This is a genomic window from Vibrio sp. J383 (genome assembly GCF_023503985.1).
Taxonomy (GTDB): Bacteria; Pseudomonadota; Gammaproteobacteria; order Enterobacterales; family Vibrionaceae; genus Vibrio; species Vibrio splendidus.
Map to the genome: position 1 here is coordinate 230,686 of NZ_CP097293.1, position 57,671 is coordinate 288,356.

General features: G+C 45.6%; 58 protein-coding genes and 1 rRNA gene (2 of these 59 only partly in view). 23 read left to right on the top strand and 36 right to left on the bottom strand.

Annotated elements, in window-relative coordinates; all coding sequences use genetic code 11:
• Positions 1-981 (bottom strand): 16S ribosomal RNA (locus tag M4S28_RS01075) (it extends 574 nt beyond the left edge of the window).
• Positions 982-1,565: 584 nt separating this feature from the next.
• Between M4S28_RS01075 and M4S28_RS01080 the strand changes: the two genes are divergently transcribed.
• A complete protein-coding gene (locus M4S28_RS01080) occupies positions 1,566-2,111 on the top strand; it encodes a gamma carbonic anhydrase family protein (protein WP_249632157.1) in 546 nt (181 codons plus the stop codon).
• Here the strand turns inward: M4S28_RS01080 and M4S28_RS01085 are convergent.
• The 4 genes from M4S28_RS01085 to tsaC form a co-directional block, all read right to left on the bottom strand.
• Entirely contained in the window at positions 2,108-2,377 is a 270-nt protein-coding gene (locus M4S28_RS01085; RefSeq protein WP_017081754.1) for a DUF1488 family protein, read from the bottom strand. The genes M4S28_RS01080 and M4S28_RS01085 overlap by 4 nt on opposite strands.
• A gap of 17 nt (positions 2,378-2,394) precedes the next feature.
• The gene (aroE, locus tag M4S28_RS01090; protein WP_249632158.1) at positions 2,395-3,225 is read right to left on the bottom strand and encodes a shikimate dehydrogenase; all 831 of its coding nucleotides are present in this window, start codon (positions 3,223-3,225) and stop codon (positions 2,395-2,397) included.
• Between the two features lie 70 nt (positions 3,226-3,295).
• Complete coding sequence (hemF, locus tag M4S28_RS01095; protein WP_249632159.1) at positions 3,296-4,213, bottom strand: oxygen-dependent coproporphyrinogen oxidase; 918 nt, start codon at positions 4,211-4,213, stop codon at positions 3,296-3,298.
• Between the two features lie 19 nt (positions 4,214-4,232).
• Positions 4,233-4,790, bottom strand: coding sequence for an L-threonylcarbamoyladenylate synthase type 1 TsaC (gene tsaC, locus M4S28_RS01100; protein ID WP_249632160.1), 558 nt, complete (start codon positions 4,788-4,790; stop codon positions 4,233-4,235).
• Between the two features lie 195 nt (positions 4,791-4,985).
• Between tsaC and purE the strand changes: the two genes are divergently transcribed.
• A complete protein-coding gene (purE, locus tag M4S28_RS01105) occupies positions 4,986-5,471 on the top strand; it encodes a 5-(carboxyamino)imidazole ribonucleotide mutase (RefSeq protein ID WP_102491186.1) in 486 nt (161 codons plus the stop codon).
• 5 nt (positions 5,472-5,476) lie between these two features.
• Positions 5,477-6,607, top strand: coding sequence for a 5-(carboxyamino)imidazole ribonucleotide synthase (locus M4S28_RS01110; RefSeq protein WP_249632161.1), 1,131 nt, complete (start codon positions 5,477-5,479; stop codon positions 6,605-6,607).
• 88 nt (positions 6,608-6,695) lie between these two features.
• On the opposite strand, the gene M4S28_RS01115 is transcribed toward M4S28_RS01110, so the two are convergent.
• Genes M4S28_RS01115 through M4S28_RS01130 form a run of 4 tightly spaced genes read right to left on the bottom strand, consistent with a single transcriptional unit; the run spans position 6,696 to position 9,958 of the window.
• Positions 6,696-7,265 (bottom strand): DNA topoisomerase family protein, encoded by a 570-nt coding sequence (locus tag M4S28_RS01115; protein ID WP_249632162.1) that lies wholly within the window; start codon positions 7,263-7,265, stop codon positions 6,696-6,698.
• Between the two features lie 12 nt (positions 7,266-7,277).
• Entirely contained in the window at positions 7,278-7,754 is a 477-nt protein-coding gene (locus M4S28_RS01120) for a DUF494 family protein (protein ID WP_004735774.1), read from the bottom strand.
• Between the two features lie 3 nt (positions 7,755-7,757).
• Positions 7,758-8,870 carry a DNA-processing protein DprA gene (gene dprA, locus M4S28_RS01125; protein WP_249632163.1) on the bottom strand — a complete coding sequence of 371 codons (1,113 nt, stop codon included), beginning with the start codon at positions 8,868-8,870 and terminating at the stop codon, positions 7,758-7,760.
• Positions 8,867-9,958 carry a LysM peptidoglycan-binding domain-containing protein gene (locus M4S28_RS01130; protein ID WP_249632164.1) on the bottom strand — a complete coding sequence of 364 codons (1,092 nt, stop codon included), beginning with the start codon at positions 9,956-9,958 and terminating at the stop codon, positions 8,867-8,869. The genes dprA and M4S28_RS01130 overlap by 4 nt, the downstream gene beginning before the upstream one ends.
• A 140-nt stretch (positions 9,959-10,098) precedes the next feature.
• Here M4S28_RS01130 and def point away from each other — a divergent pair, with 140 nt between their 5' ends.
• The 6 genes from def to M4S28_RS01160 all read left to right on the top strand — a co-directional run bounded on the left by def (position 10,099) and on the right by M4S28_RS01160 (position 16,672).
• Positions 10,099-10,611, top strand: coding sequence for a peptide deformylase (gene def / locus M4S28_RS01135; protein WP_004735769.1), 513 nt, complete (start codon positions 10,099-10,101; stop codon positions 10,609-10,611).
• A 38-nt stretch (positions 10,612-10,649) separates the two neighbouring features.
• A complete protein-coding gene (gene fmt / locus M4S28_RS01140; protein ID WP_054548305.1) occupies positions 10,650-11,615 on the top strand; it encodes a methionyl-tRNA formyltransferase in 966 nt (321 codons plus the stop codon).
• Positions 11,616-11,734: 119 nt separating this feature from the next.
• Positions 11,735-13,015, top strand: coding sequence for a 16S rRNA (cytosine(967)-C(5))-methyltransferase RsmB (gene rsmB / locus M4S28_RS01145; RefSeq protein ID WP_017077320.1), 1,281 nt, complete (start codon positions 11,735-11,737; stop codon positions 13,013-13,015).
• 110 nt (positions 13,016-13,125) lie between these two features.
• Entirely contained in the window at positions 13,126-14,502 is a 1,377-nt protein-coding gene (gene trkA / locus M4S28_RS01150; protein ID WP_004735766.1) for a Trk system potassium transporter TrkA, read from the top strand.
• Positions 14,503-14,597: 95 nt separating this feature from the next.
• Complete coding sequence (locus tag M4S28_RS01155) at positions 14,598-16,043, top strand: TrkH family potassium uptake protein (protein WP_249632165.1); 1,446 nt, start codon at positions 14,598-14,600, stop codon at positions 16,041-16,043.
• Between the two features lie 26 nt (positions 16,044-16,069).
• Positions 16,070-16,672 (top strand): DUF3157 family protein, encoded by a 603-nt coding sequence (locus M4S28_RS01160; RefSeq protein ID WP_249632166.1) that lies wholly within the window; start codon positions 16,070-16,072, stop codon positions 16,670-16,672.
• Here the strand turns inward: M4S28_RS01160 and trhA are convergent.
• Together trhA and M4S28_RS01170 are read right to left on the bottom strand one after the other, a co-directional pair.
• Positions 16,669-17,322: a PAQR family membrane homeostasis protein TrhA gene (trhA, locus tag M4S28_RS01165; RefSeq protein WP_249632167.1), complete on the bottom strand. Its 654-nt coding sequence runs from the start codon at positions 17,320-17,322 to the stop codon at positions 16,669-16,671. The two genes, M4S28_RS01160 and trhA, sit on opposite strands and share 4 nt — an antisense overlap.
• 108 nt (positions 17,323-17,430) lie before the next feature.
• Positions 17,431-18,222, bottom strand: coding sequence for a sporulation protein (locus M4S28_RS01170; RefSeq protein WP_243584190.1), 792 nt, complete (start codon positions 18,220-18,222; stop codon positions 17,431-17,433).
• Positions 18,223-18,505: 283 nt separating this feature from the next.
• Between M4S28_RS01170 and M4S28_RS01175 the strand changes: the two genes are divergently transcribed.
• The 6 genes from M4S28_RS01175 to M4S28_RS01200 all read left to right on the top strand — a co-directional run bounded on the left by M4S28_RS01175 (position 18,506) and on the right by M4S28_RS01200 (position 23,625).
• Positions 18,506-18,673 carry a hypothetical protein gene (locus M4S28_RS01175; protein WP_004735761.1) on the top strand — a complete coding sequence of 56 codons (168 nt, stop codon included), beginning with the start codon at positions 18,506-18,508 and terminating at the stop codon, positions 18,671-18,673.
• Between the two features lie 131 nt (positions 18,674-18,804).
• Positions 18,805-19,068, top strand: coding sequence for a YihD family protein (locus M4S28_RS01180; protein WP_004735759.1), 264 nt, complete (start codon positions 18,805-18,807; stop codon positions 19,066-19,068).
• A gap of 326 nt (positions 19,069-19,394) precedes the next feature.
• Positions 19,395-20,813: a cytochrome c oxidase accessory protein CcoG gene (gene ccoG / locus M4S28_RS01185; RefSeq protein WP_004735757.1), complete on the top strand. Its 1,419-nt coding sequence runs from the start codon at positions 19,395-19,397 to the stop codon at positions 20,811-20,813.
• Between the two features lie 74 nt (positions 20,814-20,887).
• Positions 20,888-21,874: a serine/threonine protein kinase gene (locus M4S28_RS01190; protein ID WP_004735756.1), complete on the top strand. Its 987-nt coding sequence runs from the start codon at positions 20,888-20,890 to the stop codon at positions 21,872-21,874.
• 55 nt (positions 21,875-21,929) lie between these two features.
• Positions 21,930-22,529 carry a thiol:disulfide interchange protein DsbA/DsbL gene (locus M4S28_RS01195; protein WP_004735755.1) on the top strand — a complete coding sequence of 200 codons (600 nt, stop codon included), beginning with the start codon at positions 21,930-21,932 and terminating at the stop codon, positions 22,527-22,529.
• A 139-nt stretch (positions 22,530-22,668) separates the two neighbouring features.
• On the top strand, positions 22,669-23,625 hold the full coding sequence (locus M4S28_RS01200; protein WP_102451413.1) for a DUF2860 domain-containing protein: 957 nt from the start codon (positions 22,669-22,671) through the stop codon (positions 23,623-23,625).
• 141 nt (positions 23,626-23,766) lie between these two features.
• Here M4S28_RS01200 and M4S28_RS01205 read toward each other — a convergent pair whose 3' ends face one another.
• Positions 23,767-25,290 carry a YifB family Mg chelatase-like AAA ATPase gene (locus M4S28_RS01205; RefSeq protein WP_249632168.1) on the bottom strand — a complete coding sequence of 508 codons (1,524 nt, stop codon included), beginning with the start codon at positions 25,288-25,290 and terminating at the stop codon, positions 23,767-23,769.
• Positions 25,291-25,762: 472 nt separating this feature from the next.
• Here M4S28_RS01205 and ilvG point away from each other — a divergent pair, with 472 nt between their 5' ends.
• From ilvG to ilvA, 5 genes are read left to right on the top strand one after another with little or no spacing between them, the layout of a single operon-like run.
• On the top strand, positions 25,763-27,409 hold the full coding sequence (ilvG, locus tag M4S28_RS01210) for an acetolactate synthase 2 catalytic subunit (protein WP_004735752.1): 1,647 nt from the start codon (positions 25,763-25,765) through the stop codon (positions 27,407-27,409).
• A gap of 1 nt (position 27,410) precedes the next feature.
• The gene (gene ilvM, locus M4S28_RS01215) at positions 27,411-27,695 is read left to right on the top strand and encodes an acetolactate synthase 2 small subunit (RefSeq protein WP_017077311.1); all 285 of its coding nucleotides are present in this window, start codon (positions 27,411-27,413) and stop codon (positions 27,693-27,695) included.
• Between the two features lie 12 nt (positions 27,696-27,707).
• A complete protein-coding gene (locus M4S28_RS01220) occupies positions 27,708-28,676 on the top strand; it encodes a branched-chain amino acid transaminase (RefSeq protein WP_065205707.1) in 969 nt (322 codons plus the stop codon).
• Between the two features lie 33 nt (positions 28,677-28,709).
• On the top strand, positions 28,710-30,551 hold the full coding sequence (ilvD, locus tag M4S28_RS01225) for a dihydroxy-acid dehydratase (protein WP_017077309.1): 1,842 nt from the start codon (positions 28,710-28,712) through the stop codon (positions 30,549-30,551).
• 2 nt (positions 30,552-30,553) lie between these two features.
• Positions 30,554-32,098: a threonine ammonia-lyase, biosynthetic gene (ilvA, locus tag M4S28_RS01230; RefSeq protein ID WP_065205706.1), complete on the top strand. Its 1,545-nt coding sequence runs from the start codon at positions 30,554-30,556 to the stop codon at positions 32,096-32,098.
• 97 nt (positions 32,099-32,195) lie between these two features.
• On the opposite strand, the gene punR is transcribed toward ilvA, so the two are convergent.
• Positions 32,196-33,110 (bottom strand): DNA-binding transcriptional activator PunR, encoded by a 915-nt coding sequence (gene punR / locus M4S28_RS01235; protein WP_004735746.1) that lies wholly within the window; start codon positions 33,108-33,110, stop codon positions 32,196-32,198.
• A gap of 163 nt (positions 33,111-33,273) precedes the next feature.
• Between punR and punC the strand changes: the two genes are divergently transcribed.
• On the top strand, positions 33,274-34,485 hold the full coding sequence (punC, locus tag M4S28_RS01240) for a purine nucleoside transporter PunC (protein WP_017090728.1): 1,212 nt from the start codon (positions 33,274-33,276) through the stop codon (positions 34,483-34,485).
• Positions 34,486-34,612: 127 nt separating this feature from the next.
• Here punC and glmU read toward each other — a convergent pair whose 3' ends face one another.
• The 23 genes from glmU to M4S28_RS01355 form a co-directional block, all read right to left on the bottom strand.
• Positions 34,613-35,971: a bifunctional UDP-N-acetylglucosamine diphosphorylase/glucosamine-1-phosphate N-acetyltransferase GlmU gene (glmU, locus tag M4S28_RS01245; RefSeq protein ID WP_065608163.1), complete on the bottom strand. Its 1,359-nt coding sequence runs from the start codon at positions 35,969-35,971 to the stop codon at positions 34,613-34,615.
• A 183-nt stretch (positions 35,972-36,154) separates the two neighbouring features.
• Positions 36,155-36,577, bottom strand: a complete 423-nt coding sequence (locus tag M4S28_RS01250) for a F0F1 ATP synthase subunit epsilon (RefSeq protein ID WP_004735742.1) — start codon at positions 36,575-36,577, stop codon at positions 36,155-36,157.
• An 18-nt stretch (positions 36,578-36,595) separates the two neighbouring features.
• Positions 36,596-37,999, bottom strand: a complete 1,404-nt coding sequence (gene atpD, locus M4S28_RS01255; RefSeq protein ID WP_017073834.1) for a F0F1 ATP synthase subunit beta — start codon at positions 37,997-37,999, stop codon at positions 36,596-36,598.
• 34 nt (positions 38,000-38,033) lie between these two features.
• Positions 38,034-38,900, bottom strand: coding sequence for a F0F1 ATP synthase subunit gamma (atpG, locus tag M4S28_RS01260; RefSeq protein WP_017073833.1), 867 nt, complete (start codon positions 38,898-38,900; stop codon positions 38,034-38,036).
• A 48-nt stretch (positions 38,901-38,948) separates the two neighbouring features.
• Entirely contained in the window at positions 38,949-40,490 is a 1,542-nt protein-coding gene (atpA, locus tag M4S28_RS01265) for a F0F1 ATP synthase subunit alpha (RefSeq protein WP_004735737.1), read from the bottom strand.
• A gap of 13 nt (positions 40,491-40,503) precedes the next feature.
• Positions 40,504-41,037 carry a F0F1 ATP synthase subunit delta gene (gene atpH / locus M4S28_RS01270; RefSeq protein WP_004735736.1) on the bottom strand — a complete coding sequence of 178 codons (534 nt, stop codon included), beginning with the start codon at positions 41,035-41,037 and terminating at the stop codon, positions 40,504-40,506.
• A gap of 15 nt (positions 41,038-41,052) precedes the next feature.
• Positions 41,053-41,523, bottom strand: coding sequence for a F0F1 ATP synthase subunit B (atpF, locus tag M4S28_RS01275; protein ID WP_017077303.1), 471 nt, complete (start codon positions 41,521-41,523; stop codon positions 41,053-41,055).
• Positions 41,524-41,581: 58 nt separating this feature from the next.
• Positions 41,582-41,839, bottom strand: a complete 258-nt coding sequence (gene atpE / locus M4S28_RS01280; RefSeq protein WP_004735734.1) for a F0F1 ATP synthase subunit C — start codon at positions 41,837-41,839, stop codon at positions 41,582-41,584.
• A 49-nt stretch (positions 41,840-41,888) separates the two neighbouring features.
• Positions 41,889-42,686: a F0F1 ATP synthase subunit A gene (gene atpB, locus M4S28_RS01285; protein WP_004735733.1), complete on the bottom strand. Its 798-nt coding sequence runs from the start codon at positions 42,684-42,686 to the stop codon at positions 41,889-41,891.
• 8 nt (positions 42,687-42,694) lie between these two features.
• Positions 42,695-43,084: a F0F1 ATP synthase subunit I gene (locus M4S28_RS01290; RefSeq protein WP_004735732.1), complete on the bottom strand. Its 390-nt coding sequence runs from the start codon at positions 43,082-43,084 to the stop codon at positions 42,695-42,697.
• A 191-nt stretch (positions 43,085-43,275) separates the two neighbouring features.
• Positions 43,276-44,157: a ParB/RepB/Spo0J family partition protein gene (locus M4S28_RS01295; RefSeq protein ID WP_249632169.1), complete on the bottom strand. Its 882-nt coding sequence runs from the start codon at positions 44,155-44,157 to the stop codon at positions 43,276-43,278.
• Positions 44,158-44,180: 23 nt separating this feature from the next.
• Entirely contained in the window at positions 44,181-44,954 is a 774-nt protein-coding gene (locus tag M4S28_RS01300; RefSeq protein ID WP_017077301.1) for a ParA family protein, read from the bottom strand.
• A 14-nt stretch (positions 44,955-44,968) separates the two neighbouring features.
• Positions 44,969-45,601 carry a 16S rRNA (guanine(527)-N(7))-methyltransferase RsmG gene (gene rsmG, locus M4S28_RS01305; protein ID WP_017058801.1) on the bottom strand — a complete coding sequence of 211 codons (633 nt, stop codon included), beginning with the start codon at positions 45,599-45,601 and terminating at the stop codon, positions 44,969-44,971.
• Positions 45,601-47,496, bottom strand: coding sequence for a tRNA uridine-5-carboxymethylaminomethyl(34) synthesis enzyme MnmG (gene mnmG / locus M4S28_RS01310; protein WP_054548321.1), 1,896 nt, complete (start codon positions 47,494-47,496; stop codon positions 45,601-45,603). The genes rsmG and mnmG overlap by 1 nt, the downstream gene beginning before the upstream one ends.
• Before the next feature lie 482 nt (positions 47,497-47,978).
• Entirely contained in the window at positions 47,979-48,413 is a 435-nt protein-coding gene (mioC, locus tag M4S28_RS01315) for an FMN-binding protein MioC (protein WP_017077298.1), read from the bottom strand.
• 48 nt (positions 48,414-48,461) lie between these two features.
• Positions 48,462-49,823, bottom strand: coding sequence for a tRNA uridine-5-carboxymethylaminomethyl(34) synthesis GTPase MnmE (gene mnmE / locus M4S28_RS01320; RefSeq protein ID WP_004735804.1), 1,362 nt, complete (start codon positions 49,821-49,823; stop codon positions 48,462-48,464).
• A 130-nt stretch (positions 49,824-49,953) separates the two neighbouring features.
• Entirely contained in the window at positions 49,954-51,576 is a 1,623-nt protein-coding gene (gene yidC / locus M4S28_RS01325; RefSeq protein ID WP_004735803.1) for a membrane protein insertase YidC, read from the bottom strand.
• Between the two features lie 2 nt (positions 51,577-51,578).
• Positions 51,579-51,836, bottom strand: a complete 258-nt coding sequence (gene yidD, locus M4S28_RS01330) for a membrane protein insertion efficiency factor YidD (RefSeq protein WP_004735802.1) — start codon at positions 51,834-51,836, stop codon at positions 51,579-51,581.
• The gene (gene rnpA, locus M4S28_RS01335) at positions 51,803-52,126 is read right to left on the bottom strand and encodes a ribonuclease P protein component (RefSeq protein ID WP_017055478.1); all 324 of its coding nucleotides are present in this window, start codon (positions 52,124-52,126) and stop codon (positions 51,803-51,805) included. Before rnpA ends, yidD begins: the two co-directional genes overlap by 34 nt.
• A 45-nt stretch (positions 52,127-52,171) precedes the next feature.
• Positions 52,172-52,306, bottom strand: coding sequence for a 50S ribosomal protein L34 (rpmH, locus tag M4S28_RS01340; protein ID WP_004735800.1), 135 nt, complete (start codon positions 52,304-52,306; stop codon positions 52,172-52,174).
• Positions 52,307-52,512: 206 nt separating this feature from the next.
• Complete coding sequence (locus M4S28_RS01345) at positions 52,513-53,250, bottom strand: amino acid ABC transporter ATP-binding protein (RefSeq protein ID WP_249632170.1); 738 nt, start codon at positions 53,248-53,250, stop codon at positions 52,513-52,515.
• Positions 53,247-53,918 (bottom strand): amino acid ABC transporter permease, encoded by a 672-nt coding sequence (locus M4S28_RS01350; RefSeq protein ID WP_004735796.1) that lies wholly within the window; start codon positions 53,916-53,918, stop codon positions 53,247-53,249. The genes M4S28_RS01345 and M4S28_RS01350 overlap by 4 nt, the downstream gene beginning before the upstream one ends.
• A 129-nt stretch (positions 53,919-54,047) precedes the next feature.
• On the bottom strand, positions 54,048-54,797 hold the full coding sequence (locus M4S28_RS01355) for an amino acid ABC transporter substrate-binding protein (RefSeq protein WP_026012349.1): 750 nt from the start codon (positions 54,795-54,797) through the stop codon (positions 54,048-54,050).
• Between the two features lie 309 nt (positions 54,798-55,106).
• Here M4S28_RS01355 and dnaA point away from each other — a divergent pair, with 309 nt between their 5' ends.
• Both dnaA and dnaN read left to right on the top strand, forming a co-directional pair.
• Positions 55,107-56,528, top strand: coding sequence for a chromosomal replication initiator protein DnaA (dnaA, locus tag M4S28_RS01360; RefSeq protein ID WP_017077294.1), 1,422 nt, complete (start codon positions 55,107-55,109; stop codon positions 56,526-56,528).
• A gap of 103 nt (positions 56,529-56,631) precedes the next feature.
• Positions 56,632-57,671, top strand: the 5' portion of a protein-coding gene (gene dnaN / locus M4S28_RS01365) for a DNA polymerase III subunit beta (RefSeq protein ID WP_017073815.1). 61 nt of this gene lie beyond the right edge of the window; 1,040 of the gene's 1,101 nt are visible here — the first part of the coding sequence; the start codon lies at positions 56,632-56,634; the stop codon falls past the right edge of the window.

A 57,671-nucleotide genomic window follows, 5' to 3' on the forward strand; every position in this document is an offset into this window, starting at 1 on the left:
CGTTGCATCGAATTAAACCACATGCTCCACCGCTTGTGCGGGCCCCCGTCAATTCATTTGAGTTTTAATCTTGCGACCGTACTCCCCAGGCGGTCTACTTAACGCGTTAGCTCCGAAAGCCACGGCTCAAGGCCACAACCTCCAAGTAGACATCGTTTACGGCGTGGACTACCAGGGTATCTAATCCTGTTTGCTCCCCACGCTTTCGCATCTGAGTGTCAGTGTCTGTCCAGGGGGCCGCCTTCGCCACTGGTATTCCTTCAGATCTCTACGCATTTCACCGCTACACCTGAAATTCTACCCCCCTCTACAGCACTCTAGTTCACCAGTTTCAAATGCAGTTCCGAGGTTGAGCCCCGGGCTTTCACATCTGACTTAATGAACCACCTGCATGCGCTTTACGCCCAGTAATTCCGATTAACGCTCGCACCCTCCGTATTACCGCGGCTGCTGGCACGGAGTTAGCCGGTGCTTCTTCTGTTGCTAACGTCAAGAGATAACGCTATTAACGTTACCCCCTTCCTCACAACTGAAAGTACTTTACAACCCGAAGGCCTTCTTCATACACGCGGCATGGCTGCATCAGGCTTTCGCCCATTGTGCAATATTCCCCACTGCTGCCTCCCGTAGGAGTCTGGACCGTGTCTCAGTTCCAGTGTGGCTGATCATCCTCTCAGACCAGCTAGGGATCGTTGCCTTGGTGAGCCATTACCTCACCAACTAGCTAATCCCACCTAGGCATATCTTGACGCGAGAGGTCCGAAGATCCCCCTCTTTGGCCCGTAGGCATTATGCGGTATTAGCCATCGTTTCCAATGGTTATCCCCCACATCAAGGCAATTTCCTAGGCATTACTCACCCGTCCGCCGCTCGACGCCCAACAAATCCTCCGAAGATTCAATGTTGTCGTTTCCGCTCGACTTGCATGTGTTAGGCCTGCCGCCAGCGTTCAATCTGAGCCATGATCAAACTCTTCAATTTAAGATTTTGTGACTCAACGAATACTGACTTCAAAACTAATATTCATTCGCTCTTTCGAAAAAGATTGATGAACATGTAATTCTAAAGCTATTACCATTCCAACAGAATGGTAATGAATTGACTGTGCCAAATAACCGAAGTTATTTGTATTGGTCACTCAGTTCATTGAAATCAATTTTGATTCCGAAGAATCTGTTTTATCTAACGATAAAACGTTTTGATATTCATCAACGAGTGCCCACACAGATTGATAGGTTTAAATTGTTAAAGAGCTTTTCCTTTTTGAGCTTCGCTCAAATCGGACGGCCATTTTAGCGATTTAAGTTTTAGTGTCAACCACTATTTTCAAAACTTTTTTCAAGCGCTTAGCTTGGCTAATTTGACCTGCTGATTCGTTTTGGTTTCTTACGAAGCCTTCCCGTTTCAACGAGGTCGCATTATAGAGATTTCGATCACACTGGCAAGCCCTTTTTGAAGTTTTTCTTACTTTTTTGATTGTTCGAGCGTTTTTTGTTCAAAGCACCCCATTTTCACTAGTATTCCCCTTAATTAAGGGCTTAAGGTGCCTATATAAAGGAGGATTTATGAGTTCAATGCGCAGTTATAAAGGAATATCCCCTCAGATTGGACAAGGTGTCTATATAGATACAAGTTCGGTGCTGGTCGGGGATATCAAAATCGGTGACGACTCTAGCGTGTGGCCTTTGGTTGCAGCTCGAGGAGATGTGAACCACATTCATATTGGAGATAGAACGAATATCCAAGACGGCAGCGTTTTGCACGTCACCCATAAGAATGCAGAAAACCCTGAGGGTTACCCGCTATTAATAGGTAATGATGTCACTATCGGCCATAAAGTAATGCTGCATGGCTGCACGATTGAAGATCGTGTACTTGTTGGTATGGGAGCTATCGTGTTGGATGGCGTGGTTATTAAAGAAGATGTGATGATTGGTGCTGGTAGCTTAGTGCCACCGAACAAGGTACTTGAGAGCGGTTATCTCTATGTAGGAAGCCCGGTAAAACAAGCACGCCCATTAAATATTAAGGAGCGTGCCTTTTTACAGAAGTCAGCTGACAACTATGTTCAGAATAAAAACGACTATCTAGACTCTGTGCTTCCAGTTTAAAGCGCTTTGATCTGAATCCGATTAGAGGAGTCATACTCCTCTTCTTCTATTAACTCTTCCGCTAGCTCTTCAATATCGAAACGTAACTCTGAAAAGATAACTAAAGCTTGATCGCCCTCTTCTATCTCTTTACCTGCCAATCGTGATAATTCTTCAATAGATAAGACACATTCGATCAATGCACCCGACTGTTGTGCTGGGAAGGTGATAGATTGACTTGCTTCATCCCAATCTTGGATATCCGGAAATAGAATTGATTGATTCATTTTTTATAATTACCTTGTTACATCTCTAAATTTCTACGTAATTCTCTTAAAATCTGTTTTGTTCCTGGGCGAAGGCCACGCCACAGCATAAAGCTCTCTGCTGCCTGCCCCACTAGCATACCCAAACCATCATAAGCAGCATGAACACCGTTATCTAATGCCCATTGATTAAATACTGTGGTTCCAGATCCGTAAACCATGTCATAAACGGCGCTATTAGAATTGAAAATAGCATCAGACACTTCAGGAAGCTGCCCGCTTAGACCAGACGAAGTAGAGTTAATAATGACATCAAAGCCCTCATTAACATCACTTAGCCCCACCCCCTTGATATTGCCATGCAAAGAAAACATCTCAGCCAGAAGTTCAGCCTTTGAACTGGTTCGATTAGCGACGACCAACTGTTGTGGCTTTTGGTCGAGTAGAGGTTGAATCACTCCTCGAGCAGCACCACCAGCACCAAGCAGAAGAACGCGAGCCCCTTCGAGCACAACTTGATGTTGAAGAAGGTCTTGAACTAAACCCTCACCATCGGTGTTATCACCAATGATCTCTCCATCATCGAGCTTCTTAAGTGTGTTTACAGCACCTGCTAGTTCAGCTCTTTCAGTCAGGCGACTAGCGAACTGATAAGCATCTTCTTTAAATGGCGCAGTGACATTACACCCTCTACCACCTTCACTAAAAAAAGCTTGAGCAGCAGTGATGAATTCACCTTGTTCTGGCTGGAGTGCTGTATAGGTAAGTTGTTGGCTGGTTTGGCGAGCAAATAATGTGTGAATGAATGGCGATTTGCTTTGCCCAATAGGGTTACCGAAAACGGCATAACGATCTACTTGCTGTGTCATATCCTTACCTAACAGAAATAATAAAAAGGTCATCTATATAGATGACCCTATCACTATAAGGAAGGAAGAACTACCAAACTCGAGGTTTTAGGTAGTCACTATAAAGCAGAGCTTCTGGTGAGCCTGCTTGTGGTTCATAGCGATATTCCCAACGAGCCAATGGCGGCATCGACATTAATATTGATTCTGTGCGACCACCACTTTGTAGACCAAATAGGGTGCCACGGTCATAGACTAAGTTAAATTCAACATAGCGACCACGACGATAAAGCTGGAAATCACGCTCACGTTCACCATAAGGTGTCTCTTTGCGTCGTTCTACAATTGGTAAATATGCGGCTGCAAAACCTTCACCGACCGCCTGCATATAAGCGAAACTCTTTTCAAAGCCCCACTCGTTTAAGTCATCAAAGAACAGACCTCCAACACCACGTGTTTCATCACGGTGAGGTAGATAGAAGTACTTATCACACCACTCTTTGTGTTCTTGGTAAACGTCATCACCAAATGGTGCACACAGGTCTTTAGCAGTTTGATGCCAAGATTGGCAATCTTCATCGACAGGATAGAATGGCGTTAAATCAAAACCACCACCGAACCACCAGATAGGATCTTCCCCTTCCTTTTCGGCAATAAAGAATCGTACGTTCGCGTGTGAGGTTGGGATGTATGGGTTTTTAGGGTGGATAACTAATGAGACACCCATCGCTTCAAACTTACGTCCGGCTAATTCAGGACGGTGAGCGGTTGCAGAGGCAGGCATAGCCTTACCAGTGACATGAGAAAAGTTAACACCGCCTTGCTCAAATATCGCACCGTTGGTCATCACACGAGTTCGACCACCGCCACCAAGGCGCTCGCCAGGTTCACGCTGCCATGCATCTTCTTCAAACAGTGCTGCACCATCAGCTTGTTCAAGCTGTTGGCAAATCGAATCTTGTAGGCTCAGTAAAAACTGCTTTACTGCTTCTTTATCAATTGCTGACATCTTACTTCCTTTGCAGGGTTTAACCCTGTCTTAATATTTTCGACGTTTTTGCATCTCTAATTTCGCTTGGCTTCTCACGACCACCCGTTTGACCTTCTAAAATAGCCACCAAATGTTGACCCAGTTGCTGTTGAACTTCTTCAGTCGTCATACAAGGCGGTTCACCTGTCAGGTTAGCACTGGTCGAGGTTAACGGCTTACCGAATTCATTACACATTCTTTGAACTAAAGGGTGATCCGTCACTCGCACCGCGATGGATTCAAATTGGCCACTGACCCAGTCAGTTACTTTACTGCTGGTTGGCATTATCCAAGTCACTGGTCCCGGCCATGTTGCTTTTACGGTCGCTAACTGCGCTTCCGTCAACTGGCTTTCGTCAATATAGGGCAGCAACTGCTCGTAACTCGCTGCAATTAGGATCAACCCTTTCTCCATCGGCCGCTGTTTTAAATCGAGCAATTTCTTAACGGCTTGTGGATTATCGGGATCACAACCGACCCCAAAAACGCCTTCAGTCGGGTAAGCAATGACTTCACCTTGTTGTAATGCCTGCAAAGTATGTTGAAAGTTATCCAAGGGTTGCCTCATTAATTCTGTTATCGAACTCGCTAAGTGTACAAATTATCATTCACTGTGACTAAAGCTATTTGTTTATAAAATGTATCAATTAACAACTTAGACTGACGCAAACGTTTTCCTTAAGCAATTTTACCCGTATAATGCGCGCAAAATATCTAATCACTAATTAAATCGTACCTGAAGGAGTTTGAGATGACTGTCGGTATTATCATGGGTTCTAAATCTGATTGGCCAACAATGAAGCTAGCTGCAGAAATGTTGAATCAGTTTGGCGTGGCGTACGAAACAAAAGTGGTTTCTGCTCACCGCACACCTCAGTTGCTTGCTGATTACGCAACCAGTGCGAAAGAGCGCGGTATTAAAGTGATTATTGCTGGTGCTGGCGGTGCTGCGCATCTTCCGGGCATGGCTGCAGCTTTCACAAGCGTACCTGTTTTAGGTGTTCCTGTTCAGTCTAAAGCACTGAAGGGCATGGATTCTCTGCTTTCTATCGTACAGATGCCAAAAGGCATTGCGGTAGGTACTTTGGCTATCGGTGAAGCTGGCGCTGCCAATGCTGGTATCTTAGCAGCTCAAATCATTGGTACTCACAATGAAGAAGTGATGGCAAAAGTAGAAGCGTTCCGCTCTGAGCAAACAGAAACGGTTCTGGCTAATCCAAACCCTGCTGAGGACTAATTCCCATGCATGTTCTTGTGTTAGGCGCGGGCCAACTTGCTCGCATGATGTCCCTAGCTGGGGCGCCGCTGAATATTGAAATTTCTGCTTTTGATGTTGGCAGCAAAAATATTGTTCACCCATTAACGCAAGCGATTCTAGGCAACGGCTTAGACAATGCGATTGAGCGTGCGGACGTCATTACTGCTGAATTCGAACATATCCCTCACGATGTTCTTGAGGTATGTGAGCGCAGCGGTAAGTTTTTACCGACAACAGAAGCAATCAAAGCTGGCGGTGACCGTCGCCTTGAAAAAGCCCTGTTAGACGAAGCAAGCGTGAAAAATGCTAAGTACTACGAGATTAACTCTCGCGAAGACTTTGACGCTGCGATCGCTCACGTTGGCTTACCAATGGTATTGAAGAGCACACTTGGCGGCTACGATGGCAAAGGTCAATGGCGCTTAAAAACATTAGACAATGTTGACGCGACTTGGGCAGAAATGGCCGAGTGCATCGCCGCAACAGACAACCAAGCTATTGTGGCTGAAGAGTTCGTTCCGTTTGATCGCGAAGTATCACTGGTTGGTGCTCGTGGCGCTAATGGCGAGATTCAAGTGTACCCACTGGCTGAAAATGTTCACACCGACGGCGTGTTGAGCTTATCGACAGCGATTGATGACATTGAACTGCAAGAGCAAGCGAAAACCATGTTCACCGCTGTTGCAGAACGTTTGGATTACGTTGGCGTGCTAGCGTTAGAGTTCTTTGATGTTAAAGGTTCACTGCTGGTTAACGAAATTGCACCACGTGTTCATAACTCTGGCCACTGGACACAGCAAGGCGCTGAAACTTGTCAGTTTGAGAACCACCTACGTGCTGTGTGCGGTATGCCACTAGGCAGTACTAAACTGATTCGCCCAACCGCAATGATCAACATTCTTGGTGAAGATACCCTACCTGAGGCTATTCTGGCTCAAGGTGGCTGTCATGTTCATTGGTATGGCAAAGAGAAGCGTGCAGGTCGTAAGATGGGCCACATTAACGTGAGCGCTGACTACAACGCAGAGCTGCAAAGAGCGTTGTGCTCACTGGCAGACATTCTTGATAAGCAAGCCTACCCTGCTGTGCATGAGTTTGCTGAGCAAATGCAGTAAGCCTACATTGGCTTATTGATATAAAAAGTTCATTGGATATAAAAACGGCGCTCAGTGAGCGCCGTTTTTTTGTGTCTATAATATCGAGTTATTGAGATTGAATGTGATGACACTTGCGATCAGCACATTGCTTCTTAGTACCATTGGCCGTTTTCTTCTCCAGCAACAGTGGGAATTGACACTGTTCACAACGACCAATAACAGGTGGCTGATTAACGGCGAACTTACACTTAGGATAGTTATCGCACGCATAGAAGGTTTTGCCATAGCGAGATTTACGCTCAACCAAATGACCTCTGCCACACTCAGGACAAGCAACAAGTGGCTGCTCTTCAGGTTGTTCTTTTGGTTGGTCCAAAGATTCGATGTGATTACACGCTGGGTAGCTACTACAACCAATGAACATACCAAAGCGACCTTGCCTTAATACCAGTTCGTTTTGGCATTTAGGACACGGTACACCCAGCTCTTTCACTACGTGACCATCGTTTTGATGTAGAGGCTTGATGTAATCACAGCTCGGATACTGCTTACAGCCTAAAAATGGGCCGTGCTTACCATGGCGAAGCTGAAGCTCTCCACCACACTGTGGACATGGTTCATGCTCTAATGCATGTTCATGTGCTGAAAAAAGCTGATGATCAATCTTACTACTCATGACAAGCCTGTATTAATGCAAGATACCTTGCTCTTTGGTGTACAACAGCTCTTCCATTTGCGTGTAAGCACTTTCATTACCCGGCACATTAAACAGCACCATTAAGATAATCCATTTCAGATCATCCAATTCAAATTCGCTCGTCTCAAGCCCCATCACACGATCAATCACCATTTCACGAATCTCTGTCGTGAGTACGTTGATCTGTTCAAGGAACAATAAGAAACCTCGGCACTCCATATTAATACGTGAAATCTCTCGACTGGTATAAATACGCATCGAGGTATTGGAACACATAGTAATCGCCGCTTGATTCTCAGTATCTTGCAATGCCGCAAGATCTTCTAACCAATGGAGGGCCTTATAAATATCATCTTGGTGAAACCCTGCTCGAAGAAGCTCATCTTCCAGCTCATCTTGATCCACCTGCAATTCAGAATCGCTATGGATGTAGGTTTCAAACAAGTACATCAGTATGTCCATCATCATAGCTTAGCCTCTCCCCTTTCGAATATAGCCACCGGAAACTGCAACAACATGCCCTGAGAGCTCAAGCTCTAAAAGCTGCATCATGACCTCATGCACAGGTATATGGGTTCTCTGTGCCAAAATATCAACGGGTGTCGCCTCTAACCCTACGTTAGCTAACAGCTGTGGAAATGGCAATTGTTCATTTTCCCCCATACTGGGCGTAGGTTCGAACAAGCTGGGTTGCTGATCGATAGACCAGTCTAACAGACTCTTTATTTCAATCAGAACATCTTGTGCACTCTGTACCAAACATGCTCCAGCTTTGATTAAGCTATTACCTCCTCGACTGGTTGGGTTATGAATAGAGCCAGGAAGCGCAAACACCTCTCGGCCTTGCTCCATGGCATAACGAGCTGTAATCAAAGAACCACTTTTCTCAGCCGCTTCAACCACCAAGGTTCCGAGCGATAACCCACTTATTATACGGTTACGGCGAGGGAAATGTTCAGGTCGTGGTTTGGCACTTGGGCGAAACTCTGAAATCAATGCGCCATTTTCACAGATCCTATCGGCTAAATTTCTGTGTCGCGCAGGATAAATTGAATCCAAACCCGAACCCAATACAGCAAAAGTTTCCCCTCCTTTATCTAGAGCACCATCATGAGCATAGCCATCGATACCGAGCGCTAAGCCACTGGTGACAATCAAACCGTTTTGGACGAACTCTTTGGCGAAGGACTTCGCGGTTTGCAACCCTTCGAGACTGGCATTACGACTGCCGACCATAGCGATTTGAGGCTCAATCAGTTTTTCAACGTGACCTTTAACGAAAAGCACGCTTGGCGCGGAGGCGGTCTCATTCAGCAGTTTGGGATAATGCGAGCAATTCGGGGTAATGATGTGATGGTTGGGTTGTCTTGCTTGCCACTCTAGGCAAGCCTCCACTTCTCTTGGGGCTTGCTCTCTTAGATAGGTAATTTGCTTGGCAGACAAACCAAGCGCTTGCAGTTGCTGACTTGAGTAATCAACAATATTCGAAGGGGAATCAATGCTCAGCAGTCGAGAAAGGCGCTTGCCACCCAATTGCGGAACAAAACTTAGAGTTAGCCAAGCACTCAGTTGTTGTTCATTCACTCGGTGCCCTTAGCTTCTTCCTTCAAAGCCAGAGCCAAAGGCGATACCGCCAGAATATCATTGCTAACCGGTTTTGAACTCTGAGTAATCAACGCGAGGCTAAAATATTCGTAAGGACGAATGACCATCAAGCTACCGAGTGAGGTACTTGGCAATTGCACCTTATCGCTCGCCGCAGACTCTTTGTAGCTGTATTCGCCTTGCTTACCAAACACCACAGCGCCGCTTTCGCTCAGGGTAAACATAGAGCCTTGGCGAAGATTGTCCCGTGAGCCTTTATTAATAACGACCACTTGATTCTTTGCACTGTATTGGCTGCCATCTAATGAACCCAAGATATTAGCAAACTGCCCCGCAGCACTAGGCGCTGGATAAAATGTGGTTGAGAGCTTCACCTGAGCAATGCCAAGTTCTGGTAACACGAGGTCATTAAGTAACACCTCTTGCAGTTGAGTCTCTATCTGTAAACTACTGAACTCAGCATCCACCTCTTTCAAACGCGCCGTGGCGACCAAACGCAAAGAGGTAATACTCGCTTGATGTTGTTGTCGTTGATAAGTCTCGACGGCACGGTAGATACCCCATTTTTGATGCTGCTGGTTTCCCGAAATAAACAATCGGTCTTCACCCGATAAGAAGCGTTTGCCATCACTTGTCCCCAACACTCGTTGCGCTGACTGAATATCTTGCTGCTCAACCAAACGGTCAGATTGCAGATACGGCAGAACCAACCCCTCATTAACGGTAGGCACCGCTTTTTTCTCAGAGACGCGAATCTTAGGGCTCAGTTTAATTACAGGCTTAAGGCTCAACACAGGCTCGCCATTAATCCAAACCAGAGACAATTTATCTCCGGGGTAAATAAGGTGAGGGTTTTCTATTTCAGGGTTTACCTGCCATAGCCTTGGCCACAACCAAGGGCTATCGAGATACATCGCGGAGATATCCCATAAGGTATCCCCCTTAACCACCACATACGCCTCGGGTGCGCCTTGTTTAATGGTTAAAGGTTGCTCACTATTTTCAGCCATAACGGCGAACGAAAGCGAGGCACAAATAAGAGAAAAAGTGGGAGAAAAATGACGCATGACCTAGGTTCCTTGGTCTGAATATATGACATCTGATTAGAGAATTAACTTCAGGATGCTGTCATTTGACCTCTAAAATGTCTAGAATTGAGCCAACAAGGTTTAAGCTGTTTCGGCACAGTTCAATATTTCGAGTGTATATGTCTGTATTACAAGTATTAACATTACCAGATGATCGTCTACGTACCGTGGCGAAACCGGTAAAAGAAGTTACCCCAGAGATTCAAAAGTTCGTTGATGACATGATTGAAACCATGTACGACGAAGAAGGTATCGGCCTTGCTGCAACGCAAGTAGATTTCCACCAGCGCATCGTTGTTATCGATATTTCAGAAACACGTGACGAGCCTATGGTTCTGATCAACCCTGAAATTACCGACAAACGTGGCGAAGATGGTATCGAAGAAGGCTGTCTATCTGTACCAGGCGCTCGAGCTCTAGTCCCTCGCGCTGCAGAAGTAACGGTTAAAGCATTAGACCGTGAAGGCAACGAATTCACATTCGACGCTGACGACCTTCTGGCTATCTGTGTTCAGCACGAACTTGACCACCTAGAAGGCAAGTTGTTTGTTGATTACCTATCGCCACTAAAGCGCAAACGTATTCAAGATAAGCTAGCGAAGATTAAACGTTTCAACGAGAAACAAGGTTAATAACCGCTGCTATTACTAAATTAAGAAGGAAGTCTACCTTGAGTCAATCTTTAAGAATTGTCTTCGCAGGTACTCCGGATTTCGCCGCCCGTCATTTGGCGGCGTTGTTGTCTTCGGAGCATGAAGTTATTGCTGTTTACACACAGCCAGATCGTCCAGCAGGCCGCGGTAAAAAACTGACAGCGAGCCCAGTAAAAAACATCGCACTTGAAAACAATATTCCGGTTTACCAACCAGAAAATTTCAAGTCAGATGAAGCTAAGCAAGAGCTAGCAGATTTGAATGCTGACATCATGGTTGTTGTCGCTTACGGCTTGCTTCTTCCACAAGCTGTATTAGATACACCTCGCTTAGGTTGTATCAACGTGCATGGTTCAATCCTGCCACGCTGGCGTGGTGCTGCTCCGATTCAACGCTCTATCTGGGCGGGTGATAAAGAGACAGGTGTGACGATCATGCAGATGGATATCGGCCTAGATACCGGTGATATGCTAAGCATCGCAACGCTGCCAATCGAAGCGACAGATACTAGTGCGTCAATGTACGAGAAGTTAGCTGGCCTTGGCCCTGATGCTCTTGTTGAATGTTTAGCTGACATCGCTTCTGGTAAAGCCGTTGCTGAAAAGCAAGATGACGAGCTTGCTAACTACGCGAAGAAGCTGAGCAAAGACGAAGCTAAAATTGATTGGAATGACAGTGCAGAACACATCGAACGTTGTGTGCGCGCTTTCAATCCATGGCCAATGAGCCACTTTGCGGTTGTTGATAGCAGCTCTAATGATGAAAAAAGCATTAAAGTTTGGCAGACACGTGTTGACCAAGAATCAACGTCTGCGCCAACTGGTTCAATCATCAAAGCAGATAAAACGGGTATCTATGTTGCGACTGGCGACAAAGTACTGGTTTTGGAACAACTGCAAGTTCCAGGTAAAAAAGCCATGTCAGTTCAAGACATCTTGAACTCACGTGCAAGCTGGTTTGAAGTTGGTACTCAACTTTCTTAACCGCTTTAAAGCTACTCAATATGAACTTAGAAATGTGTAGCTTATAAAAACACAGTTTAGAAAACCTTTACGAGGGCAGAGATGCCCTCATGTATTCAAATAAATATTCGGTACCCCTCATGAATGTTCGCGCTGCTGCTGCAAATGTCCTATTCCAAGTTGTCGATAAAGGCCACTCTCTTTCACACGCTCTCCCTGCGGCTCAAAAAACGATCCGTCCGCGAGACCATGCTCTACTGCAAGAGATTTGCTACGGCGCACTTCGTTACCTGCCTCGCTTAGAGTCAATCGCTAACGAACTGATGGAAAACTCGCTTAAAGGTAAAAAGCGCGTCTTCCATCACCTGATCTTAGTAGGCATTTATCAGTTGGGCTTTATGCGAATTCCTTCGCATGCAGCCGTTGCTGAAACAGTTGAAGCAACCAAAACACTGCGTGGCCCAAGCCTCAGTGGTTTGATCAATGCCGTACTTCGCAGCTATCTGCGCGATCAAGAAGAACTAGACGAGAAAGCCGTTAGCCACAATGCGGGCAAATACAGCCATCCAAGCTGGATTCTAAAAATGCTTCAAGAGAGCTACCCAGATCAGTGGGAGCAATTGGTTGAAGCAAACAATAACAAGGCACCAATGTGGCTGCGCGTAAACCGCCAACACCACACTCGTGACGAGTATGTTGAACTGCTTAAAAACGAAAACATTGAATACACACTGCACCCTGAAGCAGCTGATGCCATAAAATTAGCCTCACCTTGTGACGTTACTTTGCTTCCTGGCTTCGACAGAGGCTGGGTATCGGTGCAAGATGCTGCAGCTCAGCTTTCCGTTGATTTCCTAACACCAAAAGATGGTGAGCTAATCCTAGATTGCTGCGCAGCACCTGGTGGTAAAACTGCACACATTCTTGAACATACTCAAGACACTGAAGTGGTTGCAATCGACAGTGATATTAAACGCCTAGACCGCGTTTACGATAACCTTGAACGCCTACAACTGCGTGCCGACGTAATCTGTGGTGATGCTCGCTACCCTGAAGAGTGGTGGACAGGCAGTCAGTTTGACCGCATCCTACTTGATGCTCCGTGTTCAGCGACGGGTGTAATCCGCCGTCACCCTGACATTAAGTGGCTACGCCGTGCATCTGATATTGATGCACTAGCAGAGCTGCAAAGTGAGATTTTGGATGCAATGTGGCGCCAGCTAAAAGAAGGCGGCACCATGGTTTATGCGACATGTTCTATCACGCCGCAAGAAAACGTGCTGCAAGTGAAAGCATTCTTAGAGCGCACCGAGAACGCAACGCTAGTTGGGTCTGATATCGAAAAACCGGGTCGTCAAATACTGCCAGGTGAAGAAGATATGGATGGCTTCTACTACGCAGTTCTAGTAAAACAGGCATAACAACTAACAGCGGCTAAGAATTTATTTCTTAGCCGCTGTTTCTTTCTAGTGCATTATCAAAGCGAAAAGAGATCACTAGAATTACAACGGCAAAAAATAAGAGAAAGGCTATGAAGATCATTATTCTAGGTGCTGGACAAGTTGGCGGTACCCTTGCTGAAAACCTAGTGGGTGAAAACAATGACATCACGATCGTCGACCGTAATGCCGACCGACTGCGTGAACTTCAGGACAAATACGACCTTAGGGTTGTAAACGGTTATGCCAGCCACCCGAACACACTACGTGAAGCGGGCGCGCAAGATGCCGACATGTTGGTTGCCGTAACCAATATGGATGAAACCAACATGGCCGCATGTCAGGTTGCCTTCTCTCTGTTTAACACACCGAACCGTATCGCCCGTATCCGCTCTCCACAGTATTTAGAAGAGAAAGAAGCACTCTTCAAATCAGGTGCGATTCCGGTCGATCATTTAATTGCCCCCGAAGAACTCGTCACCAGCTACATCGAGCGCCTGATTCAATACCCGGGTGCACTGCAAGTTGTGAGTTTTGCTGAACAGAAGGTTAGCCTAGTAGCAGTAAAAGCTTACTACGGTGGACCATTGGTTGGTAACGCACTGTCTGCTTTGCGTGAGCACATGCCGCACATTGATACTCGTGTAGCCGCTATCTTCCGTCAAGGTCGCCCTATTCGCCCACAAGGCACTACCATCATTGAAGCCGATGATGAGGTTTTCTTTGTGGCAGCGAGTAACCATATCCGCTCAGTAATGAGTGAACTGCAACGCCTAGAGAAACCGTACCGACGCATCATGATTGTTGGCGGTGGTAACATTGGTGCAAGCTTGGCTAAACGCCTTGAGCAGAGCTACAGCATCAAGCTTATCGAGCGCAGCTACACTCGCGCCGAGAAGCTATCTGAAGAATTAGAAAACACCATCGTATTCTGTGGCGATGCAGCCGACCAAGAGCTTCTAACCGAAGAGAACATCGATCAGGTGGACGTGTTCATTGCCCTAACCAATGAAGATGAAACCAACATCATGTCAGCAATGCTGGCGAAGCGAATGGGTGCCAAGAAAGTAATGGTACTGATTCAGCGTGGTGCTTACGTCGATCTTGTTCAGGGCGGTGTGATTGATATTGCGATCTCTCCACAGCAAGCGACCATTTCTGCTCTGCTTACTCACGTTCGTCGTGCTGATATCGTAAACGTATCCTCTCTACGTCGCGGCGCTGCAGAGGCGATCGAAGCGATTGCTCACGGTGACGAAACCACCTCTAAGGTTGTTGGCCGAGCGATTGGAGACATCAAACTGCCACCGGGCACCACCATTGGTGCGATTGTTCGCGGAGAAGAAGTACTTATCGCGCACGATAGAACCGTAATCGAACAAGATGACCACGTAGTGATGTTCCTAGTAGACAAGAAATACGTACCTGATGTTGAGTCTCTATTCCAACCGAGCCCGTTCTTCTTATAGCCTTGTTCTCGTGAGCTTCTTCTCGCAACTTTCTTTTGTGAGAACGGTGCTCCGGCACAAAGCTGTAATCTATTAAAGCTATGGTTTATTAAGCGATGGTCAACTTTCGTCCGATATTATTAGTGATAGGGTTAGTGTTATCAAAACTCGCCCTTTTCATGTACATCCCCACATTGGTTGCCTTTTTTACTGGCACCGGTGGCTTCCTCGAGTTTGGTCAATCAGTAGTGATCACGCACATTGTGGCGTTCATCTGCTTGAGCTTGGGCCGCTCCGCTAAGTTTCGATTAGGGGTGCGGGATATGTTCCTTATCACCTCTTTGGTTTGGACAATTGCCAGCGCCTTTGCCGCCCTGCCATTTGTCTTCATTAACCACATCAGCTTTACGGACGCCTACTTCGAAACCATGTCAGGTATCACCACGACAGGCTCAACCGTATTAAGCGGCTTAGACAGCATGTCACCAAGCATTCTGTTGTGGCGTTCAATACTGCAATGGTTAGGTGGCATCGGCTTCATCGTTATGGCGGTAGCGGTTCTACCAATGCTCAACGTCGGTGGTATGCGCCTGTTCCAAACTGAATCCTCCGATTGGTCAGATAAAAGCAGCCCACGAGCAAAAACGGTCGCGAAAAACATCGTGGCGGTTTATCTGGTTCTGACTGGTTTATGCATCATTAGTTATCTGTTTGCAGGCATGGGGATCTTTGATGCGATCAACCACGCGTTCACAACACTATCGACGGGTGGTTACTCAACCTCAGATGGATCGATGAACCACTTCTCCAACAGTGCTCACTGGGTAGGAACACTGTTCATGTTCCTTGGCGGTCTGCCGTTCTTACTGTTTGTTAGCGCACTGCGAGGCCGAAAACTCTCAATCCTCTACAAAGACGCGCAAGTGAGAGGTTTTACATACCTGTTCTTGGTCACCAGCGCCGTAATATCAACATGGTTGGTGGTTAGAGATGGCTACACTGTCTTGGATGCGATGCGTGTTTCGATGTTCAACATCGTATCAGTCGTCACCACAACTGGTTTTGGCTTAGAAGACTTCACCGCGTGGGGTGCACTACCAACGACCTTATTTGCATTCCTAATGATGGCGGGAGCTTGCTCGGGGTCAACCTCTGGCGGTATTAAAATCTTCCGTTTCCAGATCGCGATGACCATGCTCCACAAACAAATGATGAAGTTAATTCACCCATCGGGTGTGTTTGTTCAACGTTACAATCAGCGCCCCGTAAATGACGATATTGTGCGTTCACTAGTGGCATTTGGTTTAATGTTCTTTATCACAATTATCTTAATTGCAGGCGGCTTGAGCGCGATGGGACTTGACCCTGTGACCAGTATATCTGGCGCTATCACTGCCGTTGCCAACGTTGGTCCTGGTATGGGCAGCGTGATCGGTCCAACCGGGAACTTTGCTCCACTGCCAGACGCCGCTAAATGGTTGCTAAGTTTAGGCATGCTAATGGGACGACTCGAGATACTGACACTCATTGTTCTATTTTTCCCAGCCTTTTGGCGACGCTAATTCCGCGAATATTTAAGGAAACACAGATGAAATCATACGTACTTCTCGCTGGCGCACTACTCGCAAATTCAGTATTCGTAAGTTCTGCCTTTGCTGATCAAATGGTCACATTGCCTGATGGCAAGCAAGTGTTACTAAAAGACGATTTTACTTGGCAGTATATGGCAGAAAATAAAACAGAAGAAACAACAACGACAGAGATAACTTCAGCGGTAGCGACGACGCCAGTCGCAGCAGTACCCGTAGTCGCTGTCCCAGTTGCAACGAGTACGCGTGGTACTACGATTGTGGTTAATAGTAAAAAGCCAAGCTTACAACTGTCTCAATCAGGAGTGGATGTCGTATTAGGTGCGAGCCGCTATGAAGGTGGTGAGCTTATCATTCCGACGGCCATCACCAACCAAGGCACTCAAGCTGTCATTTTGGTATCACTGAACATCAGCGTATTTACCGTAGAAGGTGAGTTACTGGCACAACAAGAAGTCGCAGTCTGGAAATCAATCAAACGAATGGCCGACACTTACCTGCGACCAAAGACAGCTGAAGAAGGTAAGTTGATAGAACTCGACCTAGCAGAGCACCCTGAATATCAGATTAAAGCCGAGATTATCGAGGTCGTTGCCCGCTAAACCGGCGTCACGAACAGATAGATAGCGAAGAAATGGCAAGCGCAGCCCGCCAACACAAACAGGTGCCAGATGGCATGGTTATAAGGGATGCGTTTTGCCACATAGAAAATCACACCCAGCGAGTAAATCACTCCGCCAACGGCCAGCAACACCAAACCACCGATATCGATATTCATCGCTAATTGATAAACAACAATCAAAGATAGCCAACCCATCGCTAAATAAATGAACAACGATAAACGCTTGAATCGGTACACGAAGGCAATCTTCATAATGATGCCCACCAGCGCAATCCCCCAGATCACCGCCATCAAGTCCATCGCTAATGGGGTTCTTAAGCCCACCAAGAGAAACGGCGTGTAACTGCCCGCGATCAATAAATAAATCGCACAGTGATCGAGCGTTTTGAGTAAGCGCTTGGTTTTCTCAGTGGTAATCGAGTGGTACAACGTGGAAGCAAGAAAGAGCAGAATAATACTGCTGCCATACACCGCCATACTGGCAACAGTAAGCATGTCGGCTTGGTAATCAAACGCACGAATCAGTAACAGGATCAGGCCCACTACGCCAAGTACGACGCCCAAACCATGGGTTATCGCATTAGCGCGCTCTTCGATGTCACTGTATTCGCTGGCTGATGATGCAGACATGAGTATCCTACTAGAGTAAATGTTCGATTGACCCAGTATTACATATTAAGCTTACACGTGTAAGCTTAAATTTTTATGACAAAATGACTTATAAAATGTGCGATTCAGCTAAGATGCGCTTTCTAAATACTCGACCACCATCTTACCGGCGTCTTCTGGTGAGGTATCAAGCGGGACACTCAATTGACGCTGTAGTTGCCCCATTCCCAGCAAACTCGCCAACATACCTTTTGCGCCATCGCGATTGCGGTCTATCTCAAACCACAACTTAAGTTCTGTCTCACCACGATGAGCAACAACCTCAAGCTCACGCCAGCGACCATGATAAGGGCCAGTAGTCGGCACAAACTCAAACTCTTGGACAAACGGCAGTTCAAAGCCATCGACTGCTTCACATTCCACTTGGCGTATCCGCAGCCCTTGAGCTTCAAGTTCGTTAAAGATGCCATCGAGGAGTGCATCAGGACGAACCGTTAAGGTGTCTTTATCCGATGGGTCAATCGCCATCGCAATGTCCAACCCGGTTTCCAGCCACACCTTTGAATCACCAATCGTGACTGGTGTATTCAGCGGTACATCAAACTCACATTCAAAGTCACGGGTTTCTCCCGGCTGAATAACAAAAGCATACGGTAAGCTCCATTTTGCCAACGAGTACGTCTGATGCATTCGGCGCTTATGACCGCCCTCTTGCCTTTGCGAGTTCATGGTGACTTCTTTGACGTAACGACAGCACAAGTTGAGATCAATGTTGTCGATTTCTTGTGGCTGAGCGCCACCATAGACATGCACAATAATGCTCGCCTTATTGCCTGGGTAAAGCACTTCCTGTTGCAATACAGAATCCACTTTGGCAGATCCAATACCAAAACTAGCTAACGTTTTCTTTAAGAACGACATATGCACCTCCTTTAAAGCATCATCTTAAGCCTGAAAGAGGTTCAAACTCAAATATACTGCTCACACTATTTTAGCTCTAATATCGTTTAATTATCACTCAGGCGTCGATCGATAACTTAGATAGTGATAATCTAAGCCTTGATATGCATGCATATCATTATCCTGATTTATTTTTCGGATTGGCGAAAGCCAGACGAGTGACTCTTCAAGTAATTGAAGCGAAGCTCATGATAAGTCAGGCCATTAGATTGGCAATGGATATGCCTGACCGTTAGGTAAATTAATGCGCCCAACAGCTGTCAGGTTCTCGCACACCAACCGTAGTGCGATGCGTCGTCGTAGTGGCTTTGTTGCTGCTCCAACGGCTAAGAAATTGGCTCCTACAATGACTCTCGTTCAGAAGACTGCTTTATTAGCACCGACTGCAACAAAAGTAATTAAAGCCGCTTAACGAAAAGCGCAGTTTTTACTGCGCTTTTTTCTTGCCCAGTCCCGTCTTGAAATGCCTTTACACATTGGTATTCCCTACCCGATTTGATACCTTAACCACAAATCATTATAAAATTTGTGGAGAAGTAAAGTATGAAGTGTCACCGCATTGAGGAACTGCTTGAACTGATGGAGCCTGAGTGGCAGAAAGATCAAGAGCTTAACCTATTAGAGTTCATCATTAAGCTATCAAACGAAGCAGGCTACCAAGGCAAACTAGAAGAGCTGACTGACGATGTTCTTATCTACCATCTAAAAATGCGTAACAGCGAAAAAGATGAAATGATCCCAGGTCTTAAAAAAGACCAAGAAGATGATTTCAAAACGGCAATTCTAAAAGCGCGTGGCCTTCTTTAATCGCCTATTTGGTTAGAACTCAATTGCCGTATAAATAAAACAATCAATTTCGAAAAGCGACCACTCGGTCGCTTTTTTGTTTCTGTTCGCTATTTTTTCGTCACAACTGTTATGACTTTTGTTGTTAAAGGTTGATAGCGTTAAAGAAATGAGAACAAGATTGTCGTTATAATCGCCATCCATAAGAATCTTCTAAAATAATAAGAGTGAGTGCGATACCAACAAATGCACCAAGCTCAATTTCTACAGGTTCTCTAAACCATACTTTCAAGTAATGTCGTCATGCCCGACTTAACCGGGCAAACAAGCCACAAAAAGGATAGTCCATGAGTCAGGATAAAATCGACATCAAAGATGTGACTCCTAAAACCTTTAACCCAAAAACACATAAAGGTAATGGAGATCGATTTAACCCAAGTAACCGAATCTATGTTCGAGAAAGCAAAGGTAAATTCCAACAACTTCGTCGTTACGGCGGTTGGTTCTTACTTTTACTTTTTGCGCTTATCCCATGGATTCCATTTGGTGAACGACAAGCGATCTTGCTCGATATCGGTAGCCAGCAGTTCAACTTCTTTGGCACCACGTTATACCCACAAGATCTGACCCTACTCGCCATCCTATTTATGATTGCTGCGTTTGGCTTATTCTTCATAACCACCTTCTTAGGGCGAGTCTGGTGTGGTTATTTATGCCCGCAAACCGTCTGGACCTTCATGTACATCTGGTTCGAAGAGAAACTGGAAGGTGCTGCCAATAAGCGAAGAAAACAAGACTCGGGCAAACTGACGAGCAATTTAATTCTCAGAAAAACCATCAAACACATCGCGTGGTGGGCGATTGCGATTGCGACGGGCTTAACCTTTGTCGGTTATTTCATCCCAATCAAAGAGCTGGTGGTTGGCTTCTTTACCTTTAACTCGACTTTCTGGCCGGTGTTTTGGGTATTGTTCTTTGCTGGGTGTACTTATGCGAATGCGGGATGGATGCGTTCTATTGTTTGTCTGCACATGTGTCCTTACGCGCGTTTCCAATCGGCAATGTTCGATAAAGATACCTTCATCGTGGGTTACGACACTGAACGAGGTGAAAGCCGCGGCCCTCGCTCTCGTAAAGCCGATCCAAAAGAACTTGGCCTAGGCGACTGTATTGATTGTAATTTATGCGTTCAAGTGTGCCCAACGGGTATCGATATCCGTGACGGCCTACAATACGAGTGCATTAACTGTGGCGCGTGTATTGATGCCTGCGACAACACCATGGAACGTATGGGTTATGACAAAGGCCTAATCAACTACACCACCGAACACAGGCTCGATGGTCACACAACCAAGGTGATGCGTCCTAAGCTGCTAGGTTATGGCGCTATATTGATCGTCATGCTGGGTTTGTTCTTCGCACAGATAGCGAGTGTTGATCCTGCAGGCTTAAGTGTTCTACGAGATAGAAACCAGCTATTTAGAATCAATAGCCAAGGGCTTGTCGAAAATACTTACAACTTGAAAGTAATCAACAAAACTCAGCAAGAGCAAGAGTACAAGCTTGATGTCAGCGGGCTACCAGATTCTATCTGGTACGGTAAACAAACGATCACCGTAGACCCAGGTGAGGTTTTAAACCTTCCTATCAGCTTAGGCGTCGATCCAGAAAAACTGAGCTCACCAGTTTCGACAATTCAGTTTATACTCTCGGATAATGAAGAGTTTACGATGGAAGTCGAAAGCCGCTTTATCAAGAAGCTCTGATACCAATCACCTTAACGGTTGGTATAACACCCAAATAAATGGAAAAAGGCTCAGTAATGAGCCTTTTTTATTATATGACGATGCAAGCCTTTAACTTTGATAACCTAACCCCTGACTTCATGTGGTACGCACTGGAGAGCATTGGGGTTCGCGCTGAATCCGGGCTTCTCGCTCTCAACAGCTACGAAAACCGGGTGTATCAATTCACCGATGAAGACCGTAAACGCTACGTCGTTAAGTTTTATCGTCCGCAGCGTTGGAACACAGCACAGATCCAAGAAGAGCACGACTTCGCGTTAGAGCTGATCGAACAAGAGTTACCGGTTGCTCCACCTATGCGAATCAACGGCGCAACCTTGCATGAATATCAAGGCTATCTATTTGCACTGTTTGAAAGCGTCGGTGGCAGGCAATATGAAGTCGACAATCTAGATCAATTGGAAGGCGTTGGACGCTTCCTTGGTCGTATTCATAAAGCCAGTGCTGGAAGAACATTTCAGCATCGCCCGACCATCAGCTTAGATGAATACCTTTATCAGCCACGTAAGATTCTAGAGAACTCTCAGTTTATCCCAACGCACCTAGAAAACGCGTTCTTCAATGACGTCGACCTTCTGATCAAAGAGCTAGAGAGCCAGTGGCCAAGTAACATTGACAACATTCGTCTCCATGGCGACTGCCACCCGGGCAATATATTGTGGCGCGACGGGCCAATGTTCGTCGATCTTGATGACGCGCGTAATGGTCCTGCTGTTCAAGATCTGTGGATGCTGCTTAACGGCGAACGCCAAGATAAAATGATGCAACTGGATATTCTGCTAGAGAGTTATCAAGAGTTTTGCGATTTTAATACCGCGCAACTGAAACTAATCGAACCTCTGCGCGGTCTACGTATGGTGCATTACATGGCATGGTTGGCGAAACGATGGCACGACCCGGCGTTTCCTCTGGCCTTCCCGTGGTTTAATGATCCGAAATATTGGGAGCAACAAGTACTTGCTTGTAAAGAGCAAATTGCTACCCTGCAAGAGCCACCACTTTCGTTAATGCCTCAGTGGTAACAGCAATCGCAACATACAACTAGATAAAAATTCAAACATAATGGAGATTGGATAAATGAAAAAGCTATTCGCATTTTTCTCATTGATCATGTTGAGCCTTTCAGCTCACGCTGCGAAATTTAACGAAGGTGAACACTACAAAGTTCTCGATCTAGAAGCATCAAAAAAACCAATGGTGACAGAGTTCTTCTCTTTTTACTGCCCACACTGTAATAGCTTTGAGCCAATCATCCAGCAGCTAAAACAACAGCTACCTAAAGACGCTAAGCTACAGAAGAACCATGTTTCATTCATGGGTGGCAACATGGGTCTGCCAATGAGCAAAGCTTACGCGACCATGATTGCACTGAAAGTTGAAGATAAAATGGTGCCAGTGATGTTTAACCGCATCCACACCATGAACAAGCCACCACGCGATGAAGCAGAACTGCGTCAAATCTTCCTTGATGAAGGCGTTGATGCTAAGAAATTCGATGCGGCATACAACGGCTTTGCAGTAGATTCTATGGTTCGTCGTTTCGACAAAGCATTCAAAGACAGCGGCTTGTCAGGCGTTCCAGCTGTTGTAGTAAACAACCGCTACCTGATTGACGCTCAAGGCATTAACTCTCTCGATGAGTACTTCGAGCTGGTTAACTTCTTATTAAAGAAGTAAGGTAATGATTAAAGGAAGCTTCGGCTTCCTTTTTTTTGCTTGTTCAAAAATCATCATTGATAAATAATTAACCTGGAAATTTAAAGCTTTACTGCTATTAATAACCCGTCCTAAGAACCGGTGGGCAAGGAGCCCTTGAATGAAAATAAAAATAACTCTTCTCGCATTGAGCGTTGCAGCCTCTCCTGCTTTTGCCAAGCTTGCAGACGAACAAGGTTTCAGTGGTGAAATATCTATCAATACCGGGGTTGCCTCTTCCACCTCAAACTTTAATACCGATACTGATAGCACCATTTCGTCAAATACACAGAAAGCCTCATCTGAGAGCTCATTTCTTGTCGCACCTTTAGGCAGTGTCGCTTACACCTTTGGTGAGAAGCTAAATCACCAGGTGTACACAGGTACCGCTCGTGATGATGTGGCAACCGGTACTGTTGTGCTGGAGGTTGGCTATAAATACCAACTAGAGTCAGGCATGACTATCGACGCGTCACTTCTGCCAACCATCATGTCAGGTGAGACTTGGGCAAATCCTTACGCAGAAGGCGTTGCTCGAAGCAAAACCGATGAAACCGGCAATGCCTTTCGTTTGAAATTAAGTAGTATCGCAGGTTCTGCATTCTCGCTAGACATGGCTTACGCGACTAAAGATGTCGACAATGATGAGATTCAAGAACAAGAGCTCAAACGAGATGCCAATACTCTCTACCTGAAAGGCCAATACCGCGTTCCATTGAGCCGCACCATGATGCTTATCCCATCGATCATTTATCAAACCAGAGATGCCGACGGTAACGCTGAGTCTTACGACCAGTTTGGTGGTGAAGTGAGTTTGTTTGGTGGCATGGGCCGTCATCAGTACGCATTAACCGCAGGCTACAACCAACGTTCTTACGATGCTAACAACTCGATTTACGACAAAACTCGCAGCGATGACAACATTAACCTTTTCGCCGCGTATGAATATGAGCAATTCATGAACTGGGACAACTGGTCGTTTGTTTCTCTTGCAGGCTACGGTACCAGCGACTCGAATATAACCTTCTACGATGAATCACAATACATCGTCTCAGTCGGCCTGAACTACAAGTTCTAGTTAGGCATCACTGCTCGCTAATAACCATTAGTTCATAACAATTGGTTCATAACAACGAAAGCCTGCGTAAAAAGCAGGCTTTCTTGTTTTTATACCAATCACAGTAAATAAATGACCCGTTGTTTACTACGATTGGTATGACTACACAGCTTGAGCTGAAAGTTGTTTCAGCAAGCGATCCATCGCTCGATAGCCAAGCGCCTCCGATAAATGCTTCTTTTCAATCTGCTCGTTACCCTCTAAGTCTGCAATAGTTCGCGCTACCTTGATGATTCGATGATAGGCACGAATCGATAAACCCAATCGATGTAGTGCGGTCTCGAGAAACTCCGCATCTTCGCGTCGCAATGGGCAATACTTTTCAATTTCTCGGCTACCTAACAGTGCATTCGACTTATGGTTTCGAGATAACATCAACTGACGCGCTTGTTTAACTCGTTGCTTCACGACTTGAGTGGTTTCTCCACGATCGCCTCCTTCGGCTAACATCCCTTTGGGCAATAGAGGGATCTCCAATGATATATCGAATCTATCCAACAATGGCCCAGATAAGCGGTTGAGGTAACGCAGGATAATTTGCGGGTTCGCTCGAGCTTGATTGCCCTCGTAATAACCTGTTGGGCTTGGGTTAAGTGCACCGACTAATTGAAAGCGAGCCGGAAAACGAGTCTTACCCGCGACACGGGAGATAATGATTTCACCCGACTCTAGCGGCTCTCGCAGTGAATCAAGCACCTTACGCTCAAACTCTGGCATCTCATCAAGAAACAATAAGCCATTATGCGCCAAAGATATCTCACCGGGGCGAGGTATCGAGCCACCACCGACCAATGCTGCCATCGAACTCGAATGGTGTGGAGAACGGAAAGGTCGTTGTTTCCAGTTGTATTGATTGATCTCTTGTTGCGTTAAAGAAGCCACCGAAGCGGTTTCCATCGCCTCGTCATCACTCATCTCAGGCAACAAATCGCGCAATCGAGAAGCCAACATGGTTTTCCCAGTTCCAGGCGGGCCGAGAAAAAGTAGGTTATGGTTGCCCGCTGCGGCGATCTCCAGTGCTCGCTTACCTTGCTGCTGGCCAATAATATCTTGTAAGTCACGATTATCAGACACATCGACATGATGATGCTCGGTTCGATATAAACCAAGCTGAGCCTGGCCACACATATCCGCACAAACCTCTAGCAAGGTTTGCGCGGATTTATGGGCCCCCTTGCCGACTAAGGCCGCCTGATCACCATTGTGGTGTGGAACCACTAAGCATCGTTCGACACTATCGGCGGCTAACGTCGCAGGCAGAACGCCCTTTACCGAGCGAAGTTCTCCTGACAATGCCAACTCACCGATAAATTCATGTTGAGCTATTTTTGATGTCGGAAGCTGATCTGACGCCACCAAAATCCCAAGCGCGATTGGCAGGTCGAAACGTCCTCCCTCCTTAGGTAAATCAGCAGGCGCGAGGTTGACCGTGATCCTTTTCGATGGAAATTCAAAGCGAGAATTGATGATGGCACTCCTGACTCGATCTTTAGATTCCTTGACCGTCGTTTCAGGTAGCCCCACCAATGTAAACCCAGGCATACCGTTGCTTATATGCACTTCAACGGTCACTTCTGGTGCCTCTACTCCCACACTAGCCCGGCTGTGAATTATCGCGAGTCCCATAACTTTCCTTTGTCTTTGATTTAAAAGTATTCGCTCTGGGTATTCGTTGCTCACCAAAGCGATAAGGTTGTTATATAGCTTGGTGGAATGGTGTTTTAATGTGAAAAAAGAATGACATTTTCCTTGTCATACTGCAGATTTGTGTGATAACACTAGAGATGTAGACTTTTACTGAAGACAATAAACGAGAAAACTCGAATATTATGATTTTTAACGCTCGCATTTACGCACTGATTAACCTGATTATCGTAGTCATTATTAAGACTGCGCGGGGGCGAGTGGGAAGAAAGTAACCACGAATTAGAAAAAACCCCCGCACTGAAAAGTCCGGGGGTTTTTTCTAATTTAGCGATTCGATTTTTATAATTTTTATTATTTTCGGCCTTGCCGATTTACAGGAAGAATGGGAGCACAAGATGTGCAAAGACAACGGAAACAATGACCAAAATAAAGGTAATACGGAGGGATTACGATGAAAGGCGCAGAACTAGTCGTATCCGCACTCAAGCAACAAGGCATTGAGACCGTATTTGGTTACCCAGGTGGTGCCATCATGCCAATCTATGATGCACTTTATGACGGCGGTGTTGAACACATCCTTTGTCGCCATGAACAAGGTGCTGCAATGGCTGCCATTGGTATGGCGCGTGCAACACAAGACGTGGCTGTTTGTATGGCAACCTCAGGCCCAGGCGCGACTAACCTAGTAACAGGTCTTGCTGATGCCTTTATGGACTCCATCCCACTCGTCGCTATCACTGGTCAAGTTGCTAGCTCCCACATCGGTACCGATGCATTCCAAGAAATGGATGTGATTGGTATGTCTCTATCATGTACTAAACACAGCTACCTCGTTACCGATATTGAAGATCTTGCGCCAACATTGGCTGAAGCATTTATCGTTGCAAAAGCAGGGCGTCCCGGTCCGGTTATTGTCGACATCGCTAAAGATGTTCAACTAGCCGAATCCCCTGTAAAAATTCTTCCTGAATTTACACCACCAGCCATTCCTGTTGTGACAACGGATGCTATTGAACAAGCTCAGTACTTCTTGTCTCAAGCTACTCGCCCTGTTTTATACGTAGGTGGTGGCGTTCAACTGGCGAAAGCAACCGATGCAGTTCGCGAGTTTTTACGCCTAAACCCAATGCCGGCCGTAAGCACACTTAAAGGCTTAGGCACTATCGAACGTGACGACCCGCACTACCTTGGCATGCTTGGTATGCACGGCACTAAAGCTGCTAACCTAGTGGTTCAAGAAAGTGACCTATTGATTGTTGTTGGCGCTCGTTTTGATGACCGAGTAACAGGCAAGCTTGATACTTTTGCTCCTCACGCAAAAGTTATCCATATCGATATCGATGCGGCAGAGTTCAGTAAACTGCGCCTTGCTGATGCGCCAATTCGCGGTGACATCAACAAGATCCTGCCTCAACTAGAACTGAGCCAAGACATCTCATCTTGGGTTCACCACTCAGAAGGCCTTCGTAGCTCATTCAAGTGGCGCTACGACCACCCTGGCGATCTGATCTTTGCTCCACTACTACTAAAGCAGCTATCAGACATGATGCCAGCAAGCTCTATCATTTCGACGGATGTTGGCCAACATCAGATGTGGGCCGCTCAGCACATTCAGCCTCGCGATCCACAAAACTTCATCACCTCAGCCGGTTTAGGCACTATGGGCTTTGGTTTACCAGCCGCTATGGGTGCATCGGTTGGCCGTCCTGATGACCAATCGATTCTTATCTCTGGTGATGGTTCATTCATGATGAACATACAAGAGCTTGGCACGCTAAAGCGTCGTCAGATCCCAGTGAAGATGGTGCTTCTGAATAACTCTCGCTTGGGCATGGTTCGCCAATGGCAATCTCTGTTCTTTGATGGCCGACACAGTGAAACCATCTTGGATGACAACCCTGATTTCGTCATGCTCGCGAAAGCATTTGATATCCCGGGCAAAACCATCACGCGTAAAGAAGAAGTAGAGCCAGCATTGAAAGAGATGCTAGAAAGCAAAACCGCTTACCTACTTCATGTTCTTATCGATGAAGAAGAAAACGTATGGCCACTAGTACCGCCAGGTGCTTCAAACAGTGAGATGTTGGAGAACACATAACATGAAAAGATACCTATTAGACATCAAAGCCGATGATAAGCCAGTACTACTAGAGCGTGTTCTTCGTGTTATTCGTCACCGTGGCTTCATTGTTAAGCAAGTCGCGGGCACTCAAAACCACGAAAGCAAAGTGGCGAGTGTAGAGATCATTGTCGACAGTGACCGTCCGATCTCTTTTTTGGTAAACCAAATCGAAAAGCTGTGGGATGTACGTTCCGTTGACGTTATCTCTATCAGTCGTAATGAATTGCCAAATAACAACTTACAGCAAAAGATAAACGCATAAGGAACCGCAAACATGACAGCTAAAACAGCAGACTATATTTGGTTTAACGGTGAAATGGTTCCTTGGGCAGAGGCGAACGTTCACGTCCTGACTCACGCAATGCACTACGGTACTTCTGTGTTTGAAGGCGTTCGTTGTTACAACACGCCAAAAGGGCCGGTAATCTTCCGTCACCCAGAGCATGCAAGACGCCTAAAAGACTCAGCAAAAATCTACCGCTTTCCTATTCCTTTTACTGAGGAAGAAATTATGGAAGCGACTCGCGAAACGCTACGCCAAAATAAGCTACAGTCTGCGTACATACGTCCACTGGGCTTTGTAGGTAATGTTGGTTTGGGTGTGTGTCCGCCAGAAAATACTGAGATGGATCTGATCATCGCTGCGTTCCCTTGGGGTTCTTACCTAGGTGAAGAAGCGCTAGAGAATGGTGTAGATGCGATGATTTCAAGCTGGAATCGTGCCGCTCCAAATACTATCCCTACCGCTGCGAAAGCTGGTGGTAACTACCTATCTTCATTACTGGTTGGTGGTGAAGCTCGTCGTCATGGTTACGATGAAGGTATCGCACTGAGCGTCGATGGTTACCTTTCAGAAGGTGCTGGCGAGAACATATTTGTGATTCGTAACGGTGTGTTATCAACGCCACCAGCAACCAGCGCGATTCTACCGGGCATCACCCGTGATTCAATCATGACACTAGCAAAAGACATGGGTTACGAAATCCGTGAAGAAAACATTGCTCGTGAAGCGCTATACCTTGCCGATGAAGTATTCATGACAGGCACAGCTGCAGAGATCGTTCCGGTTCGCAGTGTAGACAAAATTACAGTAGGTGAAGGCAAACGCGGTCCTATCACTGAAAAAGTTCAAGCAGCTTACTTTGGTTTATTCAATGGAACCACTGAAGATAAGTGGGGCTGGTTAGACTACGTTTATCCAGCAGACCATGCGTCAGAAAACCAAACACAAACAAATAAGTAAGCAACAGCCAAATATTTTATAAGGATTTAAACAATGCCAATCTATCGTTCAGCAACGACAACCCACGGACGCAACATGGCTGGTGCGCGCGCTTTATGGCGTGCAACTGGCGTTAAAGATGATGACTTCGGTAAGCCGATCATCGCGGTTGTAAACTCTTTCACTCAATTTGTTCCAGGCCACGTTCACCTTAAAGATATGGGTCAGCTGGTTGCGGGTGAAATCGAGAAAGCGGGTGGTATCGCAAAAGAATTCAACACCATCGCGGTCGATGATGGTATCGCAATGGGTCACGGCGGCATGCTGTACTCACTGCCATCACGTGAGCTTATCGCAGACTCAGTGGAATACATGGTCAATGCACACTGTGCGGATGCAATGGTGTGTATCTCTAACTGTGACAAAATCACTCCGGGAATGATGATGGCAGCAATGCGCCTTAACATCCCAGTGATCTTTGTATCAGGCGGCCCGATGGAAGCGGGTAAAACCAAGCTTTCAGATCAGATCATCAAGCTCGACCTTGTTGATGCAATGATCCAAGGTGCCGATCCAACTATTTCTGATGAGCAAAGTGAGCAAGTAGAACGTTCTGCATGTCCAACCTGTGGTTCATGTTCAGGTATGTTCACAGCAAACTCAATGAACTGTCTAACAGAAGCTCTAGGTCTATCTCAACCGGGTAACGGTTCTATGCTGGCGACGCACGCAGACCGTGAAGAGCTATTCATCAACGCCGGTAAACGCATCGTTGATCTAACTAAGCGTTACTACGAGCAAGATGACGAGTCAGCACTGCCTCGCAACATCGCAAATCGCGCAGCCTTTGATAATGCGATGGCGCTTGATATCGCAATGGGTGGCTCAAGTAACACAGTACTTCACCTTTTAGCCGCAGCTCAAGAAGGTGACATTGATTTTGATATGGATGATATCGATGAGATGTCTCGCCGTGTTCCGCACCTTTGTAAGGTTGCTCCTTCAACACCGAAATACCACATGGAAGACGTTCACCGTGCTGGTGGCGTAATGGCTATCCTAGGTGAGCTTGATCGTGCTGGCCTACTGAATAATCAAACTCGCACCGTACTTGGCCTAAGCATGCAAGAGCAGCTCGCTCAATACGACATCATGCAAACAGAAGACGAAGCCGTGCTTAAGTTCTTCCGTGCAGGTCCTGCAGGCATCCGTACCACCAAAGCTTTCTCACAAGATTGCCGTTGGGATCGTCTAGATGACGACCGCAAAGAAGGTTGTATTCGTACCAAAGAGAATGCATTCAGCCAAGAAGGTGGCCTAGCGGTACTTTCAGGTAACATCGCCGTTGATGGTTGTATCGTTAAGACTGCGGGTGTTGATGAAGAAAACCTTAAATTCCAAGGCCCTGCAATCGTATTCGAAAGCCAAGATACGGCAGTAGAAGGCATCTTAGCGGGTAAAGTAAAAGCTGGCGAAGTGGTTGTCATTCGTTACGAAGGTCCTAAAGGCGGCCCGGGTATGCAAGAAATGCTCTACCCAACGACTTATCTAAAATCGATGGGTCTAGGCAAGTCTTGTGCTCTTCTAACCGATGGTCGTTTCTCTGGTGGTACATCAGGTCTGTCTATCGGTCACGCTTCTCCAGAAGCAGCAAGCGGCGGCGTAATTGGTCTAGTGAACACAGGCGATATCATCACTATCGATATCCCTAACCGCTCAATCACGCTTGATGTGGCTGAAGATGAACTAGCAGCACGTCGTGAAAAACAAGATGCATTAGGCTGGAAACCAGAAAACCGTCAACGTGAAGTGTCTTTCGCACTGAAAGCTTACGCAAGCATGGCGACCAGTGCCGACAAAGGCGCTGTGCGTGATAAGTCTAAGCTTGAGGGCTAACTATGAGTGATGACACCTCCAGTCCCAAAAAACAAAGTGGCGCAGATTATCTGCGCCAGATCCTGAGAGCTCCGGTTTACGAAGCGGCAATCGTGACACCTCTGCAAGATATGCCACGCTTAAGCGCGCGTATCGGTAATCAGGTTCAGCTAAAACGAGAAGACCGTCAGCCGGTACACTCGTTTAAGCTGCGCGGTGCTTACAACATGGTTTCAAGCCTTTCTGAACAACAGAAAGCAGCCGGTGTGATTGCAGCATCCGCAGGGAATCACGCACAAGGAATGGCGTTATCTGGCTCTAAGTTGGGCATTCAAACCACGATCGTGATGCCAAAAACGACACCGGATATCAAGGTTGATGCAGTACGCGGATTTGGTGGCAAAGTGGTTCTGCACGGCAGTAATTTCGATGAAGCGAAAGCGGAAGCGGAACGTCTGTCGGCTGAACATGGCTTCACCTTTGTTCCTCCTTTTGATCACCCACTCGTGATTGCAGGGCAAGGTACGATGGGCATGGAGATGCTGCAGCAAAACGGTCACATGGATTATATCTTTGTACCGGTTGGTGGTGGTGGCTTAGCCGCTGGTGTTGCAGTGCTAATCAAACAACTGATGCCAGAGATTAAAGTGATTGCGGTAGAGCCTGAAGACTCGGCTTGCTTGAAAGCAGCACTGGATGCGGGTGAACCAGTGGTACTGGATCAGGTCAGCATGTTTGCTGATGGTGTTGCGGTTAAACGCATTGGTGAAGAAACCTTCCGTCTTTGCCAACAGTACATTGATGGTCATATTACCGTCTCCAGCGATGAAATATGCTCTGCGGTAAAGGACATCTTTGAAGATACCCGTGCGATTGCTGAGCCTTCAGGAGCACTTGCTCTGGCTGGCTTGAAGAAGTTTGCAGAACAAAACCAACTGCAAAATAAGCAACTAGCAACGGTACTGTCTGGTGCGAACACCAACTTCCACGGGCTGCGTTATGTCTCTGAACGTTGTGAATTGGGTGAGAAGCGAGAAGGTCTACTTGCGGTGACGATTCCAGAGCGACAAGGTGCGTTCCTAGAGTTCTGTAACATTATTGGTGGTCGAGCGGTGACTGAGTTTAACTACCGCCACAACGACGAAAGCCTGGCGAATATCTTCGTTGGTGTACGTCTACAAGGTGGACAAGAAGAACTCGAACACATCATCAATGACCTACGTGAAGGCGGCTACCCGGTTGTCGATCTCTCAGATGATGAGATGGCAAAACTGCACATTCGCTACATGATTGGCGGTAAACCATCGAAACCTCTGAAAGAACGCCTATACAGCTTTGAGTTCCCAGAATACCCAGGTGCATTGATTAAATTCCTTGATACCTTAGGTACTCACTGGAATATCAGCCTGTTCAACTATCGTAACCACGGTGCCGACTACGGTCGTGTGCTGTGTGGCTTCGAGCTCGGTGATGACGATTTAGCTCAGTTCTCTACACACTTAGAAGAACTTGGCTACCAGTGCAAAGATGAAACAGACAACCCTTCCTACAAGTTCTTCTTGTCTTAAGAGTTAAGCTATCGAACCAAAAAGAGCGAGTATTAACTCGCTCTTTTTATTTGAGCGTTTCAGATAAACCTCACACGATCTTATTTCAAATAGATCATTAAAGTGCTTTACGATGATCTAACCAATCTTGGTGAAGCTGTTCACTTGATCCTAGATATTTGACCATCCATTCGATCAATTTATGGTTGTCATCTTTTCTCCACACCAAACAACAGTGACTCTGTGGGCTAGGCTCTGGTAATATTTTTTCCACCAGCAAGCCTTGTTCGATAATAGGTGCGGCAATATGCCTTGGCATGTAGCCCACCCCAACACCATTCTTGAGGCACTCTATCGCACTGTACCAATTAGGTAATAGAAGACGTCTCTGACTCGCATAATGGCCAGTGTGACGCTTTGGCAGTACGCTAGAGGTATCATCCAAACAGATCGCGGGATACTGGCTAACAAAGGCTTCATTAAGGTTTTGCTCTCGCACACACGGGTGACTGGGTGACATCACAAATGCCCAATCTAACCGTCCCATATCCTTAACTTCAAAGTCACCGCCAACCGGAATCGCCGAAGTGGCTCCAATGACGACATCGGCCCTACCCTGTGCAATGGCTTCCCAAGAACCATTAAACACTTCCATGTTGATCTGCAGCTCAGCGAACTCAAAGGTTTGATAAAACTCTTCAATCATCGGCTTCATCTTGTCGAGCTTAACCACGTTATCAAGGGTTAGACGTAAGGTTTTCTTCCAACCACGCGCAGCTCGGCGAGTTTGCGCACTGAGTTCTTCCATCTGTCTCAGCAGTTGACGAGCCTCTTCAATAAACAACTCCCCAGCAGGCGTCAGCTCTACTTTTCTTGGTAAGCGTCTGAAAAGTAGAACATCAAGCTCTTGCTCTACCTGCCTAACCCCATAGCTGATCGCCGATGGTACTTTGTGCAATTGCTCTGCAGCCGCAGTGAAGCTGCCCAAGCGAGCAACGGTATCAAGCATTTCTAACGAGGATTTAGAGAACATAAGCCTTCAAATTTTTTGATTGATAACTACATATTTTAGCGTTTTATTTTATCAGCTCTGAAAAATAGAATGTCAGCATAAATAAACAGGGGTTCTTACTCCTGAGTATCTAACAATTTTTTTGATGATAAAAACATCACTACCTTTAGCTTAATGGCATCTTATGAATATTTCTAAATTTCAATTGGTCTACCTTGCAGTTCTTTCCATGCTTGGCTTTATTGCGACCGATATGTACCTTCCTGCATTTAAGGCAATGGAAGTCGATTTTGCAACTGGTCCAGAGCAGATTGCTCTGTCTCTAACCGTATTCCTTGGTGGTATGGCAATGGGTCAGCTTCTTTGGGGTCTGGCGAGTGACAAGTATGGTCACCGTAATACGCTAGCGGTTGGTCTTGTTATCTTTACTGCAGCTTCATTCGGCTTAGCATTCAGTACCGAAGTATGGCACCTACTAACGCTGCGCTTCATTCAAGCGATCGGTGTGTGTGCGCCTGCGGTAATCTGGCAAGCAATGGTGATTAAGCGTTACTCTCAAAGCAGCAGCCAGCAAATTTTTGCGACTATCATGCCTCTAGTAGCGCTATCTCCAGCATTAGCACCGCAACTGGGTGTGTTACTAGCAGACAGCTTTGGTTGGCACAGTATCTTTATCACACTGACGCTAATGGGCGCATTGTTGATCGCAACGACCATGGCTCAACCAAAAGAAGCGCCAGAAGTAAAACAAACGTCGATCAAAACCGATATCAAAGCACTGCTTCATTCAAAGCCTTACATGGGTAATGTGTTGATGTTTGCTTCAGCGTCAGCAGCGTTCTTCGCTTACCTAACCGGTATGCCAGAGATCATGGCTCAGCTGGGTTATGAAGCAAAAGACATCGGCTTGAGCTTTATCCCACAGACAATCGCATTCATGGCGGGTGGTTACTTCGGTAAGCAGGCTGTGAAGAAGTATGGCGATGGTGTCGTACTAAGAAATCTTATTGGTTTGTTTAGTGTTGCCGCATTACTAATTTTCATTGCATCACAATGGGAACTGACTTCAATCTGGCCTCTACTCGCACCTTTCTGTCTAATTGCCGTAGCGAATGGCGCACTTTACCCAATCGTAGTAAACCGTGCCCTATCAAGCGCGAAACAGAGCCCTGCGACAGCGGCTGGCTTACAAAACAGCCTGCAAATCAGTATTAGTGGCCTAGCAAGTGCATTGGTTGCAGCAATGGCAAGCCAAGCACTAAGCGCAACAGGAATAGCGGTAGTGATTTGTTTAGGTGCATTGTGGGTTGGCTATATTGTTTCGAACAAAGAGCTTTCTGAACACTTCGCAACACCGGATAACTCTCGAGTGGTTGCTGACGATAAGCAAGACTAGTTTATCGTTTAACGAAAACAAAAAAAGAGCGAGTAATCTCGCTCTTTTTTTATATCTAAAGTTATTTAGAAAGCAGCCAGTAGCATTGCTACTGGCTTGTATCAGAATATCTTTTGGACGTTAGTACTTACTTCTTAGTTGGACGTTTCCAATCAGCAATCTTACGTTCTTTAGCACGACTGATAACTAACTCATTTTCAGCAACATCACGAGTTACTGTAGAGCCAGCACCAACGGTAGCGCCATTACCAATAGTAACTGGAGCAATTAATTGACTATCTGAGCCAACGAATACGTCATCGCCGATGATGGTCTTAAACTTGTTTGCGCCATCATAGTTACAAGTGATAGCACCTGCACCCACGTTTACGCGCTGACCAATTTCAGCATCGCCTAAGTACGTTAGGTGATTCGCTTTAGAGCCCTCACCAAGGCGAGTGTTCTTCACTTCAACGAAGTTACCAACGTGCGAGTTATTACGCATGTCAGCACCAGGACGTAGACGAGTGAAAGGACCAACCGTACAGTCTTCACCGACCGTTGCACCTTCAATTACACTGTATGGACGCACGATGGTGTTGTCATCGATCTCACAGTCTTTCAATACACAACCGGTACCGATAACCACGTTGTCGCCAATGCTTACGCTGCCTTCGATGATAACGTTAGTATCAATCTCAACATCCATACCGCACTGCAATTCACCGCGTAGATCAAAGCGGCTTGGGTCACGTAGCATAACGCCTTGCTTCAATAGTTTGTCGGCTTGCTCAGCTTGATAAGCGCGTTCTAAACGAGCCAGTTGAGAGCGGTCGTTCACGCCTTCAACTTCAATAGGGCTTACTGGGTGTACAGCTTCTACAGCACGACCTTCATCGTGAGCCGCTGCAATAACGTCAGTCAGGTAGTATTCACCTTGTGCGTTATCGTTGCTTAAGCCAGACAACCAACGCTTCAGATCGCCACCAGTCGCAACCATAACGCCAGTGTTGATCTCTTTGATAAGCTTCTGCTCATCCGTTGCATCTTTCTGCTCAACGATAGCCACAACAGGGCCATTACGACGAATAATACGACCGTAGCCCATTGGGTTGTCTAACACGACCGTAAGTAGCGCGATGCCACCGTTTGGTTGAGCGTCTAATAGGTTTTCAATGGTTTGAGGTGAAATCAATGGAACATCACCGTATAGCACCAGTACTTTTTCATCATCAGCGAAATGTGCAGATGCCTGATCCACAGCGTGGCCAGTACCCAACTGCTCAGCTTGCAGTGCCCAATTTACCGATTCTTCAGCTAAAGTAGCCTTCATCTGATCACCACCGTGACCGTAAACCAAGTTGATGTTTTGAGCGCCTAAGCCGTTACAAGTATCAATAACATGTTTAACCATCGGCTTACCCGCAAGCGTGTGCAGAACCTTTGGTGTGTTTGAATACATGCGAGTGCCTTTACCCGCTGCGAGAATTACCGCGCTAAACTTCATTGTAAACCTATCCAACATTATTTTTATTAAGCCGATATTGTAACCGTTTTTGGCAAAAAAATTAAATCGCAATAACCATTTAACCAGTAGTGATACGTAAAATAAGCATTTTTGAGAATCCAAAAATGCAAAAAGGCGACCCTTAGGTCGCCTTTATCTCAGAGTCAGTAATCTTATAAAAGATTAACGACGCTGTTTTGTCAGTTCGATAACTCGTAACTGAGCAATGGCTTTAGCCAGTTCACCGGCCGCTTGTGCGAAGTCTATATCGCCATGCTGATTTTGGATATTCTCCACAGCCTTGCGTTTAGCTTCTTCCGCCTTTGCTGCGTCTAGTTCTTCACCACGGATAGCCGTATCAGCCAGTACAGTCGCTGTACCAGGTTGAACTTCTACCATACCACCAGAAACATAAATAATTTCTTCGTGGCCGTGCTGCTTAACAATACGCACCATACCAGGCTTGATAGCGGTCAGCAGTGGAGTGTGACCATGGAAAATACCAAGCTCACCCTCACTACCGGTCACCTGAAACGTCTCAACAAGGCCTGAGAAAATTTGTTTCTCTGCACTTACAACGTCTAGGTGAAAGGTTATTGCTGCCATATCGCCTCCTAGTTAGCCTTATAGCTTCTTAGCATTCTCAATAGCTTCGTCAATTGCACCACAGTACATGAACGCTTGCTCTGGAATGTCATCGTATTCACCAGATAGAAGACCTTGGAAGCCACGTAGAGTCTCTTTAAGAGGTACGTAAACGCCTGGGTCACCTGTAAATACTTCCGCTACGTGGTAAGGCTGAGTTAGGAACTTCTCAATCTTACGAGCACGAGATACAACTTGCTTATCTGTTTCAGATAGCTCATCCATACCTAGGATAGCAATGATATCTTTCAGCTCTTTATAGCGCTGAAGAGTAGACTGAACGCCACGAGCAATGTCGTAGTGCTCTTGTCCAACTACCAATGGATCCAGTTGACGTGAAGTAGAATCTAGCGGGTCGATCGCTGGGTATAGACCCATAGATGCGATATTACGGTTAAGTACTACCGTTGCATCTAAGTGAGCGAACGTTGTTGCTGGAGACGGGTCAGTCAAGTCATCCGCAGGTACATATACCGCCTGTACAGACGTGATAGAACCAGCTTTAGTTGACGTGATACGCTCTTGTAGAACACCCATTTCTTCAGCTAGTGTAGGTTGGTAACCTACCGCAGAAGGCATACGACCTAGAAGTGCTGATACTTCAGTACCTGCTAGTGTGTAACGGTAGATGTTATCAACAAACAGTAGAACGTCACGACCTTCGTCACGGAAGCGTTCAGCCATTGTTAGACCAGTCAGTGCAACACGTAGACGGTTACCTGGTGGCTCGTTCATCTGACCGTAAACCATCGCTACTTTTGATTCTTCAGGGTTTTCGATGTTTACAACACCAGCTTCCTGCATCTCAAAGTAGAAATCGTTACCTTCACGAGTACGCTCACCTACACCTGCAAATACAGATAGGCCTGAGTGTTGAAGTGCGATGTTGTTGATAAGTTCCATCATGTTAACGGTCTTACCTACACCAGCACCACCGAATAGACCGATTTTACCACCCTTAGCGAATGGACAAATCAAGTCGATTACTTTAACACCAGTTTCTAGAAGAGAAGTCTCGTTAGACTGCTCTTCGTAGCTTGGAGCTTCGCGGTGAATTGCGTAATGCTCTTCAGCACCGATTTCACCACACTCATCAATTGCGTCACCTAGGACGTTCATGATACGACCAAGTGTCTTAGTACCTACTGGTACCGAGATTGGAGCGCCAGTATTTTCAACTGTCAAACCACGACGTAAACCATCAGAGCTACCCATTACGATTGCGCGTACTACGCCACCGCCAAGTTGTTGCTGAACTTCAAGAACTAGACGTTCTGTCACTTCATTAACATTCAGAGCATCGTATACACGAGGTACTTCGCCCTGTGGGAACTCTACGTCGACTACCGCACCAATGATCTGTACGATCTTACCTGTAGCCATCGTTAATCCTCTAACTATTTAGTTTTACCTAAGCTTAAACCGCAGCTGCGCCTGAAACGATCTCAGAAAGTTCTTGTGTAATCGCCGATTGACGGGCTTTGTTATACACAAGTTCTAAGTCATCAATAATGTCACCAGCGTTATCTGTTGCTGATTTCATTGCAATCATTCGAGCTGCTTGCTCACAAGCAAGATTCTCGACCACACCTTGATACACTTGAGATTCGACGTATCGAACTAATAGTGCATCTAGTAGTGGTTTTGGCTCGGGCTCATAAATGTAGTCCCAAGAATGACTGCGTTTCATTTCTTCGCTGTCTGATTTAGGCAAAGGAAGTAATTGATCGATCGTTGGTTCTTGAACCATAGTGTTTTCAAATCTGTTAAACACTACGAACAGGCGATCCAATTCACCTTCATCATATTTCTTCAGCATAACGCTTACAGAGCCAATCAAGTCTTCAAGGCTTGGACGATCGCCCAGACCAGAAACTTGAGCTGCTACTTTCGCGCCGCTGTTATTGAAAAATGCTGTTGCTTTAGTACCTACAATTGCAAGTTCTACATCAGCACCTTTCTCAGACCAATCTTTCATGTCGTTCATAGCTTTTTTGAACAAGTTAATGTTCAAACCACCACAAAGACCACGGTCTGTAGAAACGATGATGTAACCAACACGTTTGGCTTCACGTTCCTCAAGATAAGGATGCTTATACTCGAGGCTACCATTAGCCAAATGACCGATCACTTTACGCATTGTTTCTGCATATGGACGAGTAGCTTCCATTGCGTCTTGAGAACGACGCATTTTCGAAGCTGCTACCATTTCCATTGCTTTCGTAATCTTCTGTGTGCTTTTAACACTACCGATTTTATTACGTATCTCTTTTGCGCCGGCCATCGTTACTCTCCGTTAATGGTATGAGGTGGCCCTAAGACCACCTACCAATTACCAGGTCTGGGTTGCCTTGAAATCGTCAACAAGCTTCTTCAGCTCAGCTTCGATTTCTTTGTTGAAAGCACCCGTTGCGTCGATCTGTGTTGCTAGATCAGCGTATTGACCACGAGCAAACGACAGTAAAGCAGCTTCAAAATCTAGAACTTTTGACAGTTCTACGTCTTGAAGGTATCCACGCTCTGCAGCGAAGATTACTAGAGCTTGGTCAAATACAGACATAGGAGCATATTGTTTCTGCTTCATCAGTTCTGTAACTTTTTGACCGTGGTCTAGTTGCTTTTTGGTCGCTTCATCAAGATCCGATGAGAACTGTGCAAATGCTGCTAGTTCACGGTATTGAGCTAGAGCAGTACGGATACCGCCAGATAGCTTCTTGATGATTTTAGTCTGCGCCGAACCACCTACACGAGAAACTGAGATACCAGGGTCAACAGCTGGACGTACGCCCGCGTTGAATAGTTCAGTTTGTAGGAAGATCTGACCATCAGTAATCGAGATTACGTTCGTTGGTACGAATGCAGATACGTCACCAGCTTGCGTTTCGATGATAGGAAGAGCAGTTAAAGAACCAGTCTTGCCTGTCACTTCACCGTTAGTGAACTTTTCTACGTATGCTTCGCTTACACGAGCAGCACGCTCTAGTAGACGAGAGTGAAGGTAGAAAACATCACCAGGGAACGCTTCACGGCCAGGTGGACGCTTAAGTAGTAGTGAAATTTGACGGTAAGCTACCGCTTGCTTAGATAGATCATCATAAACAATCAGTGCATCTTCGCCGCGATCACGGAAGTATTCCCCCATCGCACAACCAGCATACGGTGCAAGGTATTGCAGCGCAGCAGATTCAGAAGCAGATGCAACAACAACAACAGTGTTAGCCAGTGCGCCGTGCTCTTCTAGTTTGCGAACTACGTTAGCAATAGTCGACGCTTTTTGGCCGATAGCTACGTAGATAGAGAAAATACCAGAGTCTTTCTGGTTGATAATCGCATCGATCGCCATTGCTGTTTTACCAGTCTGACGGTCACCGATTACTAGTTCACGTTGACCACGACCGATAGGGATCATTGAGTCAACTGACTTGTAACCAGTTTGAACAGGTTGATCTACCGATTTACGGTCGATTACACCTGGTGCGATAATTTCTACAGGCGAAGTTAGTTTCGCTTCGATAGGACCTTTACCATCAATTGGCTCACCTAGCGTGTTTACAACACGACCAAGCATTTCAGGACCTACTGGTACTTCAAGAATACGACCAGTACCTGTAACTTTCATGCCTTCCTGTAGGTCAGCATACGGGCCCATTACAACAGCACCAACCGAATCACGGTTCAAGTTTAGTGCTAGCGCGTAACGGCCACCCGGTAGTTCGATCATTTCACCTTGCATCACGTCCGCTAGGCCGTGGATGCTAAGGATGCCATCGCTTACAGAAACGATAGTACCTTCATTGCGAGCTTCACTAACAACGTCGAAAGATTCAATACGTTGTTTAATTAGATCGCTAATTTCAGTGGAATTAAGTTGCATGCTCCAATCCCCATTAAGACTGCAATGCATCGCTCAGGCGGTCTAAACGACTGCGCGCTGAGTTATCGATGACTAGGTCTCCGGCTCGAATAATAACTCCACTAAGTAGAGTCTCATCTATACTGCAATTCAGCTGAACTTTGCGCGCTAGGCGCAGTTCCAATTTGCTGATGATGCTTGTGCGCTGTTCTTCAGAAAGTTCAACCGCTGAAGTAACATCAACGTCGATTTCTTTCTCGTGCTCTTGTTTAAGCAATAAGAACTGTTTACAAACATCAGGAAAGGCCATTAAACGACCATTCTCTGCCATCACTTTAATTAAGTTCTGGCCGAATTCATCAAATTGTTCGCCACAAATTACAATGAATATTTCAGCTAACTTTTCAGCAGTCATTGAACTGCTTAATAAATTATGAACATCATCATTTTGTGCCACTTCGGCAGCAAAAGTAAGCATTTGACCCCATTGGTCTAGCTCACCTTTATCTACCGCAAAGTCAAACGCTGCTTTAGCATAGGGGCGTGCGATTGTAGTCAAATCAGACATATACAGCCCCTTGCTTTAAAGTTTTGCAGTAATGTTGTTAAGAAGATCATTGTGTACATCTTTATCGATTGTACGCTCAAGGATTTTCTCAGCACCAGCTATAGCCAGAGTTGCGACTTGTTTGCGCAGGTCATCACGGGCACGTGTGCGTTCAGCTTCAATTTCAGCTTCAGCTTGCGTTAAGATCTTCTGGCGTTCTGCCTGAGCCTCTTCGCGAGCTTCATCAATAATTTGAGCTTTACGTTTGTTTGCCTGATCAATAACCTCAGTTGCAGTGCGCTTCGCTTCCTTCATTTGCTCAGAAGCGTTGGCTTGTGCCAGGTTCAAGTCTTTAGCAGCGCGTTCAGCGGCTACAAGACCGTCAGCAATTTTCTTCTGACGTTCTTCAATTGCTTGCATGATTGGTGGCCATACATATTTCATGCAGAACCAAACAAACAGCGAAAAAGCAATTGCTTGACCTAACAGAGTTGCGTTCATATTCACAACAGCTACTCCTCGTTAAGAATCAACTACAAAAATTTAATTAACTATTAAGAGTTAATTAGCCTGCTAGCTGACTTACAAATGGGTTAGCAAACGTGAATAGTAGTGCGATTACGATACCGATCATTGGAACAGCATCCAGTAGACCAGCGATGATGAACATCTTAACTTGTAGCATTGGAGCCATTTCAGGTTGACGCGCAGCGCCTTCTAGGAATTTACCACCAAGAATAGCAAAACCAATTGCAGTACCTACGGCACAAAGACCAACAATGATAGCAACAGCGATTGCTGAAAAACTTAGTACAGTTTCCATTTACGTTCTCCGATTAACATTAATAGTTAGAATAAAGCTTAAAAATTTTTTAGTGATCACTATCTTCATGGGCCATTGATAGGTAAACGATTGTCAACATCATGAAAACAAACGCTTGAATCAAAATAACCAAGATATGGAAGATAGCCCAAGGTAGTGCACCTACCCATTGTAAGTACCACGGTAGCATTGCCGCGATAAGAATAAACACCACCTCACCCGCAAACATATTACCAAATAAACGCATACCTAGAGATAGTGGCTTCGCTAATAACGAAATTACCTCAAGTACCAAGTTAAATGGAATCATGATTGGGTGATTAAATGGATGCAGTGCCAATTCTTTAGCAAATCCGCCTAAGCCTTTTACTTTGATGCTGTAGTAGATCATCAGAGCAAAAACACCTAAAGCCATTGCCATTGTTATATTTACATCAGCTGTAGGAACCACTTTCAAGTAAGGGATACCTAGCCAATGCTCTGCAGGATACGGTAAGAAATCGATAGGCACTAAGTCCATCAAGTTCATTATGATAATCCAGCAGAATATAGTCAGTGCTAATGGAGCTACCAGAGGATTGCGGCCATGGAAAGTTTCTTTAACGTTGTCGCCAACGAATTCCACTACCATTTCAACAAAACACTGAAGCTTACCAGGTACACCTACTGTTGCTTTCTTAGCGACTGAGCGAAAAACCCAAAGGAATAACACCCCTGTCAGCACAGAAAAAAACAGACTGTCTATATGTACGTTCCAGAAACTTGTTTCCTCTACAAGACCAAACTTAGCTAAAGAAAGGTTTTGTAAATGGTGTTCAATGTATCCGGATGCTGTTGGCGCAGCCATAACTCATCCTATTTTTTATTGTTAATGAAAAGCACTGGCGCAAAGATATTAATACCTAGAACCAGTAAATAGGTCAGTTTGAGGGGAATTAATTCCACCTGCATATACATGTAGACAATAGAGAATAGTAAAACTGTGATTAAGATTTTGAGCACTTCGCCAGCATAGAACGACGCCGCAACTAACTTAGTTGCACGAGCTCCACAAAATAGGAAAGCACACACACAAAAAACTACATTCGCGATGACAAAAATACCGCCACCGATTAATGCAGCAAAACCCCAATCAGGATTAACAGCTAAACCTAACCCTATCGCCACTAATATAACCGCGCTAAGCTCGATCAATAACATTTGCTTTGCAAGCACTCGTCCTGGTCTTGCTAACGCCGCTACCATGTATTCGTTCCTCTTTAAGCCCACTTTACCACTCGCTTCAAAGCGTGCTGAGAAATTGGCGAAAATTATACGTTCAGCCAAATTGATTGCAATCACAATGCAGCAATCATTTACATTTTTGCATACAAACCGACAACTTTTGTACGCAATTGCTTGTTTATTACATAATTGACCTAAATCAATTATCTCATTTAGTACTCTAGTTTAGCAATAAGTTGCTCTAATTTGTGAGGCTCATCAATAGTAATCGTCACTTTTGACTTACCGCTAACAGAACGAGTAACTGAAACGTTTGCTTGCAATTTTTCCGTGAGTCTTCGTGAAAGTTCGATAGCTTCTGTGTCTTCAGGCTTCGATTCTAGTTCAACGTCGGGTTTTAAGCACTTTTTGACAAGCTGCTCAGTTTGACGCACGGTCATTTTTTTTGTTGCCGCAGTGTTTGCTGCTTCAATCTGGGTATCACCTTCAAGCGCAAGCAATGCTCGAGCATGACCCATTTCCAGTAGTTTATTGGAAACTAAACCTTTTACTTCATTTTCTAGCTGATTTAGACGTAATAAGTTACTAACCGTTGCTCTCGATTTACCGATCACTTCGGCGACTTGTTGATGTGTCAGCTCAAATTCGTTCTGTAAGCGCTCTAGCGCTTGTGCTTCTTCGATAACATTCAAGTCTTCACGCTGAATGTTTTCAATCAATGCCATCGCAATCGCAGCTTTGTCTTCAACCTTCTTGACCAAGCACGGCACCTGTTTTAAGCCAGCTTGACGCGCAGCTCTCCAACGGCGCTCACCAGCGATAATCTCATATTGACCATACGCTAAAGGACGCACGACGATAGGTTGGATAATACCTTGAGATTGAATAGATGCGGCCAGCTCTTCTAGCGCTTCTGGCGCCATATCCTTACGCGGTTGATATACGCCTGGCTTCAAACTACCGATAGCAATCTCTGTGAACTCGCCTTCTGCAGACAAAGCCTGACTATGAGAAGCAACTTGTTGTTTTTCACGAGCCAATGAGCTAGTTGCAAGTAATGCATCTAACCCTTTTCCTAAACCACGCTTAGACATTGAGCGAATTCCTTTGGTTAGACCTATACTGGGACTTCTTCACGACGCAACATTTCGCCTGCAAGAGCAAGATATGCCTTAGCACCTGCGGAATACTTGTCGTAGTACATTGCTGGCTTGCCATGACTCGGCGCTTCTGCCAAACGTACATTTCGAGGGATCACAGTTCGGTAAACTTTGCTACCGAAGTGTTTTTTGAGTTGATCAGAGACTTCATTCGATAAGCGGTTACGAGGATCATACATTGTACGAAGAAGACCTTCGATCTTCAGATTCTCGTTTACTACTGCAGCCAGCTTACTGATGGTATCCATCAACGCAGTCAAACCTTCCAAAGCAAAATATTCACATTGCATAGGAACCAATACGGAATCGGCCGCAGCCATCGCGTTGATTGTAAGAAGGTTTAATGAAGGTGGGCAATCAATAAAGATGAAATCATAGTTGTCGCGAATGGATTCGAGTGCGTTTTTTAAACGAACTTCACGAGCAAATACTTCCATTAACTTGATTTCTGCCGCAGTAACATCACCGTTTGCGGCGATGAGGTCATAGTTGCCAGATGTACTTCGGCAAACTACCTCATCAAATGGGGTGTCTTCAACCAGCAAATCGTAAGCAGTTGCTTCAACTTGATACTTGTCGACACCGCTCGCCATAGTGGCATTACCTTGAGGATCGAGGTCAACAACCAATATCTTGCGTTTTGTTGCCGCCATTGATGCTGCCAAATTAATGCAAGTTGTTGTTTTTCCTACGCCGCCCTTCTGGTTGGCAATTGCTACGATTTTACCCACTATGGCCTCGCTGATTATCCCTGACGCGATAAAGTAACTAGATGACGCTCTCCATCAAGCTCTGGCACTTGCAAAGCTTTAATGTCTGTCACTGAACACCATTCAGGTAACAGGTCGATTTCGTCTCTAGGATGTTGTCCCTTAAGAGCCAAAAATACACCGGATTGCTCTTTAGGTAAATGGTGACACCACTCTACCATGTCTGTCATTGACGCAAATGCGCGACTGAGCACGGCATCAAACTTTTCTTCGGGTTGAAATTCTTCAACACGACTTTGAACCGGTACCACGTTGTCGATGCCCAATTCATGAATCACTTGTTTAATAAAACGAATACGCTTACCTAGGCTATCGAGCAAGTAAAACTCGCAGTCAGGATTCATGATTGAGAGCGGAATCCCAGGAAGACCAGGGCCTGTTCCTACATCAATAAAGCGCTTGCCTTGTAAGTGAGTGCTAACAATGATGCTATCTAAGATATGTTTCACCATCATTTCTTGCGGGTCACGAACTGACGTTAGGTTGTAAGCCTTGTTCCACTTGTTCAGTAACTCAACGTAGCCAACCAATTGGCCACGTTGCTTTTCAGATACTTCAAGTTCAGTCTGGCCAATCAGGTGATCCAGTTTTTCGCGTAATGCGCTCATTATGCTTCCTCACCTTTTTTCAGCAGGCCGTGTTTTTTCAAATAAACCAACAGAATTGAGATTGCTGCAGGCGTAATACCTGAAATTCGAGAAGCAATACCAATTGAGTCAGGCTTAGCAGTCGTTAGTTTAAGAACCACTTCGTTAGAAAGTCCTTTCACCTTGCTGTAATCGATATCAGCAGGCAATTTGGTATTTTCATGACGCAGTGATTTTTCAATTTCGTCTTGTTGACGCTGGATATAACCATCGTACTTCACTTGGATCTCAACTTGCTCGGATGCTTGTTGATCTTCCAATGCAGGGCCAAAACGATCCAATGCCGTTAGCTGTGAATAAGTCATTTCAGGGCGACGAAGAAGATCTTCACCGCTTGCTTCACGAGACATAGGTGTTTTTAGAATTTGGTTCAGTTGATCAACATCTTCAGACTTTGGATTAATCCACGTTTCTTTTAGACGTTGACGTTCCTTCTCCATATTTTCTACTTTCTCGTTGAATCGAGCCCAACGAGCATCATCCACCAAGCCAAGTTCACGCGACTTCTCAGTCAAGCGGATATCAGCGTTGTCTTCACGAAGCAACAAGCGGTATTCCGCACGAGACGTGAACATACGGTAAGGTTCTTTGGTACCCATCGTCGATAGATCATCAATAAGAACGCCCATGTAAGCTTGGTCACGACGCGGGCTCCAGCCTTCTTTGCCTTGTGTAAACAAACTTGCATTCAGACCGGCCATTAAGCCTTGTGCTGCCGCTTCTTCGTAGCCAGTGGTACCGTTGATTTGACCTGCAAAGAATAGCCCCTTAATAAACTTAGTTTCGTAAGTCAGCTTAAGGTCACGAGGATCAAAGAAATCATACTCGATCGCATAGCCAGGGCGGACGATATGAGCGTTTTCAAAACCTTTCATTGAGTGAACGATTTTTACCTGAACATCAAATGGCAGACTTGTCGAGATACCATTCGGGTATAGCTCATGTGTCGTTAGACCTTCAGGTTCAATGAAAATCTGGTGACTGTTCTTGTCAGCAAAACGCATCACTTTGTCTTCAATCGATGGACAGTAACGCGGGCCAATACCTTCAATCACGCCCGCATACATTGGGCTGCGATCGAGATTGGCGCGAATAACGTCATGCGTATTTTCGTTAGTGTGCGTGATGTAGCATGGAATTTGGCGAGGCTGTTGAGCTCGGCTACCCATGAACGAGAATACAGGTGTTGGGTTATCACCGTGCTGCACCTCTAACTCTGAAAAATCAACGCTACGTGCATCGATACGAGGAGGTGTACCCGTTTTCAGGCGATCAACTCGGAATGGAAGATCACGAAGACGGTCAGCCAGTGCGATCGATGGTGGATCACCAGCACGACCACCTGAAGAACTTTCCATACCAATATGGATCTTTCCACCTAGAAATGTACCGACCGTCAGTACCACAGCGTTAGCGCGGAACTTAAGGCCCATCTGTGTAACAACACCCACCACTTGATCCTGTTCAACGATCAAGTCATCAACCGATTGTTGAAACAGAGTTAGGTTTGGCGTGTTTTCAAGAACATTTCGAACAAAGGCTTTGTAAAGCGCGCGGTCAGCTTGTGCACGAGTTGCACGTACCGCAGGACCTTTTGATGCGTTTAACGTTCTGAACTGAATACCTGCATGATCAATAGCTTGCGCCATTAATCCACCCATTGCATCGACCTCTTTTACCAAGTGGCCCTTACCGATCCCGCCAATAGCAGGGTTGCAAGACATTTGTCCCAACGTATCGATATTATGAGTGAGTAGTAACGTACTTTGACCAGTACGTGCAGATGCGAGTGCGGCTTCCGTTCCTGCATGGCCACCACCAACAACGATGACGTCAAATTTTTCGTGATAAAGCATGAACCGACCTCGGGTATTCAAACGTTTTCTAGATTGATAAAAAGGAGCGATATTCTACCTGTTTTCATAGCTTGAGAAAACGTTTTTGGGATTTTTCGATAAAGCTGTTTTTAATTAATATAGATAAGATCTTTATAGAGATCTTTTATTATATCTATTATTAGGATCGAGGGTATCTGTGGATAAGTCAAAAATGATCAACAAGATCATGGATCTTTTTTGGATCAAAGTATGTGATCTAACTTTGATCATGATGAGGATTAGCTGGGATCAAAATGGCTACTTATTCACAGGGGAGAATTGGCTAGAAAGTTGTTATTTGGATAACTATAGGTTAATCACCGTATATGTATGATCTTATCCACAGAGAAAATTGAGATTTTTGCTTTAATTTTCGAATTTTTTTCAAAAAAGTTATTCACAATCACGATATTCAGAGACAAAAAAAGCGGCATAAGCCGCTTTTTTGGGAAATTGAGGGACTAGAACTGGTCGCTATGATCGTTAAACCACTCTTCAGCTGCATCCTCAGGTACCGGGGTTTCCAATACATCGATGGTAAAGCAGTCTGAAATAGGCTGTGCACCGAGTTTTTTCAGTTGGCTGTGGACTGATTTTCCCGCAGAACAGAAGGTATCGTAACTTGAATCACCAAGTGCGATAACAGCATAACGAAGAGCACTTAAATCTGGAGACTCTTGGGTCAATGCGTTGATCAACGGTTGGATATTATCGGGAAAATCACCCGCTCCATGTGTTGATGTCACTACTAACCAAGTACCTTGCTGAGGAATATTATTGTATTCAGGCTGATTATGAAGTTCTATCTCGTGCCCTTGAGCCTCTAGAAGATCGTTAAGGTGATCGCCAACGTATTCAGCGCCACCTAAGGTGCTGCCTGTAATAATGTGGATCATTAAGCTGTCCTTACAAAAGAAAAGGCCAGCGTAAGCCAGCCTTTATGGTTATTTACCGATACAGAATGAAGAGAAGATTCGACCTAAAAGATCATCGGAACTGAACTCGCCAGTGATCTCATTGAGGTGCTGTTGGGTGATACGAAGCTCTTCCGCTAATATCTCTCCGGCCATGTAGCCTTCAAGCTGCTGTTGCCCAATATCAAGGTGTTCCGATGCGCGTTCTAGTGCATCCAAGTGGCGGCGGCGCGCCATAAAGCCACCTTCATGACCACCAGCAAAGCCCATGCAATCCTTGAGATGGCTACGCAGAGCGTCGACACCTTGGCCTGTTTTTGCTGATAAGCGAATCAGGGTTGGATCGTTAACATGACAAATGCCTAACTCTTCACTGGTTTGATCCGCTTTATTACGAATTACCGTCATTCCGATGTTGTCTGGTAAACGATCAACGAAATCTGGCCAGATATCTTTCGGGTCTGTTGCGTCTGTTGTCGTGCCATCAACCATAAATAAAACTCGGTCTGCCTGAGCTATTTCTTCCCAAGCGCGTTCAATACCGATTTTTTCTACTTCATCAGAGGCATCACGCAGGCCTGCGGTATCGATAATGTGCAGTGGCATACCGTCAATATGGATATGTTCACGCAATACATCACGTGTGGTGCCGGCAATATCGGTCACAATCGCAGATTCTTTGCCAGACAGCGCATTCAATAGGCTCGATTTACCGGCATTTGGGCGACCTGCAATCACGACCTTCATGCCTTCACGCATGATGGCACCTTGATTCGCTTCTTGGCGTACAGCTTCGAGGTTATCGATGATAGCCTGTAAGTCAGTACTGACTTTACCGTCAGCAAGAAAATCAATTTCTTCTTCTGGAAAATCGATCGCTGCCTCAACGTATATTCTTAAGTAAATAAGAGAATCTACAAGCGTATTAATGCGTTTAGAGAATTCGCCTTGTAGCGATTGAAGCGCCGATTTAGCCGCTTCTTCTGAGCTGGCATCAATTAAGTCAGCAATCGCTTCGGCTTGAGTTAAATCCATCTTATCGTTCAAGAAGGCACGTTCTGAAAACTCACCTGGACGCGCTGCACGCACGCCTGAAATGGCTAGGATGCGTTTGATTAGCATATCCATAACCACTGGGCCGCCGTGGCCTTGCAACTCTAATACGTCTTCGCCGGTAAACGAGTGCGGGTTAGGGAAGTAAAGCGCGATGCCTTGGTCGAGTTCGATGCCATCGTCAGATTTAAACGGTAGGTACTCAGCGTAGCGAGGCTTGAGTGTTTTTCCTGTTACTTCTAGGGCAACCTGAGTCGCCAATGGGCCGGAAACGCGGATAATACCGACGCCACCACGGCCGGGCGCGGTCGCTTGAGCAACAATCGTATCTGTAGTCATAGTTGTGCCTGCTAGCATGTGAGAGCCAAAAAGGGGCGTTCACGATTAATCAATTAGCTGAATTGTAATCAGCTAAAAACAAAAAGGCGACCTTTTGGTCGCCTTTCTTTATCTCTTTCTATTATCGAACTTACTTAGAATGTAAGCCTTTCTTTTCCAGCGCGCGGTAGATAAGCGTTTGCTGAATCAGAGTTACGATGTTCGATACTAGCCAGTAAAGAACCAGACCTGAAGGGAAGAACAGGAAGAAGAATGTAAACATAACCGGCATAAAGGTCATGATCTTCTGCTGCATTGGATCCGTTACAGTTGTCGGGCTCATCTTCTGGATTAGGAACATTGAAGCACCCATCAGAAGTGGCAAGATGTAGTATGGGTCTTGTGCTGAAAGGTCAGTAATCCAACCGAAGAACGGTGAGTGACGCAGTTCAACAGACTCCATTAGTGCCCAGTATAGCGAAATGAAGATAGGCATTTGCAAGATGATAGGTAAACAGCCACCAAGTGGGTTTACTTTCTCTTTCTTGTACAGCTCCATCATTTCTTGGCTCATGCGTTGACGATCGTCGCCAATACGCTCACGCATTGCAGTCAGCTTAGGCTGAAGCATACGCATTTTCGCCATAGACGTGTACTGAGCTTTCGTTAGTGGGTACATAGCACCACGAACGATAAACGTTAGACAGATGATTGCCAGACCCCAGTTCACAACGATGCCTTGAATGAACGAAAGCAGAGTATGAAGTGGTTTAGCAATGAACCATAACCAACCGTAGTCAACTACTAGGTCTAGGTTCGGTGCAACAGCAGCCATTTGGTCTTGAAGTTTAGGACCAACCCAAAGCGTTGCTTTAAAGCTTGCTTCGTCGCCAGTAGCGATGGTTTTGTTCGGCATGCGAACACCAATGTCGCCAAGGTTACCAATGACACGAGTGTAAAGGTTGCTGCCTGCTTCGTCGCGTGGGATCCAAGCACTTGCAAAGTAGTGCTGAATCATCGCTGCCCAACCTTGACCATTGGCTAGGTTAAGAGACAGGTTGCGATCTTGCATGTCGTCGAAGCTGTATTTTTTGTAACGCGTATCTTCCGTAGAGTAAGCACCACCACGGTAAGTTGGCATTGTTAAGCTACCGCCGTCATCCATAACGTTTTGACGTAGGTGAGCGTACATGCCGAATGTCGCGTTAGTACCAGAGTTGTTGACTACATCGTATTCAACATCCATTGCGTAGCTGCCACGCTTAAGGACGAATGTTTTCGTGTAATCAAGGCCGTTCGCTTGGTAAGTCATCGGGATGCGTAGTTCATCCTGACCATCAGCAAGCGTGAAGCTGTCTGCTGAAACCGTGTAGCTAGGGCGGTTAGTGCTGCTTAAATCGATACCTTGAGGGCCAACTAGACCGCTTTGTGCGATAAATTGGTGACCAGGTTCGTTCTTAAGAAGAACAAATGTATCTTCAGAATCAAACTCAGCAGAGTAATCATTTAGGTTTGCTTGAACGACATCACCACCAACCGTATCAATTGACAGAGTCAGTACATCAGTTGTTACTGTGATAGTTTTTGCAGAAGCGACTTGTTGGCCCGGAGCTGGGTCTAAGTCATCTGCATAAGATGGCGCTGGTAGGGTGCTGCCAGATTGTGCCTGCTCAATCGCCTGTGGAGCTGGGTTCTGAGCTACGTTCCATTGTTGGAACAGTAGGAAAGAAACCAAAGCCAATGCGATTAACAGGATATTACGTTGAGAATCCATCGTTATTTATCTCTGTCTTGTTTTTGGACTGGTGGAACGGGGTCAAAGCCCCCTTCGTTCAAAGGATGGCATTTTAATAGACGTTTGCCTGATAACCAACACCCTTTTACAAAACCGTGAGCTTTCAACGCTTCTATCGCATATAAAGAGCAGGTTGGAGTAAATCGGCAGCGTGGGCCGATGAGTGGACTAATAAACCATCTATAAAAATAGATGGGTATTAGCGCTATCCACGCGAAGGGCGAGACAGGCGAAGCCATAATTTGTCGAGTAGCTTGAACATTTCTTCATTGCTTAAATCTTGCGCGCTCTTCTTAGCGATTACAACAAAATCTTTGTTAGGAAGTTTGTGTTGAGTGTTACGAAAGCTTTCACGAGTAAGACGCTTGAATCGGTTACGACCCACGGCGGTTTTAATCTGCTTTTTCGGAACAGCTAATCCAAGGCGAGGATTTGAAAGAGAGTTATTTCGGGCAATGATGGTGAAATGAGGGGAGCCTGCTCGATGAGCTTGCTTGAAGACATTCTGATAATGTTCGGGAGTTAACAAGCGTAACTCCCGACCGAAGGCTAGCTTATTCAAAATAATCAAAGATTACTTAGAAAGACGCTTACGGCCTTTTGCACGACGTGCATTGATTGTTGCGCGACCGTTCTTAGTAGCCATGCGAGCACGGAAACCGTGAGTACGCTTACGCTTTAGAACTGTAGGTTGAAAAGTGCGTTTCATTGTAATTACCTTACTGATCAGTAGTTTTAGGTTTTTGTTAAACCCGGCGTGGGCATTTTTTCTCTTCTTTATATAAGAAAGGAAAACCGACGCCTCTCAACAAAGAGGCGGAATTGTAATCACTGTCACAAAAAGTGTCAATGATTGGGTTAACTAAAATTCCGGTCGGGGGATTATACGTAGAATAACTCAAATCACAAGGATCCTTATTCGATCCCGACCTTATTTAAGAATTTCTTTAATTTAGGATCCTGTGGATTACCAAAAATATCCTGTGGAGATCCCTGTTCGACAATGTGACCATCAGCCATGAAGATCACTCGGTCTGCGACCTCTCTAGCGAACTGCATTTCATGGGTAACCACCAGCATGGTTTGATGCTGATTTGCCAGTTTTTTCATTAAGTTAAGCACTTCGCCAACCCACTCAGGATCGAGCGCTGAAGTAGGCTCATCAAACAATAAAAGCTCTGGTTGTAGAGCCATCGCACGGCCAATACCAACACGTTGCTGCTGGCCACCAGAGAGCGCTGCTGGATAGCTATCTGTTTTCTCTCCTAGGCCAATATCATCGAGTATTTGTTGTGCTTTTTCATGAGCTTGCTGCTTTTTCCAACCACGAACGGTAATCAAACCTTCCGCAATATTCTGCCTTGCTGTTTGGTGAGCGAACAGTGCATAGTTTTGGAACACAAAACCGGTCTTACGGCGCAGTGCAAGCACCTCTGCTTTAGTGTATTTCTGAGTATCAACCTTGATATCATCAATCGAAATCGTACCTTGATCGGCTTGCTCTAGAAAATTCACACAACGCAGCAGGGTAGACTTACCCGTACCACTTGAACCTATGATGACAATTATCTCACCTTGCTTGATTTCGAGGTCGATCCCTTTCAATACTTCGGTGTCACCAAACTGCTTGTGGATATTTTGTAATTTGATCATCGTACATACGCCTTATTCAGTTTCACTTCGGCCCAAATTTGAATACGAGTGAGGATAACCACCACGCCCCAGTAAATCAGCGCGACTGCTAAAAAAGCTTCGAAGAAGCGGAAACTTGAAGAAGCTTCCATCTGAGCTTTAGCCATGATTTCGGCTACACCTAGGGTGAATGCAAGTGAAGTCGACTTAATCATGTCGATGAAATAGTTCATCAAAGAAGGCAGTGCCACACGTGTCGCTTGCGGCAAGATCACTCGACGCATGGCTTGGCTGGTTGTCATACCGACTGACAGGCTTGCTTCCATTTGACTACGATCGATACCGATAATCGCGGCACGAATACTTTCAGCCATGTAAGCAGCAAAGTGTAAGGTTAAGCCGATAACCGCGGCGCCAAACGCATCAAGTCCAACCATCCACGGAAACACTTGTGGTAGGCCATAGTATAGAAGGAACAGTTGCACCAGCAGTGGCGTGCCTCGGAAGAAGCTAATATACAGCTGGCTAAGCTGGTCGAGTACTGGGATTTTGAATACACGAATGTTCGCCAGTATCAAAGATAGAATTAGGGCGAAAAATAAGCCCCAGATTGCCATCTCCATAGTGGTGCCTAAATACTTCAGCAGTATTGGCAACAGACCTAGCATGTAATTAAAGTCAAATCCCATAATCTATCTCATATTTTTATTGGAAGTATTGTTTGGAAATACTGTTATATCAGGCTTTTTAATCAGTGCACAAAAGCAAAAAGCCCACCGCTGTGTAAAGCAGTGGGCCTCAAATGGGAAAGTGAGTCGTTACTTCTGAGTAATGTCCGCACCAAACCATTTCTGAGAGATACTTTCTAGCGTACCATCTGCGCGCATTGCTGCTAATGCTTCGTTTACTTCTGCTTGCAGTTTTTGACCGTTGTCGTTGTTAACGAAAGGCCAAGCATTTTCGATTGTCTCGAATGGTTGTCCTGCTAGCTGTAATGGTAGACCAGTCTTCTTGATAAGCTCTAGTGCTGATAGGCGATCCATTACGAACGCGTCGGCACGACCAAGAGCGACATCATGCTCAATACCGGTATCGTAGGTTTTGACATTGATTTTGCCATCTTTGTCGTAGCTGCGCAGCAGTTGTTCAAAGTTTGAGCCAAGGTTTACCGCAACCGTCTTACCATCTAGGTCTTCGATGCCTTTAATGCTGTCATTACCTTTACGAACGGTAATTTGTGCGCCGTCTACTACGTAAGGGTCTGCGAATAGGTATTTCGCTTTACGTGCATCCGTTATTGTAATTTGGTTTGAAATGGTATCGATTCGACCCGTTTCAAGAAGACCAAACAGACCAGAGAAGTTTGCCGTTACGTATTCAACCTTGTAATCGTTACGTTTACCGATCTCATCCCATAAATCCACTTCAAAACCTTGTAGTTGGTCTTGTTTAACGAACGTAAATGGGAAGTAGCGACCAGACATGCCGACTTTAACTTCAGTCGCGGCTTGAACAGTAGCAGCAGAGAGTGCGATAGCCGCAATTGCAGCCTTAATCCAGTTATTCATTTGGTAACTCCTTATATTTATAGGGTTGGATGTTACTGGGAAATTGCTCAATAGAATAAATAACCAGATGTTATTAACCATAACCAGATTGCATTCTCGACTTGGGGATAACTAGCAAGGATCCGGGCATAAGTGGATCGTTGTGTGAGTAAAGTAGGGGCAAGATGTGTGGATCCATCCAATTTTGCACTATTTATTGTGAATAACTTGGATCTTATTCACTGGATCTGTGATCAATTGCTGGTGATCTGACTTATCAACAGGTAAAATTAGCGGTCATTTCATATAACTTAAATAGAGTGGGGCACCGTGTCATCTTCGCTTTGGTTGCAATGCTTGCAACAGCTTCAAGAAGAGTTACCAGCTACAGAATTCAGTATGTGGGTACGTCCGTTACAAGCGGAGCTCAATGGTAATACTCTAACTCTATTTGCACCAAACCGATTTGTACTCGATTGGGTGCGCGATAAGTACCTAAATAGCATTAACCGTTTGCTACAAGAATATTGTGGTAATGATATCCCGCATCTTCATTTTGAGATTGGAAGTAAACGAGTCATTGCTCCAAGGTCTGAGTCTATCGCCCCTGCTCGTACTCGTACTGCTGCTGATGTAGCTGCTGAGTCGTCAGCACCTGCGCAGCTACAAGCACGTAAACCAGTACACAATATCTGGCGTGATGAAGAACCTGTAGCGGTTGACCTTAATCACCGTTCAAACGTGAACCCAAAACATAAGTTCAATAACTTTGTTGAAGGTAAGTCGAACCAACTGGGTTTGGCTGCGGCACGTCAGGTTTCTGATAACCCAGGAACCGCTTACAACCCGTTGTTTTTGTATGGCGGTACTGGTTTAGGTAAAACGCACTTGTTGCATGCGGTGGGTAACGCCATTGTTGATAATAAGCCGAATGCTAAAGTGGTTTACATGCACTCAGAGCGCTTTGTTCAAGACATGGTGAAAGCGCTCCAAAACAATGCGATTGAAGAATTTAAGCGCTACTACCGTAGTGTTGATGCATTGCTTATCGATGATATCCAATTTTTTGCTAACAAAGAGCGCTCTCAAGAAGAGTTCTTCCATACCTTTAATGCGCTGCTTGAAGGCAATCAACAGATCATCCTAACGTCTGACCGTTATCCAAAAGAGATCAACGGGGTAGAGGATCGTCTTAAATCCCGCTTCGGTTGGGGTTTGACGGTTGCGATTGAGCCACCTGAGCTTGAGACTCGTGTGGCGATCTTGATGAAGAAAGCAGAAGACCACCAAATTCATCTTGCGGATGAAGTGGCGTTCTTTATTGCGAAGCGTTTACGCTCTAACGTTCGTGAGCTAGAAGGCGCATTGAACCGTGTTATTGCGAATGCAAACTTCACTGGCCGTCCGATCACGATCGATTTCGTGCGTGAGGCACTGCGTGACTTACTTGCCCTGCAAGAAAAACTGGTCACCATTGATAACATTCAAAAGACAGTCGCTGAATACTACAAAATCAAAGTCGCTGATCTATTATCTAAACGTCGTTCTCGTTCTGTTGCTCGTCCGCGCCAATTGGCGATGGCACTGGCTAAAGAGCTGACTAACCACAGCTTGCCTGAGATTGGTGATGCATTCGGTGGCCGTGACCACACGACTGTGCTGCACGCTTGTCGTAAGATTGCTCAGCTGCGTGAAGAGAGCCACGACATTAAAGAAGATTATTCGAACTTGATTCGTACCCTTTCTTCTTAATACACAGTATTCTTAACCTTAATACACAGTATTCTTAACCTTAATAAGCAGAATCTTGGCCACGTACTATTACGCAGTGCCATTTAGACCGTAAGAGCAAGATATGAAATTTACCATTGAACGTAGTCACCTGATAAAGCCATTACAACAAGTATCTGGCGCACTCGGTGGCAGGCCAACGCTTCCAATTCTAGGAAACCTACTGATTAAAGTAGAAGATAACGTGTTGTCGATGACAGCGACGGATCTAGAAGTTGAATTGATCAGCCGTGTAACGCTTGAAGGTGATTTCGAAGCGGGCAGCATTACCGTACCTTCACGTAAGTTCCTAGATATCTGTCGCGGTTTGCCAGATAGCTCAGTGATCACTGTGGTATTGGATGGTGACCGTGTTCAGGTTCGTTCTGGTCGTAGCCGTTTCTCATTGGCAACATTACCTGCGGCAGATTTTCCAAATATTGAAGATTGGAGCAGTGAAGTTGAAGTGTCAGTGACACAAGCTGAATTGCGCGGTCTTATCGAGAAAACACAATTCTCAATGGCGAACCAAGACGTTCGTTACTACCTCAACGGTATGTTGTTTGAGATTGAAGGTTCTATCTTACGTAGTGTTGCAACTGATGGTCACCGTATGGCGGTATCTCAAGCGCAACTGGGTGCTGATTTTGCTCAGAAGCAGATCATTGTTCCTCGTAAAGGTGTGCAAGAGTTGGTGAAGCTACTCGATGCTCCTGAACAGCCAGTAACGCTGCAGATTGGTAACTCTAACGTGCGTGCTGAAGTGAACAACTATGTCTTCACTTCTAAGCTGGTTGATGGTCGTTTTCCTGATTATCGCCGCGTAATGCCACAAAATACCACTAAGACATTAGAAGCCGGCTGCGATGAGTTACGTTCAGCGTTTTCTCGTGCTGCGATTCTGTCGAATGAAAAATTCCGTGGTGTTCGCGTTAATCTTGTCGATACCGAGATGCGTATTACGGCGAACAACCCAGAACAAGAAGAAGCGGAAGAAGTGCTAGACGTCACCTTCGACGGTGACGCGCTAGAGATTGGCTTCAACGTAAGCTACGTATTGGATGTATTGAACACACTGCGTTGTGAACAGGTTCGAATCTCAATGTCAGACGCGAATGCGAGTGC

Coding starts and splice junctions, on each gene's coding strand:
- M4S28_RS01115 (WP_249632162.1), bottom strand. CDS start 7,265: ATGAGTAGTAAGATTGATCATCAGCTTTTTTCAGCACATGAACATGCA.
- yidD (WP_004735802.1), bottom strand. CDS start 51,836: ATGGCTTCGCCTGTCTCGCCCTTCGCGTGGATAGCGCTAATACCCATC.
- M4S28_RS01205 (WP_249632168.1), bottom strand. CDS start 25,290: ATGGGACTCGCGATAATTCACAGCCGGGCTAGTGTGGGAGTAGAGGCA.
- M4S28_RS01130 (WP_249632164.1), bottom strand. CDS start 9,958: ATGCGTCATTTTTCTCCCACTTTTTCTCTTATTTGTGCCTCGCTTTCG.
- yidC (WP_004735803.1), bottom strand. CDS start 51,576: ATGGATTCTCAACGTAATATCCTGTTAATCGCATTGGCTTTGGTTTCT.
- M4S28_RS01170 (WP_243584190.1), bottom strand. CDS start 18,222: ATGTCGTTCTTAAAGAAAACGTTAGCTAGTTTTGGTATTGGATCTGCC.
- mioC (WP_017077298.1), bottom strand. CDS start 48,413: ATGATCCACATTATTACAGGCAGCACCTTAGGTGGCGCTGAATACGTT.
- M4S28_RS01080 (WP_249632157.1), top strand. CDS start 1,566: ATGAGTTCAATGCGCAGTTATAAAGGAATATCCCCTCAGATTGGACAA.
- def (WP_004735769.1), top strand. CDS start 10,099: ATGTCTGTATTACAAGTATTAACATTACCAGATGATCGTCTACGTACC.
- M4S28_RS01195 (WP_004735755.1), top strand. CDS start 21,930: ATGAAAAAGCTATTCGCATTTTTCTCATTGATCATGTTGAGCCTTTCA.
- rpmH (WP_004735800.1), bottom strand. CDS start 52,306: ATGAAACGCACTTTTCAACCTACAGTTCTAAAGCGTAAGCGTACTCAC.
- hemF (WP_249632159.1), bottom strand. CDS start 4,213: ATGTCAGCAATTGATAAAGAAGCAGTAAAGCAGTTTTTACTGAGCCTA.
- ilvG (WP_004735752.1), top strand. CDS start 25,763: ATGAAAGGCGCAGAACTAGTCGTATCCGCACTCAAGCAACAAGGCATT.
- M4S28_RS01120 (WP_004735774.1), bottom strand. CDS start 7,754: ATGATGATGGACATACTGATGTACTTGTTTGAAACCTACATCCATAGC.
- M4S28_RS01085 (WP_017081754.1), bottom strand. CDS start 2,377: ATGAATCAATCAATTCTATTTCCGGATATCCAAGATTGGGATGAAGCA.
- mnmG (WP_054548321.1), bottom strand. CDS start 47,496: ATGCTTTATCACGAAAAATTTGACGTCATCGTTGTTGGTGGTGGCCAT.
- M4S28_RS01190 (WP_004735756.1), top strand. CDS start 20,888: ATGACGATGCAAGCCTTTAACTTTGATAACCTAACCCCTGACTTCATG.
- atpG (WP_017073833.1), bottom strand. CDS start 38,900: ATGGCCGGCGCAAAAGAGATACGTAATAAAATCGGTAGTGTTAAAAGC.
- ilvD (WP_017077309.1), top strand. CDS start 28,710: ATGCCAATCTATCGTTCAGCAACGACAACCCACGGACGCAACATGGCT.
- punR (WP_004735746.1), bottom strand. CDS start 33,110: ATGTTCTCTAAATCCTCGTTAGAAATGCTTGATACCGTTGCTCGCTTG.
- M4S28_RS01250 (WP_004735742.1), bottom strand. CDS start 36,577: ATGGCAGCAATAACCTTTCACCTAGACGTTGTAAGTGCAGAGAAACAA.
- trhA (WP_249632167.1), bottom strand. CDS start 17,322: ATGTCTGCATCATCAGCCAGCGAATACAGTGACATCGAAGAGCGCGCT.
- ilvA (WP_065205706.1), top strand. CDS start 30,554: ATGAGTGATGACACCTCCAGTCCCAAAAAACAAAGTGGCGCAGATTAT.
- aroE (WP_249632158.1), bottom strand. CDS start 3,225: ATGACACAGCAAGTAGATCGTTATGCCGTTTTCGGTAACCCTATTGGG.
- M4S28_RS01350 (WP_004735796.1), bottom strand. CDS start 53,918: ATGGGATTTGACTTTAATTACATGCTAGGTCTGTTGCCAATACTGCTG.
- atpD (WP_017073834.1), bottom strand. CDS start 37,999: ATGGCTACAGGTAAGATCGTACAGATCATTGGTGCGGTAGTCGACGTA.
- rsmG (WP_017058801.1), bottom strand. CDS start 45,601: ATGAGCGCATTACGCGAAAAACTGGATCACCTGATTGGCCAGACTGAA.
- M4S28_RS01110 (WP_249632161.1), top strand. CDS start 5,477: ATGCATGTTCTTGTGTTAGGCGCGGGCCAACTTGCTCGCATGATGTCC.
- M4S28_RS01295 (WP_249632169.1), bottom strand. CDS start 44,157: ATGTCTAAGCGTGGTTTAGGAAAAGGGTTAGATGCATTACTTGCAACT.
- atpE (WP_004735734.1), bottom strand. CDS start 41,839: ATGGAAACTGTACTAAGTTTTTCAGCAATCGCTGTTGCTATCATTGTT.
- atpB (WP_004735733.1), bottom strand. CDS start 42,686: ATGGCTGCGCCAACAGCATCCGGATACATTGAACACCATTTACAAAAC.
- M4S28_RS01220 (WP_065205707.1), top strand. CDS start 27,708: ATGACAGCTAAAACAGCAGACTATATTTGGTTTAACGGTGAAATGGTT.
- atpH (WP_004735736.1), bottom strand. CDS start 41,037: ATGTCTGATTTGACTACAATCGCACGCCCCTATGCTAAAGCAGCGTTT.
- M4S28_RS01290 (WP_004735732.1), bottom strand. CDS start 43,084: ATGGTAGCGGCGTTAGCAAGACCAGGACGAGTGCTTGCAAAGCAAATG.
- M4S28_RS01180 (WP_004735759.1), top strand. CDS start 18,805: ATGAAGTGTCACCGCATTGAGGAACTGCTTGAACTGATGGAGCCTGAG.
- M4S28_RS01175 (WP_004735761.1), top strand. CDS start 18,506: ATGCGCCCAACAGCTGTCAGGTTCTCGCACACCAACCGTAGTGCGATG.
- M4S28_RS01355 (WP_026012349.1), bottom strand. CDS start 54,797: ATGAATAACTGGATTAAGGCTGCAATTGCGGCTATCGCACTCTCTGCT.
- rsmB (WP_017077320.1), top strand. CDS start 11,735: ATGAATGTTCGCGCTGCTGCTGCAAATGTCCTATTCCAAGTTGTCGAT.
- punC (WP_017090728.1), top strand. CDS start 33,274: ATGAATATTTCTAAATTTCAATTGGTCTACCTTGCAGTTCTTTCCATG.
- ilvM (WP_017077311.1), top strand. CDS start 27,411: ATGAAAAGATACCTATTAGACATCAAAGCCGATGATAAGCCAGTACTA.
- M4S28_RS01200 (WP_102451413.1), top strand. CDS start 22,669: ATGAAAATAAAAATAACTCTTCTCGCATTGAGCGTTGCAGCCTCTCCT.
- atpA (WP_004735737.1), bottom strand. CDS start 40,490: ATGCAACTTAATTCCACTGAAATTAGCGATCTAATTAAACAACGTATT.
- ccoG (WP_004735757.1), top strand. CDS start 19,395: ATGAGTCAGGATAAAATCGACATCAAAGATGTGACTCCTAAAACCTTT.
- glmU (WP_065608163.1), bottom strand. CDS start 35,971: ATGAAGTTTAGCGCGGTAATTCTCGCAGCGGGTAAAGGCACTCGCATG.
- trkA (WP_004735766.1), top strand. CDS start 13,126: ATGAAGATCATTATTCTAGGTGCTGGACAAGTTGGCGGTACCCTTGCT.
- purE (WP_102491186.1), top strand. CDS start 4,986: ATGACTGTCGGTATTATCATGGGTTCTAAATCTGATTGGCCAACAATG.
- M4S28_RS01155 (WP_249632165.1), top strand. CDS start 14,598: ATGGTCAACTTTCGTCCGATATTATTAGTGATAGGGTTAGTGTTATCA.
- M4S28_RS01345 (WP_249632170.1), bottom strand. CDS start 53,250: ATGATCAAATTACAAAATATCCACAAGCAGTTTGGTGACACCGAAGTA.
- M4S28_RS01160 (WP_249632166.1), top strand. CDS start 16,070: ATGAAATCATACGTACTTCTCGCTGGCGCACTACTCGCAAATTCAGTA.
- mnmE (WP_004735804.1), bottom strand. CDS start 49,823: ATGACTACAGATACGATTGTTGCTCAAGCGACCGCGCCCGGCCGTGGT.